43 protein-coding genes (1 of these 43 running past the window's edge) are annotated in these 57,671 nt (G+C 44.4%); 23 read left to right on the top strand and 20 right to left on the bottom strand.

Going from position 1 to position 57,671, the window contains the following annotated elements; genetic code table 11:
• Positions 1-1,213, bottom strand: the 5' portion of a protein-coding gene (locus D0T51_RS06970; RefSeq protein WP_163727111.1) for a SulP family inorganic anion transporter. It extends 494 nt beyond the left edge of the window; only the first 1,213 of its 1,707 coding nucleotides appear in the window; it begins with the start codon at positions 1,211-1,213; its stop codon lies off the left edge, out of view.
• 445 nt (positions 1,214-1,658) lie between these two features.
• Here D0T51_RS06970 and rbr point away from each other — a divergent pair, with 445 nt between their 5' ends.
• From rbr to D0T51_RS06930, 8 genes are all read left to right on the top strand, one after another.
• Positions 1,659-2,240: a rubrerythrin gene (rbr, locus tag D0T51_RS06965; RefSeq protein WP_163727109.1), complete on the top strand. Its 582-nt coding sequence runs from the start codon at positions 1,659-1,661 to the stop codon at positions 2,238-2,240.
• Between the two features lie 82 nt (positions 2,241-2,322).
• On the top strand, positions 2,323-3,483 hold the full coding sequence (locus D0T51_RS06960; protein ID WP_163727107.1) for a metallophosphoesterase family protein: 1,161 nt from the start codon (positions 2,323-2,325) through the stop codon (positions 3,481-3,483).
• 74 nt (positions 3,484-3,557) lie between these two features.
• Positions 3,558-4,280 carry an MBL fold metallo-hydrolase gene (locus tag D0T51_RS06955; protein ID WP_163727105.1) on the top strand — a complete coding sequence of 241 codons (723 nt, stop codon included), beginning with the start codon at positions 3,558-3,560 and terminating at the stop codon, positions 4,278-4,280.
• Between the two features lie 12 nt (positions 4,281-4,292).
• Positions 4,293-4,667 carry a VOC family protein gene (locus D0T51_RS06950; RefSeq protein ID WP_163727103.1) on the top strand — a complete coding sequence of 125 codons (375 nt, stop codon included), beginning with the start codon at positions 4,293-4,295 and terminating at the stop codon, positions 4,665-4,667.
• Between the two features lie 137 nt (positions 4,668-4,804).
• On the top strand, positions 4,805-5,776 hold the full coding sequence (locus D0T51_RS06945) for an ROK family protein (protein ID WP_163727099.1): 972 nt from the start codon (positions 4,805-4,807) through the stop codon (positions 5,774-5,776).
• A gap of 142 nt (positions 5,777-5,918) precedes the next feature.
• Positions 5,919-6,440, top strand: a complete 522-nt coding sequence (locus D0T51_RS06940) for an NUDIX domain-containing protein (protein WP_163727097.1) — start codon at positions 5,919-5,921, stop codon at positions 6,438-6,440.
• 106 nt (positions 6,441-6,546) lie between these two features.
• A complete protein-coding gene (locus tag D0T51_RS06935; protein ID WP_163727095.1) occupies positions 6,547-9,546 on the top strand; it encodes a tetratricopeptide repeat protein in 3,000 nt (999 codons plus the stop codon).
• A 3-nt stretch (positions 9,547-9,549) separates the two neighbouring features.
• Complete coding sequence (locus D0T51_RS06930; protein ID WP_239056727.1) at positions 9,550-11,337, top strand: TonB-dependent receptor; 1,788 nt, start codon at positions 9,550-9,552, stop codon at positions 11,335-11,337.
• A gap of 82 nt (positions 11,338-11,419) precedes the next feature.
• Here the strand turns inward: D0T51_RS06930 and rd are convergent, their stop codons facing one another.
• The gene (gene rd / locus D0T51_RS06925; RefSeq protein ID WP_163727092.1) at positions 11,420-11,581 is read right to left on the bottom strand and encodes a rubredoxin; all 162 of its coding nucleotides are present in this window, start codon (positions 11,579-11,581) and stop codon (positions 11,420-11,422) included.
• A 668-nt stretch (positions 11,582-12,249) separates the two neighbouring features.
• Positions 12,250-12,471 carry a (4Fe-4S)-binding protein gene (locus tag D0T51_RS06920; protein ID WP_163727088.1) on the bottom strand — a complete coding sequence of 74 codons (222 nt, stop codon included), beginning with the start codon at positions 12,469-12,471 and terminating at the stop codon, positions 12,250-12,252.
• 229 nt (positions 12,472-12,700) lie between these two features.
• Between D0T51_RS06920 and D0T51_RS06915 the strand changes: the two genes are divergently transcribed.
• From D0T51_RS06915 to D0T51_RS06905, 3 genes are all read left to right on the top strand, one after another.
• Complete coding sequence (locus tag D0T51_RS06915) at positions 12,701-15,967, top strand: DUF2723 domain-containing protein (protein WP_163727085.1); 3,267 nt, start codon at positions 12,701-12,703, stop codon at positions 15,965-15,967.
• Between the two features lie 12 nt (positions 15,968-15,979).
• Positions 15,980-16,594, top strand: coding sequence for a polysaccharide deacetylase family protein (locus tag D0T51_RS06910; protein WP_163727082.1), 615 nt, complete (start codon positions 15,980-15,982; stop codon positions 16,592-16,594).
• A 99-nt stretch (positions 16,595-16,693) separates the two neighbouring features.
• The gene (locus D0T51_RS06905; protein WP_163727079.1) at positions 16,694-17,344 is read left to right on the top strand and encodes a porin family protein; all 651 of its coding nucleotides are present in this window, start codon (positions 16,694-16,696) and stop codon (positions 17,342-17,344) included.
• A 17-nt stretch (positions 17,345-17,361) separates the two neighbouring features.
• On the opposite strand, the gene D0T51_RS06900 is transcribed toward D0T51_RS06905, so the two are convergent.
• The 8 genes from D0T51_RS06900 to purN all read right to left on the bottom strand — a co-directional run bounded on the left by D0T51_RS06900 (position 17,362) and on the right by purN (position 26,021).
• Positions 17,362-17,811, bottom strand: coding sequence for a YqaA family protein (locus tag D0T51_RS06900; protein ID WP_163727076.1), 450 nt, complete (start codon positions 17,809-17,811; stop codon positions 17,362-17,364).
• The gene (locus tag D0T51_RS06895; protein WP_163727071.1) at positions 17,796-18,713 is read right to left on the bottom strand and encodes a hypothetical protein; all 918 of its coding nucleotides are present in this window, start codon (positions 18,711-18,713) and stop codon (positions 17,796-17,798) included. Before D0T51_RS06895 ends, D0T51_RS06900 begins: the two co-directional genes overlap by 16 nt.
• A gap of 111 nt (positions 18,714-18,824) precedes the next feature.
• Positions 18,825-20,096, bottom strand: coding sequence for a phosphoribosylamine--glycine ligase (gene purD / locus D0T51_RS06890; RefSeq protein WP_163727069.1), 1,272 nt, complete (start codon positions 20,094-20,096; stop codon positions 18,825-18,827).
• 103 nt (positions 20,097-20,199) lie between these two features.
• Positions 20,200-22,380 carry a DPP IV N-terminal domain-containing protein gene (locus tag D0T51_RS06885; RefSeq protein ID WP_163727065.1) on the bottom strand — a complete coding sequence of 727 codons (2,181 nt, stop codon included), beginning with the start codon at positions 22,378-22,380 and terminating at the stop codon, positions 20,200-20,202.
• The gene (locus D0T51_RS06880) at positions 22,370-23,863 is read right to left on the bottom strand and encodes a class I SAM-dependent RNA methyltransferase (RefSeq protein ID WP_203583340.1); all 1,494 of its coding nucleotides are present in this window, start codon (positions 23,861-23,863) and stop codon (positions 22,370-22,372) included. Before D0T51_RS06880 ends, D0T51_RS06885 begins: the two co-directional genes overlap by 11 nt.
• A 138-nt stretch (positions 23,864-24,001) precedes the next feature.
• Positions 24,002-24,886, bottom strand: a complete 885-nt coding sequence (locus D0T51_RS06875; RefSeq protein ID WP_163727062.1) for a serine O-acetyltransferase — start codon at positions 24,884-24,886, stop codon at positions 24,002-24,004.
• A gap of 48 nt (positions 24,887-24,934) precedes the next feature.
• Positions 24,935-25,381: a hypothetical protein gene (locus tag D0T51_RS06870; RefSeq protein ID WP_163727060.1), complete on the bottom strand. Its 447-nt coding sequence runs from the start codon at positions 25,379-25,381 to the stop codon at positions 24,935-24,937.
• Positions 25,382-25,457: 76 nt separating this feature from the next.
• Positions 25,458-26,021 carry a phosphoribosylglycinamide formyltransferase gene (gene purN, locus D0T51_RS06865; protein ID WP_163727058.1) on the bottom strand — a complete coding sequence of 188 codons (564 nt, stop codon included), beginning with the start codon at positions 26,019-26,021 and terminating at the stop codon, positions 25,458-25,460.
• 165 nt (positions 26,022-26,186) lie between these two features.
• Between purN and D0T51_RS06860 the strand changes: the two genes are divergently transcribed.
• Genes D0T51_RS06860 through rnc form a run of 3 tightly spaced genes read left to right on the top strand, consistent with a single transcriptional unit; the run spans position 26,187 to position 28,537 of the window.
• The gene (locus D0T51_RS06860; RefSeq protein ID WP_163727055.1) at positions 26,187-26,423 is read left to right on the top strand and encodes an acyl carrier protein; all 237 of its coding nucleotides are present in this window, start codon (positions 26,187-26,189) and stop codon (positions 26,421-26,423) included.
• Positions 26,424-26,442: 19 nt separating this feature from the next.
• The gene (gene fabF / locus D0T51_RS06855; protein WP_163727052.1) at positions 26,443-27,699 is read left to right on the top strand and encodes a beta-ketoacyl-ACP synthase II; all 1,257 of its coding nucleotides are present in this window, start codon (positions 26,443-26,445) and stop codon (positions 27,697-27,699) included.
• 1 nt (position 27,700) lies between these two features.
• A complete protein-coding gene (gene rnc / locus D0T51_RS06850) occupies positions 27,701-28,537 on the top strand; it encodes a ribonuclease III (RefSeq protein ID WP_163727049.1) in 837 nt (278 codons plus the stop codon).
• Between the two features lie 85 nt (positions 28,538-28,622).
• On the opposite strand, the gene D0T51_RS06845 is transcribed toward rnc, so the two are convergent.
• Complete coding sequence (locus D0T51_RS06845; protein ID WP_163727046.1) at positions 28,623-29,636, bottom strand: ATP-dependent 6-phosphofructokinase; 1,014 nt, start codon at positions 29,634-29,636, stop codon at positions 28,623-28,625.
• A gap of 84 nt (positions 29,637-29,720) precedes the next feature.
• Between D0T51_RS06845 and D0T51_RS06840 the strand changes: the two genes are divergently transcribed.
• The 3 genes from D0T51_RS06840 (at position 29,721) to D0T51_RS06830 (ending at position 36,460) form a co-directional block, all read left to right on the top strand.
• On the top strand, positions 29,721-31,235 hold the full coding sequence (locus D0T51_RS06840) for a GH3 auxin-responsive promoter family protein (RefSeq protein WP_163727043.1): 1,515 nt from the start codon (positions 29,721-29,723) through the stop codon (positions 31,233-31,235).
• Between the two features lie 284 nt (positions 31,236-31,519).
• On the top strand, positions 31,520-33,454 hold the full coding sequence (locus tag D0T51_RS06835; protein ID WP_163727041.1) for a heparinase II/III-family protein: 1,935 nt from the start codon (positions 31,520-31,522) through the stop codon (positions 33,452-33,454).
• Positions 33,455-33,547: 93 nt separating this feature from the next.
• Positions 33,548-36,460, top strand: a complete 2,913-nt coding sequence (locus D0T51_RS06830; RefSeq protein WP_163727038.1) for a pitrilysin family protein — start codon at positions 33,548-33,550, stop codon at positions 36,458-36,460.
• 68 nt (positions 36,461-36,528) lie between these two features.
• On the opposite strand, the gene nagB is transcribed toward D0T51_RS06830, so the two are convergent.
• The 4 genes from nagB to D0T51_RS06810 all read right to left on the bottom strand — a co-directional run bounded on the left by nagB (position 36,529) and on the right by D0T51_RS06810 (position 40,451).
• Positions 36,529-37,341: a glucosamine-6-phosphate deaminase gene (gene nagB / locus D0T51_RS06825; RefSeq protein WP_163727035.1), complete on the bottom strand. Its 813-nt coding sequence runs from the start codon at positions 37,339-37,341 to the stop codon at positions 36,529-36,531.
• Positions 37,342-37,367: 26 nt separating this feature from the next.
• Entirely contained in the window at positions 37,368-38,564 is a 1,197-nt protein-coding gene (locus D0T51_RS06820) for an FprA family A-type flavoprotein (protein ID WP_163727033.1), read from the bottom strand.
• A complete protein-coding gene (gene lgt / locus D0T51_RS06815) occupies positions 38,539-39,435 on the bottom strand; it encodes a prolipoprotein diacylglyceryl transferase (protein ID WP_163727030.1) in 897 nt (298 codons plus the stop codon). The genes D0T51_RS06820 and lgt overlap by 26 nt, the downstream gene beginning before the upstream one ends.
• A 119-nt stretch (positions 39,436-39,554) precedes the next feature.
• On the bottom strand, positions 39,555-40,451 hold the full coding sequence (locus D0T51_RS06810) for a diaminopimelate dehydrogenase (RefSeq protein WP_163727028.1): 897 nt from the start codon (positions 40,449-40,451) through the stop codon (positions 39,555-39,557).
• A gap of 267 nt (positions 40,452-40,718) precedes the next feature.
• On the opposite strand from D0T51_RS06810, the gene D0T51_RS06805 reads away from it, so the two are divergent.
• The 5 genes from D0T51_RS06805 (at position 40,719) to hutH (ending at position 47,089) form a co-directional block, all read left to right on the top strand.
• Positions 40,719-42,707, top strand: a complete 1,989-nt coding sequence (locus D0T51_RS06805) for a urocanate hydratase (protein ID WP_163727025.1) — start codon at positions 40,719-40,721, stop codon at positions 42,705-42,707.
• A 10-nt stretch (positions 42,708-42,717) separates the two neighbouring features.
• Positions 42,718-43,623 (top strand): glutamate formimidoyltransferase, encoded by a 906-nt coding sequence (gene ftcD / locus D0T51_RS06800; RefSeq protein WP_163727022.1) that lies wholly within the window; start codon positions 42,718-42,720, stop codon positions 43,621-43,623.
• Positions 43,624-44,886, top strand: a complete 1,263-nt coding sequence (gene hutI, locus D0T51_RS06795; RefSeq protein ID WP_239056726.1) for an imidazolonepropionase — start codon at positions 43,624-43,626, stop codon at positions 44,884-44,886. It abuts the gene before it with no gap.
• 62 nt (positions 44,887-44,948) lie between these two features.
• Complete coding sequence (locus tag D0T51_RS06790; RefSeq protein ID WP_163727019.1) at positions 44,949-45,572, top strand: cyclodeaminase/cyclohydrolase family protein; 624 nt, start codon at positions 44,949-44,951, stop codon at positions 45,570-45,572.
• A 23-nt stretch (positions 45,573-45,595) separates the two neighbouring features.
• Positions 45,596-47,089: a histidine ammonia-lyase gene (gene hutH, locus D0T51_RS06785; RefSeq protein ID WP_163727016.1), complete on the top strand. Its 1,494-nt coding sequence runs from the start codon at positions 45,596-45,598 to the stop codon at positions 47,087-47,089.
• A gap of 136 nt (positions 47,090-47,225) precedes the next feature.
• On the opposite strand, the gene D0T51_RS06780 is transcribed toward hutH, so the two are convergent.
• From D0T51_RS06780 to D0T51_RS06765, 4 genes are all read right to left on the bottom strand, one after another.
• Positions 47,226-47,696, bottom strand: a complete 471-nt coding sequence (locus D0T51_RS06780; RefSeq protein ID WP_163727012.1) for an Lrp/AsnC family transcriptional regulator — start codon at positions 47,694-47,696, stop codon at positions 47,226-47,228.
• A 168-nt stretch (positions 47,697-47,864) separates the two neighbouring features.
• Positions 47,865-48,575: an FKBP-type peptidyl-prolyl cis-trans isomerase gene (locus tag D0T51_RS06775; RefSeq protein ID WP_163727010.1), complete on the bottom strand. Its 711-nt coding sequence runs from the start codon at positions 48,573-48,575 to the stop codon at positions 47,865-47,867.
• A 20-nt stretch (positions 48,576-48,595) separates the two neighbouring features.
• Positions 48,596-49,183, bottom strand: a complete 588-nt coding sequence (locus D0T51_RS06770; RefSeq protein WP_163727007.1) for an FKBP-type peptidyl-prolyl cis-trans isomerase — start codon at positions 49,181-49,183, stop codon at positions 48,596-48,598.
• Positions 49,184-49,991: 808 nt separating this feature from the next.
• Entirely contained in the window at positions 49,992-50,864 is an 873-nt protein-coding gene (locus D0T51_RS06765) for a helix-turn-helix transcriptional regulator (RefSeq protein ID WP_163727004.1), read from the bottom strand.
• 427 nt (positions 50,865-51,291) lie between these two features.
• Here D0T51_RS06765 and D0T51_RS06760 point away from each other — a divergent pair.
• The coding region (locus D0T51_RS06760) for a hypothetical protein (RefSeq protein WP_163727000.1) at positions 51,292-57,671 on the top strand (6,380 nt) is incomplete at its 3' end.

The following is a 57,671-nucleotide window of genomic DNA, read 5'->3' as shown; positions in this document are numbered from 1 at the left end:
CGATCTCGATGGCAATCGTCAGGTCGAAGATAACGGTCAGGAAGAAGGTGGCCAACAGGACATAGACATCACTTTTGGGATTTTTCAAGAGAGAGCGGAAGTTACGCCATTCGCTCATATTGTACGATACGATGATCAATACGCCAGCCAGGCAGGCCATAGGAATATGTACGGTCAGGGGACCCAGGAATAATAAGATAAGTAATAATACCACCGCATGAATAACCCCTGCCACAGGAGTCCGTCCGCCATTGTTTATATTGGTCATTGTGCGGGCTATAGCCCCTGTTACGGGTATACCGCCGAAGATGGGGACAACGATATTGGCGGCTCCCTGTGCAATTAGTTCCGTGTTGGAATTGTGTTTGTCGCCTGTAACCCCATCGGCTACCGTCGCGGATAATAAAGATTCGATCGCTCCCAGCATGGCAATGGTAAAAGCGGAAGGCAAGAGGCGGTTGATTGTCTCCATATTGAATGATATACTTTCCGGTTGCGGCAACGAAGCATCAATGGTGAACCTGTCACCAATGGTCTCGATGGCCGTAATGCCCAGTATATTTCGCATGACGTACACAAGCAGGGTCATGACGATAATAGCGATCAGCGATCCGGGAACCTTTTTGGATATTTTGGGTGTGTATACGATAATCACGATGCTGATGATACCGATGAGTAGGGACCACCAATTGATTGTCTGTATACTTTGAAAGTAGGCAATCCATTTCGATATGAAATCTGCCGGCACTCGTTCCATGGTTAATCCGAACAGGTCTTTCATTTGTGTGGTAAAGATGGTCAGGGCGATACCGCTCGTGAAACCGACAACAATCGGGTAGGGGATAAATTTGATGACTGTACCCAATTTGAGTACTCCCATGATAACCAATAGGATACCGGCCATCACGGTGGCGATAGCCAGTCCTTCGATGCCGAAATTCTGGATGATTCCATAAACGATGACGATGAAAGCGCCTGTCGGTCCCCCGATTTGTACACTGCTCCCTCCCAGGAAGGAGACGATAAAACCACCAATGATAGCTGTGATTAACCCTTTTTCAGGGCTTACTCCGGATGCGATACCGAACGCGATAGCTAAGGGAAGTGCTACGATCCCAACAATAATACCGGCCATCAGGTCGGACAAAAACTTTTCTTTTGAATAGCTTTGAATAGCTTTGAAAAGTTTAGGCTGAAAGTCAAATTTGTTCATTTCAATACTAAATACCTGATTAATTGAGACCGCAAAGTTATAAATAAATACAAACGGAAGCTAAATAACTTGAAAGAGCTTTCGGAAAATCTTTCCCCTTTACAAATTTGAGTCAGGCCTTGTATATGAACGCCTGTATATATGCTTTTTTATCCTCTTTCCGGTATCGTTTTTTCAAAAAAATCGAATAAGGATTGAACCTTTTACGGCCTTTATTCGTTTTGTATATACATGCGATGAAACGAAAAGGGAACGATAAAAAGAAGGGGCGGCGATTGTTTTCCGATTCTATGGCCGGAACGTTATCAATTTTGTTTATCTTTCGATAAATATTATCTAGTTAAATCATACGCCGTATCATTTTACAGTTCTTACATTTGTCTATCATTTTAATTCAGCGGTTATACAAACTCGCAATTATTCTTACATAAAAAAATAAAGCATTATGGAAAAAAGTATCAAAGGAACCCGTACGGAACAAAATTTATTAAAGGCGTTTGCTGGTGAGTCTCAGGCAAGAATGCGTTATACCTTCTTTGCCAGTGTGGCTAAAAAGGAAGGGTATGAACAGATTGCAGCTGTTTTTACAGAAACGGCTGACCAGGAAAAGGAACATGCGAAACGTTTCTTTAAATTCCTTGAAGGCGGCATGTTGGAAATAACCGGTTCGTTTCCTGCCGGAGTGATCGGGACGACTCAAGAGAACCTGGCTGCTGCCGCTGCCGGAGAGAACGAAGAATGGTCTGATCTCTATCCCGCTTGGGCGGATGTGGCTGCAGAAGAAGGATTCCCGAAAATCGCAACGGCTTTCCGTATGATCGCCAAGGTGGAGGTAGAGCACGAAAAACGCTATCTTCAGTTATTGCAAAACATAGAATTGAATCAGGTATTTGAAAAAGAAGAAACGACCCTGTGGCAATGCCGTAACTGTGGTTTTGTTTCTGAGGGCAAGAGTGCTCCGGTACAATGTCCGGCCTGTGAACACCCACAAGCTTACTTTGAACCGATGAAACAAAATTATGCCTGATTTCGAAAAAGCATTTCAGATAATTCGTTAACTTTGGGGAGGATTTTCAAATCCTCCCTTTTTATTTTTAATAATAAACGATATGAAAAAGCTTTCCTTTTTATTTTTTCTCTTTATCCTTCCTTTCGTCGCTTTGGCTCAAAGTGATTTTAAGATTGCATACGGTCCTTATCTGCAAGGGATGACCGAACATGAAGTTACCGTTGTATGGACCACCACCAAAGACGCCGTTTCCTGGGTGGAACTGGCTCCTGATGATGGCAGTCATTTCTATGCGGAAGAACGTCCTCGCTTTTACCAGACAAATTTCGGAAAGAAAGAGGTCGGCACCTTGCATAAGGTGAAGATCACCGGTTTGCAGAAAGCGACTTCTTATCGGTATCGTATCTATTCGAAAGAGGTAACTGCCTTCGAACCTTATTTTGTCGGTTATGGGAAGGTGGCGGCCAGCAATGTGTATCGCCAGAATCCTTATGTGTTCAAGACATTAGACTTGTCTAAGCCGGAAATGACATTTGCCATGGTGAATGATATCCATGAGAACAATGAACTATTGGGGAACCTAATCAAGAACGTCGATCTGAAAGAGATGGATTTTATCCTTTTCAACGGAGATATGGTAAGCAATATGTTCTCGGAAAAACAAGTGTTTGACGGCTTCGTTACCCAGGCTTCTAAATCGTTTGCTGCGGAGCTTCCTTTCTTTATGGCCCGAGGCAATCATGAGACCCGTGGCACCTTCTCCAATGCATATATAAACTATTTCCCAACCCCTACCGGGCAACCTTATTATGCGTTCCGACAGGGTCCCGTTTTCTTTATCGTATTGGACGGAGGAGAAGATAAACCGGATAGTGATATTGAGTACCATGGCTTGGCTGCTTTCGACCTATACAGGGAAAATCAGATCAACTGGTTGAAAGAAACACTTGAGAGTGAGGCTTTCAAACAAGCACCTATAAAGATCGCCGTTATGCATGTGCCCCCGATCCGTTCGACCTGGCATGGTCCGATACAGGTGAAGAAACATTTTATTCCTTTGTTGAATGCTGCCGGTATCGACTTGATGTTAAGTGCTCATTTGCACCGGCATCACTTTATCCCGAAAGGAGAGGAAGACTGTAACTTTCCTATCCTGATAAATTCCAACAAACATATTGTCCGGGTTCAGGCGAAGGATAAACAAATAACCTTACATATAACCGATGATACGGGTAAATTTGTGAAAGAGATAAAATTGTAAATCGAAAAAAAGAATAGAAATGTCTGCACAAGAGTTAGAAGCTGTTGTGCAGATTTTTTTTGTATGTTTGTAAGATGAGACTGGTTTATATTTTTCATAGTGGATATGTAATTGAAGCAGATGGTTTTGCGCTATTGATAGACTATTTCAAAGATACGGGCGTATCTCCTGTCGAGGGATATGTACACGATACGCTCTTGTCGCGTCCCGGTAAATTATATGTCTTGTCCTCTCATTTTCATCCCGATCATTTCAATCCGGAGGTGTTGGAATGGAAGAAGCAGAAAGCAGATATTCAATATATCTTTTCCCGGGATATCCTGCGCCATAAGAAGGCAAAAGCCGAAGATGCACTTTATTTGATGAAAGGCGAGCAATATCAGGATGAGAATCTGAAGATAAAGGCTTTCGGATCTACGGATATAGGCATCTCCTTTTTAATAGAAATAGAGGGGAGATTTATTTTTCATGCCGGCGATTTGAATAATTGGCATTGGAAAGACGAGTCTACAGCCCAGGAGGTGGCAGTGGCAGAAAGGAATTACCTGAATGAACTGGAATTGTTGGCCAAGACGACACCGCATTTAGACGTTGCCCTGTTCCCCGTCGACCCTCGCCTGGGGAGTGATTTTGCCCGGGGAGCCGAACAGTTTATTCACCGTATCGAGACCGGTTTATTTGCTCCGATGCATTTTGGAGAAAGGTATAATAAGTTACTCCCTTTCAAACAATATGCGCAGGAACGGGGCGTGCCATTTGCCGGCTGGACGGAAAAAGGACAAAGTGTAGACATTTAAATAAATGAATTTATGGAAATAAAAGGAAGATTTGATCATTTGAATATCAATGTGTTGAACCTGGAAAGAAGCATAGCCTTCTACCATAAAGCCCTCGGCCTCAAAGAGCATCACCGGAAAGAGGCGGCAGACGGTTCTTTCATTCTTGTTTACCTGACGGACGAACAAACGGGTTTCCTTCTGGAACTTACCTGGCTGCGTGATCGCCAGGAGTCGTATGAACTGGGAGATAACGAAACGCATCTGTGTTTTCGTGTGGCTGGTGATTACGATAAGGTACGTGCCTATCATAAAGAGATGGACTGTGTCTGTTTTGAGAACGAAGAGATGGGCCTGTATTTTATAAATGACCCCGACGATTATTGGATTGAAATATTGCCGGCCTGATAAGAGATTGTGAAGAATGGAAAGTGGAAATGTGAATGAATCAAAAACTTTTTACTTTCAACGATCCACTTTCAACAATTTTGGTATATTTGCTACCCGGTAAAAATACTTTATTATTAATCCTAAAAATGAATAACATGGAAAAACCTTATGTAATAGGGATAGATATTGGTGGAACCAATACGGTGTTTGGTGTTGTGGATGCAAGAGGACAGATCTTGTACAGTAGCTCAATCAAGACAGGAAAGCATGCAGATGTAAATGATTATGTGGCGGAACTGGCGAAAGGATTGGAAGGCGTTATAGACCAGGCCGGTGGATACGATAAGATCAAAGGAATCGGTGTAGGGGCTCCGAATGGAAACTTCTTCAACGGATGTATTGAGTTTGCCCCGAATCTACCCTGGGAAGGTAAAATTCCTTTGGCACAATTGATTAGTGAATCGGTAAATGGAATCCCTGTTGCATTAACAAACGATGCGAATGCTGCGGCTATCGGAGAGATGACTTACGGAGCAGCCCGCGGGATGAAGGATTTTATTGTGATCACATTGGGAACAGGTGTGGGTAGCGGTATCGTTGTCAATGGTAATCTGGTGTATGGTCATGATGGTTTTGCCGGTGAGCTGGGGCATGTGATCATTCGTCGTAACAACGGACGTATGTGTGGTTGTGGTCGCCAGGGTTGCCTGGAGGCGTATACCTCCGCTACCGGTGTAGCCCGTACAGCCCGTGAATATTTGGAAATTCGCAAGGATGAAAGTGTATTACGTGATATTAATCCGGATGACATTACATCTAAAGATGTATACGATGCAGCCATGAAGAATGACAAGGTTGCTCTTGAAATATTCGAAGTTACCGGTCATATGTTGGGTGAAGCGTTTGCAGACTTTGTGGCTTTCTCCAGCCCGGAAGCGATTATTCTTTTCGGAGGCTTGACAAAAGCAGGTGACCTGATCATGAACCCGATCAAGGAATCTATGGAAAAGAATATGTTGAAGGTATTTGCCGGAAAAACAAAATTACTCTTCTCTCAACTGAAAGAAAGTGATGCTGCCGTTTTAGGTGCCAGCGCTTTGGGATGGGAAGCCAAAGGCTTAGAGTAATCTTTATACAATCATTGAGACAAAGACACAAAAAGACAGGGGGTAAAGGAATATTCCTCCTCTGTGTTTTTTGTGTCTTTATTTTTATTCTTACCTATAGGAGACTTTGAACGAACTTTTTCCTATTATCCGAAAACAAAAGATGAGACATCCATTAGAGACATTCGAATATTGCCCGGTATGTGGGCAGCGCACATTTATGCCGACCAATGAAAAGGCAAGCCGGTGTGCCAGTTGCGGGTTTGTTTATTATTTCAATCCATCGGCGGCAGTAGCCTGTTTTATAAAAAATACAAAAGGTGAATTGATGATTGTAAGGCGGGGGCAAGCACCGGCAGAGAATACGTTAGATCTGCCCGGAGGATTTGTCGATATGTTTGAAACCGGAGAAGATGCAGTACGCCGGGAGGTGAAAGAGGAGACCAATCTGGATATTTCCGCTTGTCGTTATTTGTTCTCAATTCCTAATATTTATCCGTATTCCGGTTTTAAAGTGCATACATTGGATCTCTTTTTTGAATGTGAGGTGCAGGACTTTATGGGGGCTGTAGCCAATGATGATGCAGAAGAGATATGTATCGTTCGCCGGGAAGAGTTGAACCCGGAGGATTTTGGGTTGGAGTCTGTCCGTAAAGCAGTCTCTCTTTATCTGGCTGCCTATTAATTCTTTTTGTAATATACTATTCTATTACTTCGTTATGAATTCTATATCTTTGCAACTTTGAACCGACAGGCATCATCCGATGTTTGTAAATAAAAAAAGAGGAGTGATGAGAAAAAAACTTATTCCGCTGTGTCTGGTGCTTGTTAGTCATATGGCTATCGGTCAGCGATCGTATCAGTATGAAGCACCGGATCGTTTGTTTATGGAAGGTAAAGACTTCTTTGAGTTGAAAAACTATCCGGGAGCCATTGATAAGTTAGAGGCCTATAAACTGAAAGCGAAAGATGCCGACCTGATTCAGGAAGCTGATTATATGTTGGCTTATGCCGCTTTTGAGCAAGGAAGGGAAGATGCCGATCGGGTATTGAAAGAGTACCTGGACACTTATCCGGATGCGCGGCACCGGGATGAGATGAACTTCCTGGTAGCCTCTGTCTATTTTGACCGGGAAGAATATCAGAAGGCCATTTTCTGGTTTCATGAATCCAATATGGATCTATTATGCGTCGAGCAGCAGGAGGCTTATTCCTATCGCTTGGCATATGCTTTATTACAGACCGGAGAGGTTGAAAAAGCCAGAGGGTATTTTACCCGTATCCAACAAATCGGATCCACTTACCGGGAAGCTGCTTCCTATTATGTGGCTTATATCGATTATGTGAACGGTGCATACGAGGATGCTTTGGTAGCGTTCTCCCGCCTCAAAGACATACCGGCTTATAAGGAGCAATCGCTCTATTATATAACGCAAATCTATTTTATCCAAAATAAATACGAACGGGTTATCGGTGAAGGAGAAGCGTTGTTGACTGCCTATCCTTCCAGTAAGAATAACAACGAGATGTATCGTATACTGGGTAACTCTTATTATCATCAGGGTGATCAGGATAAAGCCATTGACAGGCTGAGTCAATATGTGTCTTCGGCAGAGGCTCCTTTGCGGGGTGATTTGTATATCCTGGGGGTATCTTATTTTAATAAAGGAAACTTCAATAGTGCGGTGAATGCTTTCGGGCGGACGGTTACACAGGATGATCTACTGACACAAAATGCTTATTTGTATCTGGGGCAATCTTATCTTCGGTTGAAAGATAAGAACAATGCGCGTATGGCTTTTGAAGCGGCGGCAACTGCCTCTTATGATGAACAGATACGGGAGGTGGCGTTATACAATTACGCCTTACTGATACATGAGACTCGTTTTACCGGATTCGGTGAGTCGGTATCTATTTTTGAAGACTTCCTCAATGACTTTCCGAACTCCCAATATGCGGATAAGGTAAATGACTACCTGGTAGAGGTGTATCTTACGACAAAGAATTATGATGCCGCTTTGACTTCCATTGAAAAAATAAAAAAGCCTAGTGCAAAGATACTCGAAGCGAAACAGGATATCTTGTTCCAGCTAGGTACGCAGGCCTTTACAAATGTAAAGTTGGAGAATGCATTGACTTATTTTACCCGGGCTATTGACTTGGGGACCTATAATGCGGATGCGCGCAATGATGCTTATTTCTGGCGGGGAGAATCCCTTTATCGTAAGGGGGAATTCCAGAAAGCGATCGCTGATTATCGTACCTACCTGAACAATACACGTCAACGAAATACGGATATGTATGCCTTGGCTCATTATAACCTGGGATATAGCTCCTTCAAACTCAAAGACTATAGTGAAGCTTTAAGCCGTTTCACGCAGTATACCCAGTTGGAGAAAGACCAGCGGGCGGCAACTTATGCGGATGCATTCAATCGTATAGGTGATTGTCTTTTCCATAACCGTCAGTTTGCACAGGCTGAAGAGAACTACAATAAAGCGGCAGAGGTATCTCCTTCGGCCGGTGATTATTCTATTTATCAGAAAGGTTTTGTATTAGGCTTGCAAAAGGATTATCGGGGCAAAGTAAGGGAGATGGATCGTTTGATCCGGGAATTCCCCGAATCGCAATATGTAGATGATGCCTTGTATGAGAAGGGACGCTCGTATGTCTTATTGGAAGAGGATAACCAGGCGGCTACGACCTTTGATATCTTGATGGAACAGTTCCCTCATAGCAGCCTGGCCCGTAAGGCTGGTGTGCAGCTTGGATTGATCTACTTCAATGGAAATCAACCGGAAAAAGCAGCAGCGGCATACAAACGGGTAATAAGTAATTATCCGGGAAGTGAAGAGGCACGTGTGGCTTTGAATGACTTACGGTCGGTATATGTGGATTTGAATGATATCCAGGCGTATACAACTTATGTAAACTCTCTGGGAGGGTATATATACATAGATGTACCGCAACAGGACTCTCTGACCTATATTGCTGCGGAGCGTCTCTTCTTGCGTGGTGACAATGATGCTGCCCGTCGTAGTATGGGGAATTATCTGCAGAACTTCCCGGAGGGAGCCTTTCATTCGAATGCGAATTATTATCTGGGAAGTATAGCCTTTACCAATAAAGAGTATGAGAATGCCAAACAATACTTTGTGCGTGTACTGGATAGCGGGGATACGAAGTTCAGAGAAGAATCTTTGGCGCGTAAGGCAGAGATCGAATACCTGAATAAAGACTATGCAGAGGCAATGACAACATTCAAACAATTGTCGGCATTTGCGGAAAACCCGGTGAATAAAGAAGCGGCTAAATTAGGCCTTATGCGTTCTGCCCAGTTCTTGGAGCAACCGAAAGAGGCTTTGTTGGCTGCCAATGATTTGTTGAAAGATTCCAAACTCTCTCCCGAATTAATAGCCGAGGCCCGCTATATACGGGCGAAAGCACATATATCACTGGGACAAGAGACTCTGGCAGTAGATGACCTGAAGGAGCTTAGCAAAGATACCCGTACCGTGCATGGGGCGGAAGCGAAGTATTTGTTGGCGCAGGGATATTATGACAATAATGACGATGCCCAAGCGATCCAGATACTGGAAGAATATGCCAAGAATGGGACTCCCCATCAGTATTGGTTGGCACGTGGTTTTATCTTGTGGGCAGACATTTACATCCGTCAGGGAGATGATGTACAGGCGCGTGTGTATCTGAATAGTTTACAGAACAACTATAAGGCAGATGACGACATCGCCGGGATGATTGAAGACAGACTGGGAAAACTAAAGAAATAAAACATGATGAAGACGATCAATAAAATAAAAGTATACGGTGTCGTAGCCCTATTGGGCGCTTCGTCCATGGTAAGTGCACAGGAAGATGCGACAAACTATATGAACCGGGAGATGACGCTTGAGCGGGAGTATGATCCTTCTGTGCAAGACGCGAATAAAGTGAATACACTTCCTGTTATCAAAGAACCTGAAGTGAGAAAGATTCCGATTGATTATGCTTCTTTTGCATTGCCGACGGATCCGATGAAAGAAATTCATCTCTTATCTTCAGGCAATATCCTGACGGATATCTCTTATAATAAAAAGAGAGGATACCTGAGTCTGGCAGGAGGAACCTATATGAACCTGAATGGAGATGCCGGATATCATATTCTGAACTCGGATAAAGATCAGTTGAATATATTCTTTTCCCACCGTTCGACGCATGGAAAGCTGCAATACCTGCAGAATGAGGAGAAGATAAAGGCGAAATTAAATGATAACCTGGGCGGGCTTAATTTCCGCCACCACTTCGAAAAAGCCTCTTTCAAATTGGGGGCTCATTATGGGTATTCAACATTTAATTATTATGGGTTGCCGCTGGATATATCCATTCCTACAGCTACAGGGATAATAAATCCGAAAGCAGATCGTGAGACCAAACAGGTCAATCAGACCATTCATTTTTACACGGGAATAGCTTCCAGAACAGAAGATGCTCCTATTGGGTATTTGTTCGACCTGGCTTATACGAACTTCTCTTATAAATATGGCTTTAATGAAAAGCAAGATGGGCCTACCGAGCATAGCCTGAACGGGAAGTTTGATATAAATATCCCGGTTCTTACCGATCAGCGTGTGGGCTTGAGTGGGAATATAAACTACTTCAATTACAATCAACCGGCGGAACTTATTGTCGGAGATGTTGTCTATGCTACTTCTTTTGAAAATTATATGGAAGCGACCTTGTCACCTTATTACAAAATGGATGGTGGCAGTTGGCATGTGCACCTCGGTGTAAACGCTATGTTTTTCACTGGAGATAATAAGAAGTTTATGGCATCGCCCAATGTATTTGCCGATGTAGAGGTGGCAGATAAAACGGTATTATACGCACAGGCTACAGGTAAATTGCAGTCCAATAGTTTGTACGAGGTGTCCCGTATTAACCGTTATATCAACCCGAATACAGGATATGTCCCTTCCCGCAATTGGCTCGACAGTAAAGTAGGACTCAAAAGCGGAGTTGCTCCTGGTTTCTGGTTTGATGTTTTTGGGGGGTATAAGATCATAAGTGATGATTATCTTTTTATATCCGGTATGAGCTATTTGGATAATGATTTTGGGGGACAAATGGCGGCAGCCGGAGATATGGACTCCAAACTATTGTTTGCAGGTGTTCAGTTTAAATACAACTATCAACAATTGTTTGATATGCATCTGAAGGCTGTGTATAATCATTGGACTACAGAGTTGGATAGCGATTGGGATGAGTCGTATAAGGAGTATGAAATATCCTCTTTGGGAAGACCGCGGTTTGAATTCAATGCTGGCTTGACAATCCGTCCGATACATAAGCTGTCCCTGGCCTTGGATTATAACCTGGCTACCGATCGGTATGCCTTATATGGAGGCAATCAGTTTAAGTTGAAAAATATCAATGAATTGAATCTTACAGCCTCTTATACAGTCAACGATACCTTTGGTGCGTATGTGAAACTGAATAATCTCTTATTCCAGAAATACGAACTTTATTATGGCTATCCCATGCAGGAGTTCAACGTTATGGCCGGGATTAATATAAACTTTTGAATTAAGTATAATAAAGAACCCAAAAGGGGCTGTCCGAGTTTGGGACAGCCCCTTTTAGGTTTAAATCGTCATTGCTTATCATTTAATCAATCGGAGAGAAATCTTCTTTACCTACACCACAAGGGGGGCAGGTCCAATCTGCCGGAAGATCTTCAAAGGCTGTTCCTGGAGCTATTCCGTTTTCAGGATCTCCTTCTGCCGGATCATACACATATCCACATACGTTGCATTCATACTTTTTCATGTCTCTTTCTTTTATTTGTTATTAAATGGGGAATCTTTACTTAATTTATTAACAGTTGGAGCGGAGGATATGTTCAATGCCTTTTGTCTCATTCGACTTTTTGACTATAATTAGGATCCCCCCGTATTTTAGGGAAGAGCTTTCCAATCGGTTGAATTTCGAAGAAAAGGAGGAAAGATGAATGATTAACAGCTAACGATTAATATTTAGTGATGAGTGGTTAGTGTTTAGTGATGAGTGATTAGTGACCGGCACTCTCTCGGCTCCTCTTCTTGGATAAGAAGAGGGGGACCGCCGGCGTAGCCGGTGGTGGAGCAGTTTGATGTATTACTGTGTTGAATATTAAATATATAAACCCATGTGAAGTGGCAAAAAACAGGAGTGAAAAGTTATTACAAAATAAGTATATGCATTTATAAAGAATTCAAACTGCTCCACCACTGCAAGCAGCGGTCCCCCTCTTCTTATCCAAGAAGAGGAGCNACTGCAAGCAGTGGTCCCCCTCTTCTTATCCAAGAAGAGGAGCCAGGATAGTGCTAGTCAATAATAATTAATTGTAAATTATAAATTGTTAATTATAATCTTTCACGCTTCACTCATCGTTCATCACTAATCACTAATCACTAATCACTAATCATTCATCATTAATCACTCAAAAAGAGGTGTGCTCATTCTTTATCATTCATACGATAACTGAGTGCGCCGGAAGGACAAGTCTTTATCTGCATTATCAGATCGTTTGTCGTTGCATTCTCTATTGTAATCCAAGGTCTTTTTCCGGGAGAGTAGACCCGGGGTAATGTTTGCACGCATATACCGGAATGACAGCATAAATCCGGTTGCCAAATGATTGTTATCTCCCCATTGCTGTATTCATGTTTTTTATTCATTTGTTTTCGTTTTTGAGGGTTTCTTTGTGTTTGTTGTAAAACAGAGGATGTTACATTATTGTTTATAAAAGTAGGCTATCCGTTCTGCATGAAAGACTTTCTAAGGTAGATATACAATTTATAACCCCTTGTCACGTTAGGTATTAAACGTAAATGCTTACCTTTGCGCCCGACTCTTCGCGCAGGGGTAGTCTTTTTTGCAACTAATTATCACACTTTATACATACGTATGGGAAAATATAAACTAATCAACAACGTATTGGGATGGGCTACTTTCCTGATCGCTTTTACTGTTTATCTGATGACAATGGAGCCGACAGCCAGTTTTTGGGATTGCGGGGAGTTCATTTCTTCGGCGTACAAACTGGAAGTGGGTCATCCCCCGGGTGCCCCTTTCTTTATGTTAACGGCTAACCTGTTTACCCAGTTTGCATCGGATGCAACCCAGGTTCCGGTAATGGTCAATGTCATGTCCTGTTTATTCAGTGGGCTGACCATTTTGTTTCTTTTCTGGAGTATTACCCATATGGCGCGTAAGATAGTCGTTACCGAAGGGCAAGAGATGAGTCCGGCACAACTGATCACCATTATGGTGAGCGGGCTTGTAGGGGCTTTGGCATATACCTTCAGTGACACCTTTTGGTTCAGTGCCGTCGAAGGGGAAGTCTATGCTTATTCATCCCTTTTTACAGCCGTTGTTTTCTGGTTGATCCTGAAATGGGAATCCGTAGCAGATCGGGCACATGCCGATCGTTGGATTGTTCTGATAGCTTACTTGATGGGGTTGAGTATCGGGGTTCACCTGTTGAACTTATTGTGTATTCCGGCGATTGTATTGGTCTATTATTATAAGAAATACCCAAATCCGACGATGAAAGGAACCTTAGTTTCTTTATTTATCTCTTTTGCTATCATTGCATTGATGATGTATGGAGTGGTACAGGGACTGGTAGAGGTTTGTGGTTGGTTCGAACTCTTCTTTGTCAATACCTTAGGTATGCCGTATAACTCGGGTGTCTTCTTCTATATTTTTATTCTTGCCGGTGTATTGGGCTGGGCCATTTGGGAAACCATGCGAGACACGGTTCATGCGAATCGTATGAAGATTGCTTTTATCCTTTCCATCGTCCTGTTGGGTATACCTTTTATGGGAGATGGATACATTGTAGGTATTCTGATTATAGTGGGGTTAACCATCTATATGTTTATGCGTAAAAACATTGCCATCAAAGCGTTGAACACGATCTTAGTGTCCCTGATGGTGATCGTTGTCGGATATTCCTCGTATGCCCTTATCATGATACGTGCGACAGCCGATACGCCGATGAATCAAAATAACCCCAGTGACATATTCACTTTGCGCACTTATCTGGCGCGTGAACAATACGGCAGCACTCCGCTTCTTTACGGGAATACCTATGCATCCGAAGTAAAGCGGGATGAAAAAGAAGGCACTTTAGTGACCAAACAAGGAAAGCCTACCTGGAGCAAAGTGATCAAAAAAGAAGGGGAAGAAACGAAAGATAAATACTTTATCTCGCGCTACGATACCGAAATCGAATACGTTGACGAACTCAAGATGTTATTCCCCCGCATGTACAGCAGTGACTCCCGCCATATAGAAGCCTATAAAGAATGGGGTATGGTAAAAGGCACGCCTGTTAAGATCAAGAATCGTTACGGAGAGAATACGACAGTGATGAAACCTACCTTTGCCGAGAATATCCGTTTCTTCCTGGGTTATCAATTGAACTTTATGTACTGGCGCTACTTTATGTGGAATTTCTCCGGTCGTCAGAACGATATCCAGGGACAAGGAGAAGTATCCAACGGCAACTGGATCACCGGTATCAAACCGATCGACGAAATACTGGTAGGTCCTCAGGACGATATGCCTCTCGACATAGCCAATAACAAAGGCCATAATGTCTATTATATGCTCCCTTTATTGTTGGGTATCCTCGGATTACTCTATCAGGCATATTCCGGTAAAAAAGGGATCCAAAGTTTCTGGATCACCTTCTTTCTCTTCTTCATGACCGGTATCGCCATTGTGCTCTACCTCAATCAAACGCCTTTGCAGGTTCGTGAACGCGATTATGCCTATGCCGGTTCTTTCTATGCCTTCTCCATCTGGATAGGTTTCGGGGTAGCCGCTCTCGCATCAGGGTTGCAGAGATATGGCAAGGCACCGGCTATGGTAGCCGCCTCATTGGCTTCTCTATTCGGCTTATGTGTGCCGATGCAAATGGCAGCGCAAAACTGGGACGATCATGATCGTTCCGGACGGAAGGTAGCCCGTGACTTTGGACACAATTACCTGGAGTCATGCGAACCCAACGCCATCCTGTTTACTAATGGAGACAATGATACATTCCCCTTATGGTATGCCCAGGAGGTGGAAGGCATCCGTACGGATGTACGCGTATGTAATACCAGTTACCTGCAAACCGACTGGTACATCGATCAGATGAAAAAAGGAACGTATGAATCGGCGCCTTTACCTATTTCCTGGACACGCGAAGATTATATCCAGGGCACACGCGACGTGGCCTATGTGGTGCCGGCTATCGAACAGCCGATCGATCTTCTGGCGGCCTTAAACTATGTACGTAGCAATGATCCACGGACGAAAAAGCTGCCGATGTATCGCCAGGAAGTGCCCAATATTCCTTCAGAGACGCTTCTCTACAAGGTAGACTCAGCCGCTGTTGTGAGAAACGGGGTATTAACACCCGAAGAGGCTCCATCTATGTTGAAAGAGATGCCGATCGACCTTAGCGACAAAGAGGCATTGGGCAAACATGAACTTATCATCCTGGATATGTTACAGACCAACAACTGGGAACGTCCCATCTATTATGCCATTTCGGTAAATAGTGATCAATATGTGAAACTGGATCCTTATTTCCGTCAGACCGGGCTGGCCTATCAGATCGTGCCGATGCATGTAAAGAACTCCGCCCAATCGGTAGATACAGAGAGGATGTATGACAATGTGATGAATAAGTTCAAATGGGGAGGACTGGATAAACCGGGCGTCTATGTTGATGAGAACGTGATGCGTATGGCCAAGAGCTATCGTACCGCTTTGTTCTCCCGTCTGGCTGCTTCCCTGATGGCAGAAGAGAAGAATGAAAAAGCATTGGCTGTACTGGATAAAGGAATGGAAGTATTGCCGGCTGAGAATATCCCCTTGGACTACAGTGCCCTCTCGTTTGCCGAGTTCTATTACGAACTGGGAGAATCGGAAAAGGCAGAGAAGATATTTACGGAAATCATTGAAAATGCGTTCCGCAATGCCAATTGGTACTTCCGTCTGAAACCCGGACAATTACGTTCTGTCGTGAATGAGCTGGAACATAACCTGGCTGTCATTCAGCAAATCCTGTATGTCAGCAAAGAATACAATCCAGGCTTCAGCAGTAAGTATCAGGAAGAATTCGATAATTACCGGATGGCCTATGGATCCATGCGCGGTAACAAAAGAGAGTAGTGTAAAAGAAATATGTTTATAGAACAACCACCCTGGTACTACAGGGTACTGTTCCCGGGAGTAACCTGGCGAATACCGGCCGAAGAGAAATGTGTCTATCTCACATTTGATGACGGACCGATTCCCGAGGTTACTCCGTGGGTTTTGGATGTATTGGATACCTATGGGGTGAAGGCCACCTTTTTCTGTGTCGGAGAGAATGTATACAAACATCCGCAGGTATATCAAATGATAATAGACAGAGGACATCAGGTAGGCAACCACACCTATAACCATATCCAGGGAATCCGTTTTTGGACAAAAAACTATCTGGCGAATGTAGATAAAGCGGCGGCGTTGATCGACAGTCCGTTATTCCGTCCGCCCCACGGGCATATGCGTTTCCCTCAAGTCCTCTCCCTTCGTAACCGCTACCGCATCATCATGTGGGATGTCGTTACCCGCGACTATAGTCCGCATATGACTCCCGATGAGGTGTTCCATGTTGTGAAAAAGTACAGTCGCAACGGATCCGTCATCGTCTTCCATGATTCCCTGAAAGCCGAAAGAAACATGAAAGAGTCTTTGCCCAAAGCCATTGCATGGTTACAGCAGCAAGGATATCAGTTCAAACTATTCAACAGATAATAAGAACCCATGAACAGGCTCTCCGCCTTTTTTAACTAAACGGCATATTGCCAGTTTATACAGAGTACGTATCTTTGTCCTCCAAACAAAGGAGGGCGAATGCGTAGAGAGAGAAGGAAAATCGGGTTGTCATTGATCGTGGTAATGCTAATGGCTATATTACCGGCCACCGCACAGGTAGCCTTTGGCGTACGGGCGGGTGCTTCTTATTCCTCCCTGACACAGAAGGTGGGGACGACTTATGAGTCGGGTGCACGTATGGGATATAGTATTGCCGGGATGATGGATATTCCGTTGTACAGACGGTTTTCATTGCGTCCGGAGATAGCCTTTGCCAATCAGGGAGGAGCCTGGTATTCTGTACCGGAAATGGGCAATATGGCTTTGCGTAACCGGTGTTGGTATTATTCTTTGCAGGTGCCGGTGAATCTGGCGTTTACTTTTCCTATTATGGACGTGCGGGTGAGTATCTTATGCGGTCCCGTTGCAGACTTCTCCCTGTTTGGGCGTATGACCAGCCGGCAGACAGGGGAAGATCTTGTTTTCGGCAATACACAAGAAAAAGACTTAAAGCCTTTCGACCTGGCTGTGAATGCCGGATTGGCTGTCGAATACAAACGTTATTTCTTCTCCATCAATTCTCTCTGCGGCACGTTCGACCGCCGGGCTGTAAAACGGGAAGGGGAGTCCAGGCTTTTCCAAAACAATGTCACTTTCTCTTTGGGCTACTTCTTTCGTCCGGCTCAATGAAAGAGATGATAGGTTCTTTACAAGATCTGCTGCACCTTAAAGACAAGTTCCATCCACAGCCAATAGCGTAATGCTTTTCCTAAAAACATAGAAACGCCTACGACCCATATATTGGCACGCAGGAAACCAAGAGCGACAGCGATAAAGTCGCCTATGCCCGGTAGAAACACAAAAAAGGCCATCCAGGAACCCCTGTTTTTCACCCACTCCTGTACGCGGTGTATCTTCACAGGATCCATTTTCAGGTATTTCTCTATCCATTCGGTCTTACCCAGCATCCCCAACCCATAACAGCTCATCCCTCCCAGAAAGTTACCCAAGGTGGCAGCGACCATGCAAGGCCAGTAGGAGGCACCGGCCAATAGTACACCTGTCAACACCACCTCGCTGCTGAATGGCAGGATGGTTGCGGCCAGAAAGGCGGCAATAAACACCCCAATATAACTATACTCTATAAGAAACTCCATAGACGTATCATCAACAGTGTCGGGAAGAAAATGACGGTAAATAGGAATACAGCTACCGTATACCGGTTGCGTCTGACGGAAAAGAAATGCCCTGTCAGAATAGCGGCGGGGATGCATGCCATATGCATGAACTCTTCGGCCGATTCTCTATAAAAGAAAAAGAACAAAAGTGACCAAAAAGCAAATTTGATCAGGAAAAAGAGGAAGAGGCGGGTCCGTAAGTTGTCTTCATGTTCGTGTGTCAGGATATTGATAGCGGCAGCCATCAAGAGAATGACAATATATATAAGATTTACCCAATCCAACAGAGGAGCTGCATCTTTTGTCAAGAAATGTATATCGAGTAGGGAAGCAAAAGGAACCGTAAATGCCGTATAGTCTTCCTGCCATACACACCATCCCAGTACTCCCCAATAGACAGTAGCCACCCCCAAGAGAGAAGCCACAAATGTCTTCAATGTCAAGGTGCGAAACCGGTACATTCCGTCCCAGAACAAAGGCAGGAACCACAATATATGGATCCACAACAGACTTCCGATGGCAATGATCAATGCCGTCTTAAACGATTTTACCGTTGCCTCCGGGTCATGATAAGAGGTGAAAAGCTGGTAAAGGGCCAGAATAAGGCAGAAGACCCCCACGGTAGTGGATTTTAACGGGAAAAAGTTGGCATTGGAACTGAGGAACAAGACGTACAACAGAAAAGGCAAGAGGGTCTTTTCCCGGATGAGCATCAGGGCATAGTTGGCGCGATACAACAGAAAAGCCCCACATAACATAAGCCCCAATCCGATCAGGTAAGTGAATATCTTATTGGGTAATAAACGGCAGATTTGATTCCACAAAGGAGAACCGGTCGGCTCCTCATATACAGGAAATCCGAGAGAGGTTATATACCCCATGATCCAGCAAAATAGACAAAGCCCCAATACACTGAAAGTGATAAAGGGCCTGTCTAAAATATATCTTTTCCCCAACGGGTATGTTGTTCCTCGTCCCGGCATACGGATGGTTTAGAGATCGAATCCGATATCGGAACGGAAATACTTCTTGTCGAACTGAATAGCTTTGGCTCCGGCGAATGACCGTGCCAGGGCTTCCTCTTTGTCTTTTCCATACGAGCTGACGGCAATGACACGTCCGCCACTGGTTAAGATCTTACCCTCTGCGGCTTTTGTTCCGGCATGGAAAACAATATTTTCCGGGGATACCTGGTCTAGTCCGGTGATTTGTTTGTCCTTTTCATAGGCTTCCGGGTATCCGCCACTTACCAACATCACCGTAACGGCAGCACGCGGATCCTGGGTCAATACCCGTTGGTCTAGGTCACCGGCGGCAACCCCTTCGAGTAGGTCTACCAGGTCGCTCTGGAGACGGAGCATCACCACTTCGGTTTCCGGATCACCCATCCGACAATTATATTCGATCACCATGGGTTCGCCTTTGACAGCGATGAGTCCCAAGAAGATGAACCCTTTATAATCGATGTTCTCCGCTTTCAGCCCTTCAACCGTCGGGCGGATAATGCGCTCGTCCACTTTGGCCATAAAGAGGTCGTCGGCAAAAGGCACAGGTGAGACGGCACCCATTCCTCCGGTATTTAACCCAGTATTGCCTTCGCCGATGCGTTTATAATCTTTGGCTACGGGAAGCACTTTATAATGTGTTCCGTCTGTCATCACAAAGACAGAGCATTCGATTCCGTCGAGGAACTCCTCGATGACGACTGTTTTACTGGCATCCCCGAACATGCCTTCCAGCATATCTTTGAGTTCCTTTTTGGCTTCTATCAGACTCTCGAGAATCAATACCCCTTTACCGGCCGCCAGTCCGTCGGCTTTCAACACATAGGGAGCGGAGAGAGATTCCAGAAAGGCATATCCTTCTTCCAGGTTCTCGGCCGAAATACTTTTATAACGAGCGGTAGGAATCTGGTGGCGCAACATGAATGCTTTTGCAAAATCCTTGCTCCCTTCCAATTGAGCCCCTTCTTTACTTGGGCCAATCACCGGGATATCTGCCAGGGAGGCATCGTTTTTGAAAAAATCATAGACTCCTTTTACCAACGGATCTTCGGGACCGACAACGACCATGCCGATTTGATTGCCTGTGACAAATGCTTTGATTGCTTCAAAATCGTCCGCTTTCATCGGTACATTTGTCCCTACAAGAGCGGTCCCGGCATTGCCCGGAGCGATAAAAAGATTTTTTACTTTTGCACTTTGTGCCATCTTCCAGGCCAATGCATGTTCACGACCTCCGGATCCTAAGAGTAATATATTCATGTCTTTTTAAGTATAAAGGATAAATTGTCTGTTTATGAACTGAAAGAGAAAAACTGTGCTTCCTCCCTCTTTTTATAATTAACAATTTACAATTCACAATTAATTATAGTTTCTCATCAAAATACCGTGTGATCTTTTCATACAGATGTACACGGTCTTTCCCGATCACATTATGTTCATGTCCGGGATATACAAAATAGTCGGGATACGTACGTGCATCCACACACGCTTTGAGGAAGCTCAGGCTGTGTTGCCATACGACTACGGGATCTACATCCCCATGGATAAGTAACAAATTCCCTTTCAGGTTTCCGGCTTTCTTCTTTAAGTTTGCCTGTTCATAACCTGCCGCATTCTCTTGCGGATGATCCATGTATCGCTCTCCATACATGATCTCATAATAATTCCAGTCGATAACCGGTCCACCGGCTACTCCGACTTTGAATACATCGGGATAAGTAAGCATCAGGTTTGTCGTCATAAAACCTCCGTAACTCCATCCATGCACACCGATCCGGTCAGCATCTACATAAGGCAGGCTTTTCAGAAACTCTACGCCTTTCATCTGGTCGGCCATCTCATGCACTCCTAAGTTGCGATGAATGACCTGTTCAAAGGCGCGTCCCCGGTTCGATGTACCCCGGTTATCCATGACAAAGACGACATAGCCCCGTTGAGCCATATAAATCTCCCATCCGCGCGTACCATACAGGAAGCCTCCTGTCACGAGCTGACTGTGCGGTCCTCCGTAAACGTATACGATGGTAGGGTATTTTTTTGTTTCTTCCCATCCTACGGGTTTCAATAGGCGGTAATGCAAATCGGTTTCGCCGTCTGCTGCCTTCACCGTGCCTGCCACAATCTGAGGCATGGTATATCCTTTATAAGGGTCTTTAGCCGTTAAGAGGGTGTTCAGTATCTTTCCGTCTTTTATGCGTACGATATCAATCTCGCGGGGTATTTCCGGAGTAGAATACGAGTCGATTGCATACAGTCCCGAAGGACTTATGGAAACCTGGTGAACTCCTTCTTTGTGTGTGAAACAATTCTTTTTCCCTGTTCTCAGATTGACCTGCCAGGCATATCCTTCCAGCGGGTTTCCTTCTTTTTGCATATGCTTCGGAAGAGGGGCGGTCGCTGTAAAGAAGATGTTTTCTCCTTGGGCATCGAAACCATATACCTGTTGTACCACCCAGTTGCCGGCAGTCAGTTGTTTGATTAACTGCCCCTTCGTGTCATAGAGATAGAGGTGGTTGTATCCGTCCCGATCGCTTTGCCATATAAACTGTGTGGGGTCATTGGGCAGGAAAAGAGGGGGAAAAGAAGGTTCTACGTACCGTTCGTTTGTTTCGGTAAACAGATCCGCTTCTTTCTCTCCTGTTAGGGCGGAATAGCGAACCATATGCATTTCATTCTGTTCCCTGTTCAGTTCAGCGATATAAATACTTTTTCCGTCGGGGCTCCAGGTGATATTTGTCAAGTATTTCTCCTTGGGTAAGCCGGTCTTCAGATAGGTAGTCTGTCCGGTGGCAAGGTCATAGATGCCGACTGTCACCTCATGGCTTTTCATGCCGGCCATGGGGTATTTATGTGGTTTCAGAGAAGCAGAGCGGGCATGGATATCTACCAATGGATAAGTGGTTACCATGCGTTCATCCATCCGGTAAAAGGCCAGGGCTTGTCCTTGCGGAGACCAGAACAATCCTTTATTGATACCAAATTCGCGTTGATGTACGGCTTGTCCGCAGACAATACCTTCTTCGGTTTCAGCTGTGACAGATTCTTCTTGATTCTGTGGGGAAAGGATTTTCACGTTATTACCTTCGGTAAAAGCCAGGTAACCGTTCGCTGGGCAATACACATAGTTGCTCCACTGGGTGTTCAATTTGTAGTCGGTCGTTATACGATCCTCTTTATAATTATAATGGATCCGGTGTTGTCGACTGGTAAAAACCAATACAGGCTCTAAACGGGAAGGAATAGAGAACGAAGGCAGGGAGCTGATCGTTTGCAAGCCGGCACGAGATAAAGCAGCATTCAGTTTTTCCAACGAGAGGGTGAATTGTTCTTTCTTTCCGGGAGCGGCAGTGAATAAGCTGTCTCCTTTTACATAGAGATAGGTATCCCCGCACCATTGTAACTGACGGATAGATTGCGGAACAAAGCGGCTATAGTTTTTCCCTCCGGGGATCAGATCCTCTAATGTAAACTCTTTTTGTTGTGCCATAAGTGATAAAGGCAATATACAGAGAAGGTATATCACCCGGATTTTTTTAAAATTCATCTTTTCCTCTCTTTTTAAAAGGTTTCTTGAAAGGGCGTTTGCCAAAGTCTTTATCATCCTTGTGGAAGGACTTTTTATCCGATCGTTTGTCGGCAAATTGTTTGCGTGCGGGGCGACCATCCGACCGTTCCTCTCCAAAGAAACGTTTTCCCGGAATAAAAGGAGTTCGGTCGTCTTCCTCTTCTGCGTGAGCCGCAGCAAAACGACGATCCGGACGGTCCATGCGGTCTTTTTTGAAATCGGGGCGACGGGCAATTACCTTTCGCTCGGCTTGTTCTCCGGCTTTTTTCACAAAAGGAGGGCGTTTGCCTTCTCCCTCCTCGTTGAGGGCTTTTTTATATTCTTTATTCTTTCCGTCGAACATCTCGAAACAACGGTATTCACATTCCAATGAACCGTTCAATAGTTTCATCTTCTCGCTGGGACGAAGGCCTATTTTATCAAAACATTCGTCTTTATAACTTAAGATCCATGCTTTATAACCGGTGAAGACGTGCTTCAATCTTTCTCCGATCATACCATACAATCCCAAGAGATCCCGGGTAGAGATACGTTCGCCATAGGGAGGATTGGTTACCAGGATGCCCGGTTGAGGCGCTTCTGTGAATTGCTGGAAGGGCAGTACGTTCAGTTCGATATATTTTACCAGTCCGGCACTGCGTATGTTTTTCTGAGCCGTTTCGATGGCTACTGGGGAGATGTCGTAACCATAACACTTATAATCGAAGACACGTTCTTTACTTTCATCGTTATAGATCCGGTCAAAGATCTCCTGGTCAAAGTCGATCCATTTCTCGAAAGCGAACTCTTTCCGATGGATACCCGGTGCAATATTCAAAGCGATCATGGCGGCTTCTATCAATAAAGTGCCGGATCCACACATCGGATCTACAAAGTTTGATTCGCCTTTCCATCCGGTTTTCAGGATCATGCCTGCCGCGAGTACTTCGTTCAGGGGCGCTTCTGTCTGTTCCACCCGGTATCCTCGTTTATGCAGACTCTCGCCGGAGCTATCGATCGATAGGGTACAGTCGTTATGGGAGATATGGATATTGATATAAAGATCCGGATTATTGACGCGCACGGACGGACGTTTCTCGTATTTCTCCATGAAGTAATCCACAATGGCGTCTTTGGTGCGATAGGCAACAAACTTGGAGTGATTAAAGTCTTCTGAAAAGATCACGGAGTCGATAGCAAACGTCTTCTCCAGGGACATATAATTCTCCCATTTTACTTTTTTCACTTCGTTATACACTGTATCGGCATCTTTGGCTTTAAAGTGATAGATCGGTTTTAGTATACGAAGGGCCGTACGACAACAGAAGTTCGCTTTATAAAGCAACTCTTTGTCTCCAGTGAAGGAAACCATGCGGCGGCCTATCTGCAGATCATTGGCTCCCAGTGTAGTCAACTCTCCGGCCAGGATATCTTCCAACCCGTAGAGGGTTTTGGCCACCATTTCAAAATTCGCTGTGCTCATTTTAATTGACAATTGACAATTGACAATTGACAATTAAAGGGTGCATGGGTGCAGAGATTAATATGTCTTCTGTCATTGTCTGTTAATACTCTAAGATTATATAGTTGTTATTGTTACGTTTCTTTTCATTGTCAATTGTCAACTGTCAATTGTCAATTGCGCAGGTACATCTTTTGTGACCCATACATTTCCACAAATGGTGGCACCTTCTCCCACGCGGATCCTTCCCAAGAGGGTGGCGTTGGAATAGACGGTGACATGATCTTCCAATATGGGATGGCGGGATACGCCCCGAATGGCATTTCCCTTTTCGTCGGGAGGTAGTTTCTCTCCGGCCAGACTTACTCCCTGGAATATACGTACATGATTTCCTATGATACTGGTTTCTCCAATCACTGTTCCAGTGCCATGGTCAATAGAAAAATGGTGTCCTATCTTTGCTCCCGGATGAATGTCTATACCTGTTTCCGAATGTGCCATTTCAGTGATCATCCGGGGGATAAAGGGAACATTTAAAAGATATAATTGGTGGGCGATCCGATAATTTACAATAGCCCGGAATCCGGGATAGCAGAAGATCACCTCTCCTGTGTTCTGTGCCGCTGGGTCGCTATTGAATGTGGCTTCCACATCCGTCGCAAGTATTTGGCGCATCTCCGGCAAGGTAGAGATAAAGGCTTCGGAAAGCTGTTTGGCCTCCATGGATATTCTGTCCGTAGGGCAAGACGCAGCATTTGTATCGGCAAAACAAAGGCCTGCAAATATCTGCTGTGTCAAAAGAGAATGTAGGGTCTGAATATTTACACCGGTATGGAAGCGCATAGATTGTATACTGATACGCGCTTGCCCATAATAGCCGGGAAAGAGAATGGCGCGGCATAAGTCCACGATTTCTTTCAAGACCTCTCCCGAAGGCAAGGCCTCTTCATCACGATATGCATGAAACAATTGATTGTACGAGGCTTCATCCGAAAGCTTTTCAATCGTTTCATGCAACACATGACTATGCTTATGTACATCCATTTGTAGGGAACAGTCTTTTTACCCGACAAAAATACATTATTTTTTTCGTTACCAGAGCAATACCAGCTTGAATAGTTTATCCCCCGGCCCCGGAACAAGATTAAAATCACTGTATTTTACATAAAAAGCGACTGAACCGGGCATATAATCCCAGGAATAATATTCAGTCCACAGGTCTCCGTATTGATTTTCATTCGGGAAACTGCAATTCAAAGAGGTTTCTACTTCATAGGAAGTACCCGGGTTCTGCACCAGATAGGCATGCACGAGCCCATCCTGATAAACCGTTCGGCTCAGTTCCGGCACATTCACCTCACACATATAATACGCATTCAGTCCTTGATTATCTTTGGATATTACCCAGTCTTCCGCATCAATAGAAATATCAATGATTTTTAATCCGAGAATACCCGGTTCTCCTGGAGGGCCCTGAGGTCCTTCACATGCTGTGAATGCCAATAATATCATTAATAAGAGTAATACATTCTTCTTCATAATTTTTTCTTTTTTGTTGTAAGCAATATACTTGTTATTCTTTGTGTGAATGAAACAGGGATTGATACCCTTCGGTTCAACGAAGTAGTTTTTCGATCACTTGCGGGTAATGTGCATATTCCAGGGCATGAACCTTGGTTGCCACATCTTCCGGTGTATCGGTTGGTGCTACAGGGCAGGTCGCCTGGAAAATGATATCCCCTTCGTCGTAATTCTCATTTATATAATGTATAGTAATACCCGATTCTGTATCTCCATCGGCAACCACCGCTTCGTGCACATGCATACCATACATGCCTTTGCCTCCGTGTTTTGGTAATAAGGCCGGATGAATATTGATTATTTTAGAAGGAAAAGCTTGCAGCAATGCATCGGATATCTTATTCATAAAACCGGCAAGTACAATAAAATCGATAGCATACTCAGCCAGTTTATCCAATACCGCTCTCCCCTCGACAAACTCTTCCCGCGAAAAAACAAAAGAAGGAATACCCAGTTTGTTGACTCTTTCGTGTACACCTACTTTGCGGTTATTGGATAAGACAAGGGGGACTTTAACAACTTCACTATCGGTAAAGTACCGGATAATATTTTCGGCATTTGTACCCGAGCCGGAAGCGAAAATAGCTATATTCTTCATATTTTGTGTTGAATTTACCCAAAGAACATGCACACGAAATGATAAAATGTGCAGTTTTTCGTATTTTTAGTCTATTATATTTGCTTTGTTAGATAAAAAATTCTTTTCTTTGCACTGCAAATTTAAGAAGTATATTCGTAATTATTAATTTAAATTTAAAAAGTTATGTCTGAAGTTGCATCAAGAGTAAAAGCTATCATCGTTGATAAATTAAGTGTTGAAGAATCAGAAGTCACTAACGAAGCGAGCTTTACTAACGATTTAGGAGCAGACTCTCTTGACACAGTAGAGTTGATCATGGAATTCGAAAAAGAATTCGGTATCTCTATTCCTGACGATCAAGCAGAAAAAATTACAACAGTAGGTGACGCAGTCGCTTATATCGAAGCTAACGCGAAGTAATTTCCTTTCAATTCAAAGTATGGAATTAAAAAGAGTTGTAGTAACAGGTCTTGGAGCTATTACTCCTCTTGGTAACACCCTCTCAGAAACCTGGGAGGGTCTTATTAATGGGAAAAGTGGAGCAGGGCCTATTACTCATTTTGACGCATCCAAATTTAAGACACAGTTTGCCTGTGAAGTGAAGGATTTCGATCCGTTGCAAGTCATGGACCGGAAAGAAGCCCGCAAATGCGATCGCTATTCTCTTCTGGCTTTGAAAGCGGCTACTGACGCTGTGGAAGATGCTGCGATGGATCTGGAAAAAGAAAATCTGGATCGTATCGGTGTGATCTTTGCCGCAGGTATCGGTGGAATCCGGACTTTCGAAGACGAAGTGTTGGGATACGACGCTGAACGCGGTCCCCGTTTCAATCCTTTCTTTATCCCTAAGATGATTTCGGATATTGCAGCCGGCCATATCTCTATGAAATATGGTTTCCGCGGTCCTAACTTCGCTACTGTTTCCGCCTGTGCTTCTTCTACGAATGCCATAGGGGATGCCTTCAACTATATTCGTTTGGGAAAAGCCAATGTAATTGTTTCCGGTGGTGCTGAAGCAGCGATTACGCGTGCCGGTGTCGGTGGTTTCAATGCGATGAATGCGCTTTCTACCCGCAATGACGAACCTCAAAAAGCCTCTCGCCCTTTCAGTGCGAGTCGGGATGGTTTTGTGATGGGTGAAGGAGCAGGCTGTTTGGTCTTGGAAGAAATGGAACATGCCTTGGCACGTGGCGCTCACATCTATTGTGAAGTCGTTGGCTCCGGTATGTCTGCGGACGCCTATCACCTGACAGCTTCTCATCCGGAAGGATTAGGTGCTAAATTAGTGATGCGCAATGCCTTGGAAGATGCCGGCATGAAACCGGAAGAAATAGATTATATCAATGTGCACGGAACGTCTACTCCTGTGGGGGATATCTCTGAATCCAAAGCGATCAAGGATGTATTTGGCGACCATGCCTTCCAGTTGAATATCAGTTCAACCAAATCTATGACCGGTCACCTTTTAGGTGCTGCTGGAGCTATTGAAACAATTGCTTGTATCAAAGCAGTGGAAGAAGGAATCGTTCCTCCGACTATCAACCATGAAGAAGGAGACAATGATCCGGAGATCGACTACAATTTGAACTTTACGTTCAACAAAGCACAAAAAAGAGAAATCAACGCGGCTCTGTCTAATACCTTCGGGTTTGGCGGACACAATGCCAGCGTGATTGTAAAAAAGTTTGTGAAGTAACGTGTTTAAGCAAATAAATAAAAGAATAAGGCTCCTTAAGAATAAAGGCAAGGAGCCTTATTTGTCTATTTATAAGATCGTTGGTTTTTACCCCGACAACATCCAATTATACGAACAAGCCTTTCTGCATAAGTCCTCTTCTATTGAAGCGGGTGATGGGAAGTGGCTGAACAACGAACGGTTGGAATTCCTGGGGGATGCGATATTGGACTCTATCGTAGCCGACATCCTCTACAAAAAATATCCTTATAAGCGGGAAGGGTTCCTCACCAATACCCGCTCTAAAATCGTACAACGCGACAGCCTGAACCGCATAGCCGTAGAATTGGGCATTGATAAGATGGTACGCTTCTCTGCCCGCCTGAATACGCATAATAACCATATGTATGGGAATGCCTTGGAAGCATTGATCGGAGCTATCTATCTGGATCAAGGCTATCGGAAATGTTTTCGTTTTATCAAAGATGTGATCATCAACCGGCATATGAATCTGGAGAAAATAGCCCGCAAAGAGGTGAACTTCAAATCCAGTCTGATCGAATGGAGCCAAAAGAATAAGATAGAGATCTCTTTCGATCTGATCGAATCGTTTATGGACAATGAAGGGAATCCGGTATTTCAAACCGCCATTTGCCTGGCCGATAGGCAAATCGGCATTGGCATCGGTTATTCCAAAAAAGAGTCCCAACAGAATGCCGCGAAGATGGCTGTAAAAAAACTACGTACAGACAAAGAATTTCAACAATTTGTATCGGAACTCAAGAAACACAACACCGGAGAGCTTGCTGCCGACCAGGAATTTGATGAGCTTCCGGATGAGAGCGAGAATAACGAGTAGTGATTAGTGGTTAGTGATTAGTGATTAGTGTTTAGTAATGAATATTTTACTAATCACTAACCACTAATCACTAATCACTATTGTATTATCTTCCAAAACTAATGCCCATCCTTTTTCCCTGTACAATCAGTTCGTGGTTGGATGTGACAAGTTTCAGTTTACCGGCCACTTCTTCGAGGGGGACAGCGTCTACCCGATCGCCTTTGATGCAGACCATGCGTCCGAATTCTTTGTTTGCTATCAGTTCGGTGGCATATCCTCCCAAGCGGGTCGCCAGGTTGCGGTCAAAAGGAGAAGGGTTTCCTCCCCGTTGAATATAACCAAGTACTGTATCCCGGGTTTCAATGCCTGTTCCTTCTTCGATGGCGTGGGTAATATAATCAGCCGGACGTTTGTTATCCGGTGTCAACAAGCCTTCTGCCACCACGACAATTGAATAGGGTTTTCCCCGGCGGGCACGCTCCAGGATGGTTTCACTCACCACTTTCATATCATACCCCAATTCGGGAAGCAGGATCACATCCGCCCCTCCTGCCATGCCGGCATATAAGGCGATCCAGCCCGCATGATGGCCCATTACCTCTACCACCATCACCCGTTTATGGGAGCTGGCGGTCGAATGAAGGCGGTCGATCGCCTCCGTAGCAATGTTGACAGCCGTGTCAAATCCAAAGGAGATATCCGTTCCCCACACATCGTTATCGATCGTTTTGGGTACCCCTATGATGGGCAGTCCTAACTGAGAGAGCACATGGGCAGTCTTCTGTGTGCCGTTGCCACCGATGCAGACCACGGCATCCAGCCCCAGTTCCTGGTAATGCTGTTTGACGATCTGCGGCATTTCACTCATATCCGACTTGAGTTGTTTACGCAGGCCTTTTTCCCGGGAAGTGCCCAGGATCGTTCCGCCCAGGTTCAGGATGCCGGAAAGGCTTCTTTCATCAAATACTTCTACATCTTTGGAGAGTAAGCCGGCAAAACCACTGTGAATGCCGATCACCTCCATCCCATAATGCATAATGGCCGTTTTACCTACGCCCCGGATGGTGGCGTTAATGCCCGGACAATCGCCACCGGAAGAGAGTATCCCTATTTTCATGTTCAAACAAATTTGTAGTAAGCAAAGATATAAATAATAAACAATATGGCTACCTTTGCGGTTCCATTTGAAAAACAGAAGCCTATGGATTTTTTGACAAGCATTGTTTCTCCGTTTTTCCTGCATCGCCAGGGGAATATCGGAAAATATGCCCAGGATACAGACCTTATCCAGGCCAAACAATTGCGTAAGCTTCTGAACAAGGCAGCCCATACGGAATGGGGGATGAAGTATGATTATAAAAGCATGCGCAACTATAACGACTTCCGCCAGCGGGTGCCCTTGCAGACCTATGACGACCTGAAGCCTTATATCACCCGGATGATTAACGGAGAAAAGGATGTGCTCTGGCCCTCTGTCGTTCGCTGGTATGCCAAAAGCAGCGGTACGACGAATGATAAAAGCAAATTTATCCCCGTCACGAACGAAATTCTCTGGCGTTGTCATTATAAAGGAGGGGTCGATTGTGTCGCCCTTTACTTGGAAAATAACCCCAAAAGCCGTTTCTTTTCCCGCAAAGGATTGATACTTGGAGGCAGTCACAGCCCTTCCTCTTTAAACACACAGGCGCATCAGGGCGACCTCTCTGCTGTGTTATTGCAAAACCTCAATCCCCTGGTCAATCTTGTCCGTGTACCTCCCAAACGCATCATCCTTATGGACGAATGGGAAAGCAAGATAAAAGCCATTGTAAACAGTACCTGGAACAAAGACGTGAACAGCCTTTCCGGTGTCCCTTCCTGGATGCTCGTGCTTATCCGGGCTTTATTGGAGAAGACCGGCAAGCAATACCTGACAGAGGTATGGCCCAACCTGGAGGTCTTCTTTCATGGAGGCATCAGCTTCGAACCTTACCGGGATTTATATAAATCGCTTATCCCTTCCGATGAGATGCATTATATGGAAACATACAATGCTTCCGAAGGATTTTTTGGCATTCAGAACGACCTGAGCGATCCCAGTATGCTGTTGATGCAGGATTATGGGGTCTTCTACGAATTCATTCAATTGGATGAGGTCGGCAGTGACAACCCGAAGGTCATCCCTCTCGAAGAAGTCGAAACGAACGTGAACTATGCCATGGTGATCAGTACCTTGGGTGGACTTTGGCGGTACCAGATAGGGGATACGATACGCTTCACCTCCCTTTTTCCGCATAAGTTTGTGATCTCCGGCCGCACCAAACATTACATCAATGCCTTTGGAGAAGAACTCATGGTCGACAATGCCGAAAAGGCCATCTCCCTCACCAACCAGCAAACCGGTGCCAAAGTAAAAGAATATACCGCTGCCCCCCTCTTTCTATTAGACAAGGGCAAAGGCTTGCATCAATGGTTTATAGAGTTTGTCAAAAGCCCCGACTCACTCAAAGAATATGCCCGGTTATTGGACGAAAACCTGAAACGCCTCAATTCCGATTACGAAGCCAAACGCTACAAAGACATATCCCTCCAACCTTTAGAGATCATTGCTTCCCGTGAAGGTGTTTTCTATGAATGGCTGAAACAAAAAGGCAAACTGGGCGGACAACATAAAATCCCCCGCCTGAGTAATACCCGGGAAATGATTGAAGAACTGCTTCTTATCGATCGAAAATAGAGGTGTTTTGTAAGGACTTTTCTATTGCCGATGGGCATCGGCAATATAGACGATGCTGTTCAGCAATATTGCCGAACGTGATCAGCAATATTGCCGATGCCCATCGGCAATAAAATATCCTCCATCCTCCCGACTTATCCAACCGCCGGAAAACCGGTTTTATCCAAAATAGGTATGCACTCAACTCTTTGGACAAATTTACATGGTATAATGGATTATATGTAAGTTTCGGTTACGGAGGGTGTATTATATTTGTTCTTTTAATCTTTAAATCATAGAAAATAATGAAAGCATCTAAATTACTATTCTTGTTTTTTATTCTGTTTTTTGTCTCATCTAAAGGGTTTGCATATACAGAGAAGAATCTCTTGCAAAAGAATGCTGATTATGAAAAAGTAAAAACCTCTCTCGTGTTGCACCAAAAATGGGTACGTTATCCTGCTTATGACGATCGTGCCGGCTGGGATAAACTAATCGGTGGCTTGAAAGAGAATTATATCACTCAGGGAGAGAAACAACTCGATTATGTCTGGCAGGTGGTGACGGCCGGTAACTACCTGGAATTCGAACGGAGCGGCAATCGGACGGTTATGGAACGTCCTCTCAATAATAACCTGCAGGTCATGTACGATCTGTTTATGGCCGAACTGGCCGAGGGGAAAGGACGGTTTATCGATCAGTTGATCAATGGGGTGTTTCATACTTGTGAAATGACTTCCTGGGCGCTTTCTGCACACCTGAATGCGCAGACCACGCATCGCTCGCTACCCGACTACCGGGAACATTATATCGACCTAATGGCCGGTGATGTAGGTGCTACACTTTCCTGGATGCATCATTTCCTTGCTCCTTCTTTCGATAAGGTCGATCCGGCTATCTCCGAGCGTATACGGCATGAACTTCGTACCCGTATCATGGAACCGTATATGAACCAGGATAATTTTTGGTGGATGGCAGCGAATTATAAACCCGGAATGATGATCAATAACTGGAACCCGTGGTGTAATTCGGGTGTGTTACAAACATTTCTTTTGATTGAAAACGACCGGGAGAAACTGGCGAAAGCTGTTTGCCGGACGATGGTGTCTGTCGATAAATTTATCAATTATACACACGATGATGGTGCTTGTGAAGAGGGACCGGCTTATTGGGAGAGTGCTGCCGGGAAAATGTATGATTATCTGCAGATTCTATCCGACGCGACAAACGAACAGGTGAATATTTTCAATGACCCGTTATTGAAAAGAATGGGCGAATACATTGTTTATTCCTATATCGGTGATGGATGGGTCGTTAATTTTGCGGATGCTTCAGCCAAAGGAGGGGGTGATCTCGGGCTGATCTATCGTTATGGGAAAGCTACCGGTAGTGCATTGATGATGCAACATGCCTCTTCGGGCGTTCCGACCTCAGGACGCAAAAGCGCGTTGGCCCGCTGTGACGTATACCGGGGATTCCAGGCGTTGGAGTATGCCGAAGAGCTTGCTTCTTCTTCCGCGACCTCTGTTACACCGCCTGTTTATACCTGGTATCCACAAACTGAGTTTTGTTATATGACAAACAAACAAGGCTTTTTCGTTGCTGCCAAAGGGGGATTCAATGATGAAAGCCACAACCATAACGATATCGGTTCGTTTGTTCTTTATGTAGATCAGACACCTATACTGATTGATGCAGGGGTTGGTACTTATACCCGGCAGACATTCAGCAGCGAACGCTACACGATCTGGACCATGCAGAGTAACTATCATAATTTGCCGGTAATAAACGGAGTGCCACAGGCTTATGGCAAGAAATACAAAGCAACCGATGTGACGTTTAATCCCCGCCGCATGTGTTTCTCTTCGAATATAGCGACTGCTTATCCGCCGGAAGCAAAGGTAAAGGAGTGGATACGTTCGTATACGCTTAAAAGTTCGGGTCTGACCATAGAAGACCGGTTTGATCTGGAAGCAGCAGAGCAAGGAAATCAATTGAATTTCCTGACTTGTGGTGATGTGGATACTTCCCGTCCGGGTGAAATTATCATTCGGATGAAAGACAAAAAAGTAAGCTTGGCCTACGATAAAAATACATTCATTCCTGCTGTAGAAACAATCACCCTGGAGGATCCCCGTCTTTCCAGCGTATGGGGCGAATCTCTATACCGTATCTCCCTTGATACGCAAAAGACTCCGGTATCGGGTGCTTACCGTTTTGTGGTGAAGAAAATAGATTGATGTATCTGTTTTGACCGACTTTATTTTGCCGATGTATTGGTGTTCAACGAAATAATCCTATATTTGGAGCAAATAATCCCAAATACTAATTTTATGCGAAATTCTATTCTGTTACTTTCGCTGGCAATCCTGTTAGGGTTGTTCTCAGCTTGTGGGGAGACCTCCCCGTACAAATACGAGTCGGTTCCCAATGATCCGATGAAAGCCCGCATCTATACGTTGGATAACGGTTTGAAGGTCTATATGACCGTAAATAAAGAAACACCCCGTATCCAAACCTATGTAGCTGTTCGGGTAGGTGGGAAAAATGACCCGGCCGAGACAACCGGCTTGGCTCACTATTTTGAACATTTGATGTTTAAGGGAACCGAGCAGTTCGGTACACAGAACTATGAGCAGGAGAAACCTTTATTGGATGAGATCGAAAGACTTTTCGAGGTATACCGTAAAACGACTGACGAGGCTGAACGGAAAGCTATTTACAAACAAATCGACAGTGTTTCGTATGAAGCTTCCAAATTCTCAATCCCGAATGAATATGATAAATTGATGTCATCAATCGGAGCCAAAGGGACCAATGCTTATACTTCTTTCGACCAGACGGTGTATCAGGAAGATATACCTTCCAATCAGATTGAAAACTGGGCGAAGATACAGTCCGACCGCTTTAAGAATAATGTAATCCGTGGTTTCCATACCGAATTGGAAACAGTCTATGAAGAGAAAAATATGTCGTTGACAAGCGATGGCCGCAAGGTGAGCGAGACATTATTATCGATGCTCTTCCCCGATCACCCCTATGGATTGCAGACAGTACTCGGTACCCAGGAACATCTGAAGAACCCTTCGATTACGAATATCAAAAACTATTATAAGACATGGTATGTGCCTAACAATATGGCCATTTGTCTTTCCGGTGATTTTGATCCGGAAGAGATGATCCGGGTGATCGATACCTACTTCGGCGATATGCAAGCCAATCCGAATCTGCCAGCACAGCCTGCCGTACATGCCTCTCCTCTGAAAGAACAGATGGTCAAAGAAGTATTGGGACTGGAAGCAGCAAACATTAATATTGGATGGCGTATGCCTGGAGCTTCAAGCCCGGAGAGTGATATGATGATCCTGGCACGCAGTATCCTGAATAATGGAAAAGCCGGTTTGTTGGATGTAAACCTGAACCAACAACAGAAAGTGTTGAGTTGTTATGCCGGTGGCTGGACGATGGCCGACCATACGATGTTTATGATGAATGGCCGTCCGAAGAGCGGACAAACATTGGATGAGGTGAAAGCCCTTTTGTTGGAACAAGTCGACAAACTGAAAAAAGGAGACTTCGACGAAGAGTTGTTGGAAGCGACCATCAACAACTACAAACTGGGTGAGATTTCTCGTTTGGAATACAATACGGCACGTGCTTCCATGTTCCTGAATTCGTTTATCAATAATATCCCTTGGGAAAAACAAATCAGCCAAATGGATCGGTTGAGCAAAATTACCAAACAGGATGTTGTTGATTTTGCCAATGCCTATTTTACGGATAACTATGCGGTTGTATACAAACAAGAAGGTAAAGACCCGAACGAGTTGAAAATTGAGAAACCGACAATCACACCGATCGAAACGAACCGGGACAAGACAAGTGAATTCCTGGCAGCGATTCAGGCGACAGAGGTGAAACCGATCGAACCTGTTTTCATTGATTTCGAAAAAGATATGCAGAAGTTGAAAACAAAGAATGGTATCGAGGTGCTTTATAAACAAAACCAGACAAACGATATCTTCTCTCTGTTGTACGTATTCGATATGGGTAATAACCATGATAAGGCTATGGGAACTGCCTTTGAATATATGAAGTACCTGGGAACAAGTACAAAGAGCCTGCAACAGATCAACGAAGAATTCTATAAATTGGCTTGTTACTTCGGTGTATCTCCGGGTAGCGACCGTACCTATGTGACATTGGAAGGCTTGGCAGAGAAGATGCCGCAGGCAATGGAACTGTTTGAAGAACTCCTGGCCGATGCTCAGGTCAATGCAGAAACCTATGCCAACCTGTCTGCTGATATCCTGAAAAGACGGGCGGATGGTAAACTGAACCAAAGCCAGAATTTCAATAAATTGATTCAATATGCTATCTGGGGACCTCAATCGCCTACGACTCATGTGTTGAGCACGGCAGAGATTCAGGCGATGAACCCACAAGAGCTTGTCGACCGTATCCACAAGATCAATTCATACGAACATAAGATCTTGTATTATGGACCGGATAAGACAACGGATCTGTTGGCTACTATCGAAAAATATCACCGCGTACCGGAAACACTGAACCCGATACCTGCAGGTGTTGAGTTTGTGCAACCACAAACCGCTGCAAACAATGTTTTACTGGCGCAGTATGATGCCAAACAGATCTATTTCTCTGCGGTATCTAACCGGGGTGAATCTTATGATCAGACGATACAGCCTACATTGAATATGTATAACGAATATTTTGGGGGAGGTATGAATGCCATAGTGTTCCAGGAAATGCGTGAAGCACGCGGACTGGCTTATTCTGCCGGTGCTTTCCTTATCACTCCTTCTAAATTGAAATATCCTTATATCTATCGTACATTCATTGCTACGCAAAACGATAAGATGATCGATGCCATGAAAGCATTCGATGATATTATCAACAATATGCCTGAGTCGGAAAAAGCCTTCAACCTGGCCAAAGACGGTTTGATTACCCGTATGCGTACGGAACGTGTGACCAAATCCAATATCTTGTGGAGTTATCTGTATGCACAGGATATGGGTAGAACAGATGACGGCCGCAAACGTTTGTACGAAGAGGCACAGACAATGACATTGGCTGATGTGAAAGCCTTCCAGGAAAAATGGGTGAAAGGACGTACCTATACTTATTGTGTATTGGGTGATGAAAAAGAACTCGACCTGAAAGCATTGAGTGAATATGGCCCGATCAAGAAACTAAGCAAAGAAGATATATTCGGATATTGATCCGTTAACAAACAAAAAAGGGGAAGCACATCGTGTGCTTCCCCTTTTTTTGTTCTCTAAAGAGATCTTTATCTTAACAAAGAATCCGGACAAAGATTGTCTTTTTCAATGTCTTTGAAGTAATTATAGGTTCCCACTTTGATATCGGCACAAGCCGCTTCGTCGGCTACGATAATGCCTTTCGGATGTAATTGAAGGGCTGTGATTGTCCACATCTGGTTGATCGATCCTTCTACTGCCTGTTGAAGGGCACGTGCTTTGTTATGTCCGTTTACCATGATCAATACTTCTTTGGCATCCAAGACCGTACCTACACCTACGGTCACCGAGGTTTTAGGCACTTTGTTCACGTCGTTATCGAAGAAGCGGGAGTTGGCAATGATCGTATCGGTGGTTAATGTCTTGATACGTGTGCGGGAGCTCAAGGAAGAGCCGGGTTCGTTGAATGCGATATGTCCGTCGGGGCCAATGCCACCGAGGAAAAGATCGACGCCGCCAACTGCTTTCATCTTCGTTTCGTAAGCGGCACATTCTGCTTCCAGGTCAGATGCGTTTCCGTTCAGTATATTGACATTCTCTTTCTGGATATCAACATGGTTGAAGAAGTTATTCCACATGAAAGAGTGATAACTCTCCGGATGGCTCTGGGGCAGTCCCACATACTCATCCATATTGAAGGTGATCACATGTTGAAAAGAGATAATTCCTTTTTTGTTGAGTTCAATCAAGTTTTTGTACATGCCTAAAGGGGAAGAGCCGGTAGGCAGACCCAGGACAAAAGGTTTCTCCGCTGTCGGGTTTGCTTTTTGAATCTTGGCCGCCACATAGTTGGCTGCCCACTTAGACAGTTGATCGTAATTAGGTTCAATAATAAGTCTCATAGCATTTTTTATTTAATTCTTAACTCTTAATTCTTCATTTTCAATTTCTCCGCCATTGCCTTTCCGAGTTCCAGACAAGCGGCATAATTGTCTGTTTGCATGCCCTGCTTTTGTTCCACAGGCATACCGACAGTTTCCCATTTCATCTCTTCTCCATAGGCGGCCAGGCGTTTGACAGCGGCACCTGCCCAGGTAAATGAACCGAAATAGCCATAGAGCCGGTTTTTTATCTCCCGGTGTTGTATCTTATGTAAGATGGATTCTACCTCCGGGAATAACTGGTTCGAATAGGTGGGAGATCCCACGATAACGGCTTTGTATTTGAATACATCTTTCAGTACGTACGAGGCATGGGTCTTACTTACGTTGTGCATCACGATGTTTTTCACTCCGTGGGCCGACAAAGAATAGGCAATTGCCTCTGCCATCTGTTCCGTATGTCCATACATACTGCCGTAGATGATGACGGCACCCTCTTCGCCTTCGTACCGGCTCAATTGGTCGTATATCGCTATGGCCTTCTCTTTGTGGGTACGCCATACCGGACCATGGGTGGAACAGATCGTTTCAATCTCCAGCCCGGCCAGTTTTTGCAATGCTTTTTGTACCGGATTACCATATTTGCCGACGATATTGGCATAATACCGGATCATCTCCTCCCAATAAAGGTCTACGTTCATCTCGGTATCGATCACACCGCCATTCAATGTGCCGTACGTGCCGAAAGCATCTGCGGAGAAGAGTATCTTATCCGTTGCGTCATAGGTCATCATCACTTCCGGCCAATGCACCATGGGAGTCATATAAAAATGAAACACATGATGACCGACAGCCAGTGAATCGCCTTCTTTGACTTCATACAATCCTTCGGTGATACCATGAAATCCTTCCAGCATACCGAACGTTTTACTGTTTCCGATAATCTGTACGTGCGGATATTGTTGACGCAGTAAGCGGATACTGCCCGCATGATCGGGCTCCATATGATTGACGATCAGATAATCCAACGGACGTCCTTCCAGGGCATCTGCGATCTTTTTCAGAAAGATATCGGAATAACAGACATCTACCGTGTCTACCAACACGGTCTTTTCGTCTACGATAAGGTAGGAGTTATAAGAAACGCCGTAAGGTAACGGCCACATATTTTCGAAAAGGGGTTTCTGCCGGTCGTTTACCCCGACATAATACACCTTATCAGCTATTTCCTTTAGCTTGTACATTTTTGTTTAGATTTTTATTTTTTAGGGCGCGCCAGACAAAATAAATGCCGGCTAATACAAATGGAATACTCAGCCATTGACCCATATTCAAAGTCATCGTGGCTTCAAAGTCTTCCTGGATATTTTTTACAAATTCGATAAAGAAACGGGAACCAAAGATACAGATGAGGAAAAGACCGAAGATAAATCCTTCTTTTTTCCAGGCGTCTTTTTTGAAATAAAGCCACATACAGAGGGCAAATGTCAACAGATAACAAATCGCTTCATAGAGTTGGGTCGGATGGCTGGGAGGGGTGAATATAGGAGCTGCTCCCATTTTCCAGGCATGCAGGTTCTCAATGAAACGAAAGCCCCAGGGCAGATCGGTCGGATGACCATAGATCTCATGGTTCATCAGGTTACCCAGTCGGATCATGGCTGCCACCAGACCGGTGGGAACGACCAATTTGTCGAATGTCCACAGCATACTTTTGTGTGTGACACGTTTCGAATAGAAGTAGATGGCAATGATAATACCCAAGGTACCGCCATGGCTGGCTAATCCGCCTTCCCACACTTTCAGTATTTCAAAAGGGTTGGCCAGGTAATGTCCGGGGTCGTAGAAGAGGCAATGTCCCAAGCGGGCACCGATTATCGTACCCACCATGGTGTAAACAAACAACGAATCGATCCAGGGTTGAGGGAGCTTTTCCTTTTTCCACATCTGGGCAACTATCATGTAACCGATAGTAAAACCAATGGCAAATGCCAATCCATACCAGCGTATTTCTCGTGATCCGATGGAGAAAAGTTCGGGGTCGGCGGTCCAGGTGATGAAATTGAGACAATTGACAATTGATAATTGACAATTGACAATGAAAGATTCTACCATATTCCTACTGTTTTAATGAATCAATATTCTTTGTTTTTCCTCTTACACATTTAATTGTCAATTGCTTTACGCTTTTAAGCGAACGTTGTTTGTCAATTGTCAATTATTAAAAGACTGGCTTAAACCAGTCTTTTAATCAAATCTTCTTTCTCTCCGTAGAGCATATCAATCACCGGCAACTCGATCATCGTGTATGCTCCCGGTTCTTGTTTGAAGCTTGCCCGGGCAACAGCCACCAGTACTTGTGCAGTTAATGCCGGATTATTGATCTTCATGTCGAATTCGATCAGTTGGTTTTGTGTTTTGCCGGAAACGCCTTTGCGTACCAGGTTTACACCATGTCCCATATCCAAGAGGTTATCTACGCAGTCTACTTGCATTACATGAGTTTCGTCATGTACAAAATAGTCATCCGCTTTGATGGCGGCAGCTACTTCTTTGAAGTTATATCCGTCTTCCACTTCGATGTACACCATCCTGCGGTGTATGCTTGTTCCCAGAGGGATAGTCATACTCAAGGCAGCTTTTACCCCTTTGATCGCCTTTACGGCTACTGTGTGACCCATGCTCATGCCGGGGCCGAAGTTTGTATATGTAATGCCTTTGGGCACCATGGCTTCTAACAAAGCACGAACAACCGAGTCACTGCCCGGATCCCATCCTGCTGAAATAACAGCTACAGACTGATGCGCTTTCGCTACTGCATCCAACGACCGGCGCAGATCGACAATACCTCCATGGATATCAAAACTGTCAACTGTGTTGATTCCCAAAGCAAGAATCTCTTTGGCAAAAGATTCTACACTGCGGGTAGGGGTTGCCAATACGGCTACGTCTACTTTTTCAAGTTTGGTTACGGTATCGGTTACGGTATATCCTTTTAATTCTTCAGGAACATTTCCGGGATTACGGCGGATAACACCTGCACATTCAAAATCGGGAGCCGCTTCAATTGCCTCTAATACATACTTACCTATGTTGCCATAACCTACGATGGCAGCTCTAATTTTTTTCATACTTAAAAAGAATAATTATTAAAATAGTCACTTTTGTTCGTGTCTGCTGCAAAGTTAGTTAATCTAAGGGATTAACAAGGGGCGGCGACACTGTTTTTAGAACAAATATCTGACATAAAAAGATTTAACGTCTGTCTTTGTTTTTGTCATATGCTTCTAAACATAGGTTAAATATTGGCAATTGGAGAGAATAATTATACATTGCCGCCTGTTTATAACGCCTATTTGCTTACAGTTTGTTAGATTTTAGGAAAAACCAATATATATATGCATATAGATCTAAGCAACCCACTGCCGGCATACCCCGCTTTCGTTCCGGGTATTCGCCGGGCTCCCGACCGGGGGTACTCTTTAACACCTGCGCAAACCGAGGTGGCATTAAAAAATGCTTTGCGGTATATCCCTACTGAATATCATGAAACCATTGCACCGGAGTTTATGCGTGAACTTCTTACATACGGACGTATTTACGGCTATCGGTATCGACCTGAAGGGGATCTGAAAGCAAAACCCATTGATCAGTACAAAGGGAACTGCCTGGAAGGTAAAGCTTTTCAGGTAATGATTGATAATAATCTTTGTTTTGATATCGCACTTTATCCGTATGAATTGGTTACCTATGGAGAGACCGGGCAGGTCTGTCAGAATTGGATGCAATATCGCTTGATAAAGCAATACCTGGAAGAACTTACACAAGAACAAACCCTTGTCATTGAGTCAGGACATCCCTTAGGACTTTTCCAGTCCAAGCCGGATGCTCCCCGGGTAATCATTACCAATTCTCTGATGGTTGGCATGTTCGATAATCCCAAAGACTGGCACATCGCGGCTCAGATGGGCGTAGCGAATTACGGGCAAATGACTGCCGGTGGATGGATGTATATCGGTCCCCAGGGCATTGTACACGGAACCTTTAATACGCTTCTGAATGCGGGTCGTAAAAAGTGGGGCATACCCCAAGATAAGGATCTAAGAGGGTACCTGTTTGTTTCTTCTGGCTTGGGAGGGATGAGCGGGGCACAACCCAAAGCAGCCTTGATTGCTGGTGCTGCTTCTATTACAGCCGAGGTGGATGCTTCCCGTATTGAGACGCGCAGGGAACAGGGATGGGTGGAATATGTGACCAACCAGATGGACGAGGCTTTTCGTCTGGCAGAGATGGCCCGGAAAGAGAAAAGACCGGTATCTATTGCTTTCCATGGAAACATTGTCGACCTGCTCGAATATGCCGAACAAAACGCCATTTCGATCGACTTATTGAGCGATCAGACTTCTTGTCACGCCGTATATGAAGGAGGGTATTGTCCGGTCGGATTAAGTTTTGAGGAGCGTACCCATTTGTTGACCCACGACCGCGAGGCCTTCCGGCAAGCCGTTGATAAGACATTGTATCGTCATTATGAAGTAATCCGGAAGTTGGTAGCCCGGAACACTTACTTCTTTGACTATGGCAACTCTTTTATGAAAGCTATCTATGATGCCGGTGTAAAAGAGATATCCCGGAATGGGATCGATGAAAAGGATGGTTTTATCTGGCCTTCTTATGTGGAAGATATCATGGGACCCGAATTATTCGATTATGGCTATGGCCCTTTTCGCTGGGTCTGCCTGAGTGGAGAACAGGAGGATCTGTTTAAAACCGACCAGGCAGCTATGGAATGTATCGATCCTTCCCGCCGGGGCCAGGACAGGGATAATTATAACTGGATACGCGATGCGAAAAAAAACAAACTGGTGGTGGGTACCCAAGCCCGTATCCTTTATCAGGATGCGGAAGGACGGTTGAAGATCGCCTTGCGTTTCAATGAGATGGTGCGTAAGAAAGAGATAGGTCCGGTGATGCTGGGACGCGATCATCACGATGTGAGTGGAACGGATTCACCTTTTCGCGAAACAGCGAATATTTACGACGGAAGCAATGTGATGGCCGATATGGCTGTGCAATGTTTTGCCGGAAATGCAGCCCGGGGTATGAGCCTGATAGCCTTGCATAACGGAGGGGGCGTCGGAATCGGGAAGTCTATTAACGGAGGTTTCGGGATGGTATTGGACGGAAGTGAGCGGGTAGATGAGATCCTTCGGACGGCTATGTTATGGGATGTAATGGGAGGAGTTGCCCGCCGTTCCTGGGCGCGTAACCCGCATGCCATGGATACATCTGCCAGATTCAATGAAAACCATCCGTCGGATTATCATATTACCCTTCCTTACATTGCAGAAGAGGCCTTTATCAAGAAGATAGTATCAAATATATAAATATATACATATGAGCAGTTGGAGTCAAATAATGGAATGTGTCCCGAACTTCAGTGAAGGACGAGATTTAGATAAAATAGAAAAATTGATTTCTCCTTTTCGGGGAAAACCGGGGGTCAAGCTCCTTGATTACAGCAACGATGAGGATCATAACCGATTGGTCGTTACTGTCGTAGGCGAACCCCAAGCCTTGAAGGCAGCAGTGATTGAAGCAATCGGACAAGCGGTGGAGCTGATCGACTTAAATAAGCATCATGGCCAGCACCCGCGTATGGGAGCCGTTGATGTAGTCCCTTTTATCCCTATCCGGGGATGTACGATGGAGGAAGCGATAGCCCTGTCTAAAGAGGTAGGAGAAACGGTAGCTTCCCGGTATAACCTGCCGGTCTTTCTCTATGAGAAATCGGCCTCGGCTCCACACCGGGAGAACCTCGCGACTGTACGCAAAGGGGAATTTGAAGGCATGGCCGAGAAGATCAAACAACCCGAATGGAGACCGGACTACGGCCCGTCCGAAAGACATATTACAGCCGGTACAGTCGCTATTGGAGCACGTATGCCTTTGGTTGCTTATAATGTAAACCTGGGAACAGATAAGTTAGAGATAGCGTCGGACATCGCCAAAAAGATCCGTTTCATCGGTGGGGGACTGCGTTATTGCAAAGCAATGGGGGTCGAACTAACCGACCGGGGCATCGTACAGGTCTCTATCAATATGACGGACTATACAAAGACCGCTCTTTACCGGGCCTTCGAATTAGTCAAAGTAGAGGCACGCCGCTATGGGGTACCTGTAGTCGGAAGCGAAATCGTTGGATTAGTTCCCATGGAAGCATTGATCGACACCGCCTCTTATTACCTGGGATTGGAAAACTTCTCCTTGGATCAGGTCTTGGAATACAAGCTAAACAGCTAAATGATTGAAAAGGAACAGTTGAAAATGAAGTTACTCATAAAAAATATCACCCAGCTCGTTACCTGTTCCGGTTTTGCTGCCAAGAAAGGCCAAGAAATGGCGAACCTGGGAATTATCGAAGACGGGGCAGTAGCTATCGAAGACGGTATTATCACAGATGTCGGAACGACGGCCGAGGTGATGGGGCGACTGAATACGTATTATCCCGAGATCGATGCCAGAGGCAAAGCTCTTTTGCCTGGTTTTGTTGACAGTCATACACATTTTGTCTTCGGCGGATACAGGCAGGAAGAATTCTCCTGGCGTCTGCGGGGAGACAGTTATATGTCGATCATGGAACGAGGAGGGGGTATCGTACATACGATGAAAGCAACCCGGGAAAGTAATTTCGAACAGTTATATGAGACCGCCCGTTCCCGGCTCGATGAGTTTCTGGCTATGGGGGTAACTACCGTTGAGGGGAAGAGTGGGTATGGCTTGGACCTCGAAACAGAAATCCGGCAATTGGAGGTGATGGCTTCCCTACGTATGAAACATCCGATAGGTATTGTTTCCACTTATCTGGGTGCCCATGCTCTGCCTCCCGAGTTTGTCGGAAGACCGGATGCATACATCGACTTCCTGATCGCAGAGGCTTTGCCTCATATACAACCGGAGTGGGGTGTGGACTTCTGTGATGTGTTCTGTGAGAAAGGAGTCTTTTCCCTCGAACAAAGCGAACGTCTCTTATTGGCTGCCCGGCAATATGGCTTGAAACTGAAACTGCATGCCGATGAAATTGTCCCTCTGGGCGGAGCGGAGTTAGCTGCTCGCCTGCAAGCAACCAGCGCCGATCATCTGTTATATGCTTCCGACGAAGGGATCCGGCAAATGGCGGCCAAAGAGGTTGTTGCCACCCTGTTGCCGTTGACCGCTTTTTCTCTCAAAGAGCCTTATGCCCGTGGCCGGGAAATGATCGATGCCGGATGTGCCGTGGCCCTGGCCTCCGACCTGAACCCGGGAAGCTGCTTTTCGTCTTCTATCCCGATGTTGATCGCTATTGCCTGTATCTATATGAAACTTTCCCCCGAAGAGGTAATTACAGCCCTTACGATCAACGGAGCTGCTGCATTGGATCGGGCCGATACGATCGGGAGCATCGACGTAGGCAAACAAGCCGATATGATTCTCCTGCAATATCCCTCGTATAAGTTTCTCCCCTACCATTTTGGCATGAACATCGTAGATACAGTAATCAAAAAAGGAGAGATCCTAAAGAAGTGAAGAAGGGACAAAATATAAAGAAGTTACAATTTACAATTAATAATTTACAATTATAAAAAACCATGTTAGCAGACTTAACAATCAAAGAATTCCTGGCCGAGACAGCGTCTAATACGCCTGTTCCGGGAGGGGGAAGTATCGCAGCCCTTAACGGGGCTATCGCAACCGCATTGACGGAGATGGTGGCCAATTTGACCATCGGTAAAAAGAAATATGCCGAATACGAAGGGCAAATGCAGGTCATCGCCGTTGAAGCAGCTACGATGCAACAAAAATTTATCGCGCTTATCGATAAAGATAGCGAAGCCTATAATCGGGTGTTCAATGCCTTCAAACTACCCAAAGAGACAGAGGAGGAAATAAATAAACGCAACCAGGAGATCCAGGAAGCAACCAAAGAGGCTGCCAATGTTCCCATGCAGGTAGCAGAAAAAATGGCTGAAGTCATGGAGACAGCTATCTATGTAGCACATAAAGGAAACCAAAATGCGGTAACGGATGTATGTGTGGCCATGATGTCAGCCCGTACCTGTGTGTTGGCAGCCTTATTAAATGTACGCATCAACTTATCGTCTATTAAAGATGAAGCCTATGTAAAACGGATGACAGAAAAGGCCGACCGCCTCGAAGCCGAAGCGATCCGGATAGAGACAAAGTTGCTGGAATGGATAAAGACACAATTGTAAACCGCAATCAATAAGTAAGACGAATGGGAAATAATGTATATTACGTCGGCTCGGAACCGCTTACCTTTGAAAGTATTGAGCGTATATTGAGTGCCAATATGAAACTGGAGTTGACAACTGAGGTGCGTGAACGCATTCAACGTTGCCGAGACTATCTCGATCAGAAAATTGAACAACAGCAAGGCCCCTTGTATGGCATCACTACCGGATTTGGTTCTCTCTGCAATAAAAATATCTCTCCCGATGAATTAAGTACCTTACAGGAAAACCTGGTAAAGAGCCATGCCTGTAGTGTGGGAGATGAAGTAAGCCCGGTAATCATACGCCTGATGATGCTCCTGAAAGCCCAGGCATTGTCGCTGGGGCATAGCGGGGTGCAGGTCATCACCGTGCAACGCATCCTCGATTTCTTTAATAATGATATCCTGCCGATCGTCTATGACCGGGGCTCCTTAGGGGCATCGGGTGACCTGGCTCCTTTGGCCAATCTTTTTCTGCCCCTGATCGGAGTGGGGGATGTGTATTACAAAGGCAAAAAGCGGGAAGCCATTGCTGTATTGGATGAATTTGCCTGGAAACCGGTCAAGCTAAAAAGCAAAGAAGGACTGGCCTTGTTGAATGGCACACAGTTTATGAGCGCAAACGGTGTTTTTGCCTTGCTTCGTGCTTTCAATATCTCCCGGCGGGCTGACCTGATTGCCGCCATCTCGCTGGAGGCTTTCGACGGACTCATCGACCCGTTTATGGATTGCATCCAGCAGATCCGTCCACACCAGGGTCAGATAGAGACAGGTGCCGAATTCCGGCGTTTGCTTGAAGGTAGTGAACTGATTAACCGGAAGAAAGAACATGTACAAGATCCTTATTCTTTCCGTTGTATCCCGCAGGTGCATGGAGCGACAAAAGATGCGATCCGCTATGTGACAACGGTCTTACTCACAGAGATCAACTCCGTGACCGACAACCCGACGATCTTTCCCGAAGAAGACAAAATCCTTTCCGGAGGTAACTTCCATGGACAACCTTTGGCTTTGGCTTATGATTATCTGGCAATCGCCCTGGCTGAGTTAGGTAATATATCCGAACGGCGTGTAGCCCAGCTTATCATGGGGTTGAGAGGATTACCCGAATTTCTCGTGGCCAATCCGGGACTCAACTCCGGTTTTATGATTCCCCAATACGCTTCGGCCAGCATGGTCAGCCAGAACAAGATGTATTGTTATCCCGCCAGCAGCGATTCTATCGTCTCCAGCAACGGACAGGAAGATCATGTCAGCATGGGTGCCAATGCAGCCACCAAACTTTTTAAGATCATGGATAATCTGGATCATATCCTGGCCATCGAGCTGATGAATGCGGCCCAGGGAGTCGACTTCCGCCGTCCGGCAAAGACCTCACCCCTCCTGGAAAAGTTCCTCAAAGACTTCCGCAAAGAAGTTCCTTTCGTCGAAGACGATATTATCATGTATACGGAAATCCACCGTGCCGTAGCTTTCTTGCGGAGATATTCCGGTTGAATAACTCCCCGGGGCGTGCATTTCTCTTGGCGGCAAAATACAAATTTTGATGGGGAGCCTTTTCCCGGTGTAAGAAAGAGAAAGGGACTATCCGATTGTTTTCGGACAGTCCCTTTCGCGTATATAACCTATTGTTTTATTGATCCTCCGGTTTGCAGATAGGGATCTCTCGTTTGACACTCTGACGCAGGGAGATCAAGGTCTCCGTAGCTGTTACTCCTTCTATTTCTTGTATTTTCGTGTTCAGAAGTTCCATCAGATGTTCGTTGTCACGGGCATATAACTTGATTAACATGGTATATGGTCCCGTAGTGAAATGACATTCTACCACTTCCGGTATCTTTTCAAATTCAGGAACAACATCTTTATACATCGAGCCGCGTTCGAGCTTCACACCGATATAGGTACATGTGTTATACCCTAATATTTTAGGATTGATATGATAACCTGAGCCTACGATCACATTCATATCAATCATGCGCTGTACCCGTTGATGTATCGCTGCTCGTGAAACGCCACATTCTTCGGCTACATCTTTAAAAGGGATGCGGGCATTTTTGGATATGATATTGAGTATTTGCCGATCCAGTTTGTCAATCTTTTCCATTATAATAATGCTTTTAATATAAGTATTTCTGTTTCTGATATCAAAAGTATATAATTATTTTCTAATAAATGTCATTCTGAAAGGGAAAAGTGATATTTATGCAAAAAAAGCAGGCAAAACATGCTGCGAAACATGTTTTGCCTGCCTTTTTGTTATCCAAATGCAAGATTAGTCTTTGACAATCTCTAAGAGTTCCAACTCGAATTTCAGTGTGCTGTTCGATTTGATGTCTTGACCCATTCCGCGTTCACCATAGGCCAGATTGGAAGGAATCCAAAGGATATATTTAGATCCTACCGGCATGATTTGCAAACCTTCTTGCCAACCTTGAATAACTTGAGTTACTCCAAATACAGCAGGTTCTCCCCGGGTAATAGTACTATCAAATTCTGTTCCGTCCAACAGGGTTCCTGTGTAATGAACTTTCACTTTGTCTGATTCGGTTGGTTTGGGTCCGGTTCCTTCTGTGATCACCTGATATTGCAAACCGCTTTGTGTAGTGATTACACCTGCTTTGGCTTTGTTTTCTTCTAAGAATTTAGTTTCTTCTTCTAATGCTTTGGCTGATTCACGGGCTTGTACCTCTGTGAAATAAGTTTGTATGAAAGCTTGGGCTTCGTCCGGTTTGATTTTGAATCCTTCGCTTTTACCTTTCAAGGCTTCTTCAAATGCAGCCATAAACAGGTCGATGTCCACCGGTTCGCCGGGAAGATTGTCCAGGTAGTTCTGTTTGAACCCTTCTCCGTTAAGCATACCAATCGCATAACTCACACTGTCAATACCTGTTTTCAGGTTTGTGCTTTTTCTGGATTGACAGGAAGTGGCAAAAATACCAGCTACAACAATCATTGTAACGGCTAATACATTCAATTTTTTCATTTTACTTTACTTTTATGTTATTATTTTACAATATCCAATAGTTCTACCTCGAACACAAGCGTGCTGTTCGGTTCAATACTTTCGCCTGCTCCATGTTCTCCATAGGCTAATTCGGAGGGGATAAATAATCTCCATTTAGAACCTACCGGCATTAATTGAAGAGCTTCTACCCAACCCGGGATCACTTGGGATACACCGAATGTAGCCGGTTGACCGCGTTGAACGGAACTGTCAAAAACGGTACCGTTTATTAAGGTGCCGTGGTAATGGCATTTTACGCTATCTGTGGCTGTAGGGATAGGACCCTCTCCTTTTTTCAATATCTCATATTGCATGCCACTGGGTAATTCTACGACACCCGCTTTCTCTTTATTGATAGCAAGGAATTCCTGGCCTGCTTTTTTGTTGTTTTCCAATTTCTCGGATTGCAACCGGACGAAGTAATCGTTTATCAACTGTTTGGCCTCGTCGTAGTCTATACGAGGGGTTGCTCCTTCCAATACATCTTTCAGCCCTTGTGTGAAATCGTTTACGTCTAAATCGTTGATACCGGAACTTTGAAAATTGTTCCCGATACTTAATCCCAGGGCGTAGCTTACTTTATTCATTTTTTTCTTGTTCAACTGTTTATGCGGCACAAAAGTAATGCTTTTAATCTGAGAATTGATATTTCCCTCCTTTTTTTTCTTTTTATATATTGTATGGAGCTTTTTAGGGGTAACACCTCTTTTGTTTTCGCCCGGAAATACAATTGCTGACGATTGTCGGCACAATTGCCGATATCCGTCAGCACAATTGCCGATATCCGTCAGCACAATTGCCGATATATATCGACACAATTGCCGACAATTATCAGCACAAGTGTCGACAATTATCGACACTTTTATTTTCCAGCAGATTTGACTTATCCTGAAATGGGTTGTCACTTTTTGTCAGATAGTACCGGTTGATGTATTGGCGATTTAAATGAGTCTCAATTAGATAAGAGTTTTTTTTGAGTGATAAATAAGTCACCTGTATATGCAAGCGACCTGTATATACATCAATATCTTATTGAAAATAACCCAAATACCAACTGTGTTGACCGGCACTAATAATTAATTGTTAATTATAAATTGTAAATTATAATCTTTCACGCTTCATTCATCGTTCATCACTAATCACTAACCATTAATCGTTAATCACTCATCGTTAATCGTTAGTTCCCTCTTCCTCAAATTAAGAAATTCAAAGGATATATTAGGAAATTGCTTGAAAATTGTTATCTTTGTGCGCAGCCGATTGGGTTGGAGAGCTGATTCTGTCACTTACGAAGAGACGGAACGGCTGTTTTTTTTGTATACTACTGACGCGGCAAATATAGCGCATTTCTCCTTCAAAACGCTTCTGTATACTTCTCATAAGATTCATAAATAATCATTCCCCTGTTTCACTTTGCAAATGACCCAATGCTCCCCTTCGGATCTTTCCGGGAGAGTTACCGAGGTTCTTTTTACAGAAATCCGTAAACTGGGAGAGAGAGAGGAACCCTTGTTCTTCGGCGATCTGCCCGAAGGGCTTGTTGGTCGTATTGATTTCGTGATAAATCAATTCCATTTTCTTTCCTTTCATCCATTTATAGGCGGAGATGCCGAAGGCCTTTTTGAACTTTTTGTCGAAGTTCGACAAGCTGCAGGCATAAAGCTGGGCAAACTCGTTCACTTTCTTCACCTGTCGGTAGTTTTTTAAGATAAAATCGGTGAACGACGAACTCTCGTGCAGTACCGGGTAGAAGAAGGCAACCAACTCATCCTTTGTGTAATAGGACTGAAGCAAGATCAGAAATTCCTCGGATTTCAGTTTCATATAACCTGCACAACGAAGCCCGCCCTGCAGGTTGAACATCAGCCCCTGGAGGAATGTTTGCAGGATAGGTTTGGTCTGCAAAACGACCGGTTTATCCTGTTTGTCTACCGCGAGCGTCTTTAATTGTTTCAATGAAAAACAATTACACAAACCCACACTTTCGGGCACATATAAGACAAGTACGGACCCCCCTTTTTCCGTCTCCGCCTTGAACTGTGTGCCGGGTGCCAAAAGAAGCATATCGCCTGTTTTCAATTCTTTGTTGAGCACGAAATCGAACGAAATATGCATATTCCCTTCAAGAATGATAAGTACCTCCGTGGTCTGCACCGTGTTGATCCATTCGGTGCCCGGCGGGCAATGTTTTACCTGAATAAAATGATTGGCTTCCTGCTTGTAATTGAAACAAGCCTGATGTTCGTGGATATACAGTATATTTTCCATAGAATCTTATCAATTAAGTGTTTACATTTTGTTTGCTTCCTTTTTTTCGTTTCAAAAGCGAAATTCGTTTTTCTGCTTCCCTTATGGGGAGAAGTCCCGGAGGCTTTTTTGCCTTTCAAAATCGCCTTCCTTTCCGAAAGAGCTGTTTCCAGGATCCGTTTTTAGTGCCTTTTTAAGCAAAATAGGCACTAGTCAACCCTCTGTTTATCAACACAAAACACCCCTCGCGATGAGCCGTTCCGTCTCTTCGTAAGTGACGGAACGACGGTCGTTTCTGTAATACGCTGACTATTAATAAAATAACCGTTGCAAAAAAAAGAGTACTGAAATAATGAAAAAAACGAGAATTCTGAAAAACCGCTAAAAAAGAGGAAAAGATACAAGAATTAACAAACTATTTTTTTACTAATAATTATTAATTAATCGTATGAAACAAGTAGACACTTTACAAGAAAGTAAAAGGTTGCGAACGACGCATAGTCGTTGGCGACTTTGGTGTGTAATGCTACTGGCTGTATTTATAGGTACGGCGAGTAGTTGGGGACAGGTATTAGATTGGCAACCTGTCAGTGCCGATGAACTTTATCGGAACAATCTGGATGAAGGGAAGAACTTAGAGATTTATTTTGTGGCTAAATCGGCTGTGCCGGGAGCAGCAATTCAAATCACACTTCCAACTGGAATCAAAACAAATGATCCGGCCATCTTAAATCCGATCGGTTCTAATGACGCTACCTATGGAAATGGTGTGTTGTCATCGGGTGGAACGGTGATCACAATTCCGGTAACGGGTGGTCTTTTACAAGATGCTGTGGTCAATGTGCAGTTACCCATTTGGGCTGCTTGTGAAGCTGCCGTAAAGGATGCGAATTTTGACCAGATCAAAGTAAAGGTATTGGACGCATCTCTATCGACAGTAGATGATGTGGAGAAAGCAGTTGATGTAAAGGTTAAAAATCCGGTTATAACCGGCTCCTTTGAGAATCTTGTAGGAGCAGATTTTGTGGCGGGGGTTACTCAGAGCCTTGAACTCTCTTCTATCGGAGGAAAAACCAAAGGACTGACGATTAAATTGACAGCCGATGACACATTTACTCTGGCTGAATTTAAGTTAGATGGAACTGATTTACCAGCAATTACTCCTAATAATAATGTATATACAATTACATTATCTGACGAAGAGTTTACTTCAAGTGTAAGGAAACTTTCTTTTAAATCCATCCACCCATTAATGGGCGGATCGCGTTCTATTAAGGCATCTGTTACTTCTACTTGTGGACAAGTAGCTTCGGTTACAGATCAGGTATTTGTTATTCCCGGCGAAACAGGTATTCCGAATATGCGCTATCAGAGTCTGTCTTATGTGAAGGCCGATCTGATGAATGAAGAGCCTGTCTTTGGAACAGGAAATTGGGCTGCCTGGGATGGTAAATTGCAGTATGCCAAGGTTACTTTTTTAAATGTAGGGGATAGAGCCGTTTATACGAAAACACATTTTTATGTAAGAAACATGTTAGGTTATTTCCTGACAGGAGATAAAGTGTATTACAAGATTGGATCGGGTAGTTTGAAAGAGGTGTCAAAAGCTACGGCTTATGAGGACTATCCATTTACTTGGATGGCTATCCCGAGTTCTGCTGTCGGAAAATGGAAACGCAGGGTACAGGTTGTTGTAAACGATGCTATTGCAAAGAACGAAACGATAACGTTCTATGTGCCTTATTACCATGGCAATTTGAACTCAAATGCAGCAGACTGGACTGAATTACTCAAACAAGATTATGTTCAGACTTCTCCTGAATTCTTTTTGGAACGTTTTACAGCCAATATAATAGAGGTTAAAAACAGCAGTGGTGGAGATGGAAACATGGATTATAAGGAATACTATTCGGCGACCTTTTTTGTTCCGAAATTTTTCGAAAAACCGGTTAGTTTAACCTTTAACGAAAAGGATAGAGTAGGAACGAATCCAATCGAAAAGACTTTCGAATTACCCTTTAATCCGGGAACTTTGTCGAGTACAATCAAATTGACAGGCTCTTTGCATATAGAGGCTCCTGCCTGGATAACTATCACAGATATGCAGATAAAAGATGAGGCGGGAGGAATCACCTTGAACACCTCAAAATCGGATATTTCTAATGGGAAATATGTGTATGATATTAATCTAGGGGATGAAACAACAAAAAGCCGAACAATTCAATGTAAGTATGAGGTTGCAAACGGCGCTTTGTCTGTGAATACCGACGGGGCTATTCGATGGTTCCTTTATTATGGTATAGATGCTACAGATCAGAAGGTAGAGTTGCCTCCTTTATCCCGTGTTACGCAAGCTGTCTATTACAGGGTAAGTCCGGTTGATGTGGAATTGACAAGCTTTGAAGTAAAAAGAGATGCAGACTGTATTGGTTTGGAGCCGAAAACGTCAGACGCCTTATGTTTTGAGGCTAAATTCCCCAATGAACCAGCGACATCTCCGGATCATTCCATTTATATGAATGATGACAAGGGTAGTATGATCTGGAAGGCGAAGATTCTAACCGGTTCAATTACTGCCGGAAGCAAATCTCTTTACTTCCCGGTACAGAATGATAATTTTACTCTTTTAAATACGAATGGAAATCTAAACCTGTCTGCTGGAACAATTAAAGTCACACGAGGAGCAACCCCCATTGCTTCAGGAGCTATCGACTTTAAAGCAAATTCAGGTTATAAAGGTTATATTGTTTATCCGATTGTAAATGATTTGCAGGCGGGTGATGAGATTGAGGTGAAAATTCCTTTTACGGTCAATGTAGCCGCAAATAGAACATCTCATATCACCTCAGAAGCAAAGATTGGAGATAATTCGGTTGATCCTTGGGCTAATACCAGTTCATTGAGTGGGAATAGCATTGAGACACTTTCTATTTCTACTTACCAGATCAATCTTAAAGCATATCATACAAATGCCGAGTCATATTCTTTTAACAATTCAACATTGACGCAAAAGGTATCGCTTAGGCTAAATAGCAATGAATATACTCTACCTTCGCCCTTTTTCCCCAATGAGATCCGCTCGGTAGTCTATTTGACAAAGGGAACGATTACGGTGCCTAAAGGATATACATTGGAGAATATAAAGTTATATCCGGCTGCCAGAACAAAGCATGATTCATGGGCGTTAACACCGGTCTCATTGCCGTCTTCGAAGGCTGATCTGGATAAAGACAACGATGTTTATACAGTCGATATATCCAAATTATTCGGAGCAGGTGGCTGGGCCTATCCGGATGACTCTTGGTGTCATATTATTGAGTTTGATGTGAAAGCATCTACGTTCTCTCCGGAAGGGAATCGTAATTTGATACTTGATATTGATGGTGTATCTCCCAGAACATCTGTGCCTTATACCACTAGTCGTACGCTAAAACTTTCTTACGCCGGTTATTCGGTTTCTACTGTGCAGCTCAGCCAATTGTTGATTGACGATAAGGCGCAGCCAACTGATATCAATATAACAGTCAATAACTCCAGTCCGTCAGCCATTAAAGATACCTGGTTGTATCTGGAAGGTTCACTGACGATTGTTAGTGCAGAGGATAAGGGTGGAAACCCGTTGATCGTAAATGGTAATTATATAAAGGTTGCTTCTTCTATCGATGCTGCCAAAACGCAAGATGTTGTCGTTAAAGTACAGTATACAGGAACAGGCAGTGAGGATGTGAAGATTCATACTCTTTCCGGTTGGGCAGGTTCATTGGATCCTACCTCAAAAACTATTACCGATACCTCTTTGGATGGTAACCGTGGACGGGTAGGTACTATTACTTTGTCTTTATTGGAAAACCGCGTAGATGGGGAGTTGAATGTAAGTAAGACAATCTTTAAAGAAAATGATACTTATACATTGACAGCCACCGTCAGCTCGGAAGCGAGCCAGGGATCTCTTAAGAACTTGGTGATGGATATTGTTGTTCCGGCGGGACAGGAATTCCAGAGTGCAGTAGTCTCTTATGGAGGAAATGATTATCAACTATCAGACCAATCTGTGTTTGACCCGATTACGGATGGCTTTGTGTTTGATGTTCGTAAGGTGTTAAATATTTCAGGTGACTTGGAATTCCCAGGTTATGAAACGAAAGGATCGGCGAACCCACGAACAGCAGAAATTAAGATTACTTATAAGATTGGCTCTGCCACTCTATTAAGTGGTATTTCATTCCTCGGAGAGGTAAAGGCTACCGGAAAGAATGCCGGAGACGTGAAAAAATCAGGTATCGTTTCGAAAGAGATGTATCCGGAGCTGGATCTGCCGTATGGCTTCGAATTGAGTATGACACCTGAACGGACTGCCTTCTCTGATCAGACAAAAGATCGCGAACTTATCGTAAAGGTGAAACTAAGCAAACTCAAAACAGGAGCAGTATTGAAAACGACAGACCGTTTGGAATTGGTACTTCCGGATTATCTTCAGGTGCTTAGTACAGGTACGTTTGCCTGGGATTATACCGGATCTACATTGACTGTTTCGGATGATGCAGTGGATGCGGGAACAAAATTGCGTACCGTTAAACTTCCACTTGCTACTGCGGCTTATTCGGCTGTAGGGGATGAAGTAACCTATACAATTCCGGTGCAGTATCTCGGTGGTGCAGAAAGCGCAACCCCTTATAAATCGTTAGTTGCCAAGGCTATTACTCTGGGAGGATTTAGTGGTGGTACTCTACAGGATGTAGCTGCCGGTAATACGGCTATAGATGCCCTGTTTGTAACTTCTGATGCTTTGACCATGTTTGCGGATGAAACGAAGACGCTTTCAATCACCAGTACCGGTGTGACAGGTTCGTTCTTCGACGGAGCCAACTGGGGCGCTGATGCAAGCAGCACAGATGTCACTCCAAGTCATGTCGACTATGATGTAGCAGCAGGTGCAACAGTCAATCAAAAGGTAAAAGTAACCTATGGTGGTAATATATACGGAGAAGTTGATCTTCCATATACCGTTTATCCTTCATTGATCTATACATTGTCACCAACAGAAATACCTAGTTGTGGAAACTATACATTCCAGGTTTCTGATATAACTGTATCTAAGAATTCAAATCATACGGATGTGAAGTTCTATTCGGATGCAGCTTGTAGCTCCGAAATTACAGGATCTCATGCTTTTACATCTTCTGGAAAGGTATATGTACAAGCCAGCAACCAGGGTGGTGTTGAAGCAACAGCAAAAGAAATTGTAATTACGATAAGTCAAAAAGTAGAAGTAACTATTGGTACATCTACTACGTTGACTGTCGGCGATCAGTTAGTACTGACAGCAACTGCAGTGAACGCTCCGGCCGGTGCCCTTTATCATTGGCATAAAGGTGGAACTAAAGTTCACGAGACTACTACAAACACTTGGACTATACCATCGGTTGCATTAACAGATGCTGGAACTTATACGGTGATGGTTATGAATAGTGCTGGAAATTCTACAGGACTTTGTGATAACACAAGCTCAAACGCCGCTACCGTTTCTGTTGTAGCAGCTCCTCCGGCTGTGACATTTGTCGGTTCTGCATCGGATTATGTATTCTGTGACGCTGTTTCTGGCGGATTGACTCTTTGGGATGCAATCAGTAGTGATAAATCGACAACAGGTGTTACTTATTGGTATGCACCTACTGCAGGTGCAGGCGGAGGTCTGACAGAAGTAAATGCAGGAAGTCCTTGTCCGATCACTTCGGCCGGTTCCTTCTTCGTTAAATCGAAGAATGCAGCAGACACTTATTCTACAGAAGAGGAATTGAAGGTGGTAGTGAATACCTCTGTAAGTGCAGGTCTTACTGCAGCTCCGACTTCTGTTGTGGTAGGAGATAATATTACCCTGACAGCCAGTGGAGCCAAGACTTCCGGAAGCAAGGGTACATTCTATCAGTTCTATAAAAATGGTACTGCGTTGGATGCTGCGACAAATACAGCCACCAAGACCTATCAGGCAACATCCACTGATGTTGTTTCCGGTTTGTCTTTCACTGTGAAGATTGTGAATGATGCCAGCGGTAATACGGATGGTTTATGTGGAGCACTGGAAAGCACAGCTCAGACAGTTACTGTTACGGATCGTCCGGTGAAAGTGGAGTTGAAGAAAGCAGTAGAAACAATCAACGATTGTGGCGCAAACGCTACCTTAGACCTGATGAGTCTGATTGATAATATGACTGACTATACGCATAATGAAACATTCTACTGGAGTGAAACAGATAACTCATCTACCGCTACAGCGTTTACCCAAACGATTTCTCTGTCTACAGCATTAGCTCCGGGAACAAAGCATGATGTGTTTGTATGGGCGAAGAATGCTTATAACTTCTCATTGAATTCGACAAAGATTGAAGTGTATGCAATCAAGTATGCCCCTATTGCTTTGGGAACCGTATCTGCTCCGGATGTAGAAGAAGTTGCCGGAGATCCAGCCACACTGACAGTGACCGTTACGGGCACCACCGGTGAAAAGGGTACAGGTGACTATACATACAGATTGTACGATGCACAGGTAGGAGGAACTCTCTTAGCCAGTAACACGACTGGGGTCCTTACTCAGACTGTTACAGCTCCGTCATTGACGGCTACAAGCTTTACCGGTTATGTAGAATATACCTACTACGTATCAGCCCAGGGTATCTGTGACGAATCCATCCCGCAAGAGGTGAAGGTGAAAGTCTACCCGAAAGCAACAATCGAAGCGAATACCACCGATGATGTGGAATTCTGTACAGATAATACTAGCCTGTCAAGTGCAAAACTGGCAGACTACCTGACGGATGCCTTGAGAACCCA

Source organism: Parabacteroides sp. 52 (genome assembly GCF_010500925.1).
In the GTDB taxonomy this organism is placed as follows: domain Bacteria; phylum Bacteroidota; class Bacteroidia; order Bacteroidales; family Tannerellaceae; genus QVMG01.
The sequence above is the reverse complement of the archived record's forward strand: the minus strand, read 5'-3'. Positions and strand labels throughout refer to the sequence as shown.

Bases quoted from the DNA above. Each gene is read 5' to 3' on its own strand.
- D0T51_RS06930 (WP_239056727.1), top strand. From the start codon at position 9,550: ATGATGAAGACGATCAATAAAATAAAAGTATACGGTGTCGTAGCCCTA.
- nagB (WP_163727035.1), bottom strand. From the start codon at position 37,341: ATGAGACTTATTATTGAACCTAATTACGATCAACTGTCTAAGTGGGCA.
- purD (WP_163727069.1), bottom strand. From the start codon at position 20,096: ATGAATATATTACTCTTAGGATCCGGAGGTCGTGAACATGCATTGGCC.
- lgt (WP_163727030.1), bottom strand. From the start codon at position 39,435: ATGGTAGAATCTTTCATTGTCAATTGTCAATTATCAATTGTCAATTGT.
- D0T51_RS06805 (WP_163727025.1), top strand. From the start codon at position 40,719: ATGCATATAGATCTAAGCAACCCACTGCCGGCATACCCCGCTTTCGTT.
- D0T51_RS06775 (WP_163727010.1), bottom strand. From the start codon at position 48,575: ATGAAAAAATTGAATGTATTAGCCGTTACAATGATTGTTGTAGCTGGT.
- D0T51_RS06880 (WP_203583340.1), bottom strand. From the start codon at position 23,863: ATGAGCACAGCGAATTTTGAAATGGTGGCCAAAACCCTCTACGGGTTG.
- D0T51_RS06960 (WP_163727107.1), top strand. From the start codon at position 2,323: ATGAAAAAGCTTTCCTTTTTATTTTTTCTCTTTATCCTTCCTTTCGTC.
- D0T51_RS06915 (WP_163727085.1), top strand. From the start codon at position 12,701: ATGGGAAAATATAAACTAATCAACAACGTATTGGGATGGGCTACTTTC.
- D0T51_RS06820 (WP_163727033.1), bottom strand. From the start codon at position 38,564: ATGTACAAGCTAAAGGAAATAGCTGATAAGGTGTATTATGTCGGGGTA.
- rbr (WP_163727109.1), top strand. From the start codon at position 1,659: ATGGAAAAAAGTATCAAAGGAACCCGTACGGAACAAAATTTATTAAAG.
- D0T51_RS06830 (WP_163727038.1), top strand. From the start codon at position 33,548: ATGCGAAATTCTATTCTGTTACTTTCGCTGGCAATCCTGTTAGGGTTG.
- D0T51_RS06935 (WP_163727095.1), top strand. From the start codon at position 6,547: ATGAGAAAAAAACTTATTCCGCTGTGTCTGGTGCTTGTTAGTCATATG.
- D0T51_RS06895 (WP_163727071.1), bottom strand. From the start codon at position 18,713: ATGGGGTATATAACCTCTCTCGGATTTCCTGTATATGAGGAGCCGACC.
- fabF (WP_163727052.1), top strand. From the start codon at position 26,443: ATGGAATTAAAAAGAGTTGTAGTAACAGGTCTTGGAGCTATTACTCCT.
- D0T51_RS06810 (WP_163727028.1), bottom strand. From the start codon at position 40,451: ATGAAAAAAATTAGAGCTGCCATCGTAGGTTATGGCAACATAGGTAAG.
- D0T51_RS06920 (WP_163727088.1), bottom strand. From the start codon at position 12,471: ATGAATAAAAAACATGAATACAGCAATGGGGAGATAACAATCATTTGG.
- D0T51_RS06845 (WP_163727046.1), bottom strand. From the start codon at position 29,636: ATGAAAATAGGGATACTCTCTTCCGGTGGCGATTGTCCGGGCATTAAC.
- D0T51_RS06780 (WP_163727012.1), bottom strand. From the start codon at position 47,696: ATGGAAAAGATTGACAAACTGGATCGGCAAATACTCAATATCATATCC.
- D0T51_RS06875 (WP_163727062.1), bottom strand. From the start codon at position 24,886: ATGGATGTACATAAGCATAGTCATGTGTTGCATGAAACGATTGAAAAG.
- D0T51_RS06860 (WP_163727055.1), top strand. From the start codon at position 26,187: ATGTCTGAAGTTGCATCAAGAGTAAAAGCTATCATCGTTGATAAATTA.
- hutH (WP_163727016.1), top strand. From the start codon at position 45,596: ATGGGAAATAATGTATATTACGTCGGCTCGGAACCGCTTACCTTTGAA.
- D0T51_RS06765 (WP_163727004.1), bottom strand. From the start codon at position 50,864: ATGGAAAATATACTGTATATCCACGAACATCAGGCTTGTTTCAATTAC.
- purN (WP_163727058.1), bottom strand. From the start codon at position 26,021: ATGAAGAATATAGCTATTTTCGCTTCCGGCTCGGGTACAAATGCCGAA.
- D0T51_RS06840 (WP_163727043.1), top strand. From the start codon at position 29,721: ATGGATTTTTTGACAAGCATTGTTTCTCCGTTTTTCCTGCATCGCCAG.
- D0T51_RS06945 (WP_163727099.1), top strand. From the start codon at position 4,805: ATGGAAAAACCTTATGTAATAGGGATAGATATTGGTGGAACCAATACG.
- D0T51_RS06885 (WP_163727065.1), bottom strand. From the start codon at position 22,380: ATGAATTTTAAAAAAATCCGGGTGATATACCTTCTCTGTATATTGCCT.
- D0T51_RS06790 (WP_163727019.1), top strand. From the start codon at position 44,949: ATGTTAGCAGACTTAACAATCAAAGAATTCCTGGCCGAGACAGCGTCT.
- D0T51_RS06905 (WP_163727079.1), top strand. From the start codon at position 16,694: ATGCGTAGAGAGAGAAGGAAAATCGGGTTGTCATTGATCGTGGTAATG.
- D0T51_RS06940 (WP_163727097.1), top strand. From the start codon at position 5,919: ATGAGACATCCATTAGAGACATTCGAATATTGCCCGGTATGTGGGCAG.
- rd (WP_163727092.1), bottom strand. From the start codon at position 11,581: ATGAAAAAGTATGAATGCAACGTATGTGGATATGTGTATGATCCGGCA.
- D0T51_RS06870 (WP_163727060.1), bottom strand. From the start codon at position 25,381: ATGAAGAAGAATGTATTACTCTTATTAATGATATTATTGGCATTCACA.
- D0T51_RS06835 (WP_163727041.1), top strand. From the start codon at position 31,520: ATGAAAGCATCTAAATTACTATTCTTGTTTTTTATTCTGTTTTTTGTC.
- D0T51_RS06955 (WP_163727105.1), top strand. From the start codon at position 3,558: ATGAGACTGGTTTATATTTTTCATAGTGGATATGTAATTGAAGCAGAT.
- hutI (WP_239056726.1), top strand. From the start codon at position 43,624: ATGATTGAAAAGGAACAGTTGAAAATGAAGTTACTCATAAAAAATATC.
- D0T51_RS06900 (WP_163727076.1), bottom strand. From the start codon at position 17,811: ATGGAGTTTCTTATAGAGTATAGTTATATTGGGGTGTTTATTGCCGCC.
- D0T51_RS06770 (WP_163727007.1), bottom strand. From the start codon at position 49,183: ATGAATAAAGTAAGCTACGCCCTGGGATTAAGTATCGGGAACAATTTT.
- ftcD (WP_163727022.1), top strand. From the start codon at position 42,718: ATGAGCAGTTGGAGTCAAATAATGGAATGTGTCCCGAACTTCAGTGAA.
- D0T51_RS06910 (WP_163727082.1), top strand. From the start codon at position 15,980: ATGTTTATAGAACAACCACCCTGGTACTACAGGGTACTGTTCCCGGGA.
- D0T51_RS06950 (WP_163727103.1), top strand. From the start codon at position 4,293: ATGGAAATAAAAGGAAGATTTGATCATTTGAATATCAATGTGTTGAAC.